Origin of the sequence: Chitinophaga varians, assembly GCF_014529945.1 — a bacterium.
GTDB classification, from domain to species: Bacteria; Bacteroidota; Bacteroidia; order Chitinophagales; family Chitinophagaceae; genus Chitinophaga; species Chitinophaga varians.
Genome location: NZ_JACVFB010000001.1, coordinates 1,730,147 through 1,787,817, shown reverse-complemented (window position 1 = coordinate 1,787,817; position 57,671 = coordinate 1,730,147). Strand labels below are relative to the sequence as shown.

Genomic DNA, 57,671 nt, shown 5'->3' with positions numbered 1-57,671 from the left:
AGTCTGTACGCACAAGTACCCATTGTAACCCTGGGACCTGCTGTGGCAGAGCCTTTGGACGGATGGGATAAACTGATGCAGTTAAAGAACGGCAACACCTTCTGGTTACATTTTTCCAAAAAAGAGGGGTTGAGGGTGACCGTATACAACCCCAAACATGAGCAGGTAGCCGCCGATTCGGTGGCTGGCAGTCTGTGGAATGCTGCAGATCTGGAATCTACCGAAATAGATGGTATCTATGAAATTAATGGTCAGCCGGTGATCTTTCTACAGCAACTGGTGAAATATGTGCCGGTCTTTTTCCGGTTGGTGCTGGACCCGCAAACAGGAAAAATGCTAAGGGAGGATAAACTGGGAGAACTGGCCTCCGTGCAGCATCGCAGTGTATACGTGCAGGAGAATCTGGCCTCGCACGACTGTTATGTGGAGAAAGACCCTGACAGCGACTACTACGCAGTAGCCTTTTTTAATGGCGCGGAGATACAACGTAATGACAGCATCCGGGAACGTATCCGGGTGATGCATTTCTCCCCGTCACATGAACTGCTCCATACCGGGTTTTATTATCTGCCGGATACAGCGTATAACTATTTCAGTTATATCAACCTGTCGGTACGCGGTAAAGATAAGGTGTACCTAAGCACGGTAGGTTTTAATGCCAAAAGGAAAGGCAGCGAGCCCTGGTCTAAGGTCATCTTCTCTGCGCTGTCGCCCGATTCGGCCACCTTTGCGCATCACGTGCTCGACTATACGGCCAACTTCAGCGACGTAAGTGGTTATCAGCAGTATCTGTCGGCCCGCGATGAAGTGAAGTTATTGTTGTACGTACCGGGGCAGCGGTCAGACGGCAGCAGCGGCATCTTTCTGAATACCCTGTTATCTTCCGGCAAGCTGCGTAAACACCAGCAGCTGTCGTTTCCGGAGTTGGGAAAGAACGTGCAGATGAACCTCGGTTATAAAGAAGACTATAAAGGTGCGCCGCAGCGCATCTACTGGCAGCCGGACGGCAGCGGCACGCTGCTGCTGGAAACCCTTACCCGCTACAAACAAGGTAATACGCAGATCAATAAGCTGCATACCAATATGGGCGACATCGGCGTGGCCCTGCTGGATTCCAGCGGCCGGGAAAATGAAACCCTGGCCGTGTCTAAATACCAATCGATCACCGGTGTTTGTGAGCCCTTTTCGTTGCATCGCAGAATGAAGAGTGAGTGGGTGTTTCGTAACAAGATCGCTGCGCTGAATACCAACACCTATCTTTCCTACGATTACGTTAATATTCCTAACGCCACGTTTGTGTTGTTCAATGATTACCTGCAATATCTCGATACCGGCGGGCAGGACAAAGTGAAGAAACCGCTGAAATATGTGGCAGACGCCAATTTCGTTTGTTACCGGTTTTATAACGGTAAGATGGAGCGGCTCTTCCTGTTTGGAATGCCGGAGGTGACCAAAGGATACTATTGTATGATGGGTGCGTCTCACTATGACAGTACGCAACGTGTATACACTACCGTGATGATCAGCCGTAAAGGCACAGAAAAACAAGCCTGTGTGGCCTGGATACAATTCTAACTATCAGGCGGAGGTATAGCCTTCGGGGAGAACGCCCAGCCGGAACTGGTTGACCGCATTATGTGCCAGCCGCGTAGGTTCCGGCAGCCGGTGTTTCCGTACGCATTGTTCCACCAGTGACAAGCTTCCCGCCACATCAATCAGGTGTCCGGGGGAGACGAAGATGGGTTTTACCTTTTGTTTGCTGCGCAGCACAGTGCCGATAACAGCACCCTGTTTATCTGTCAGCGGGGTATGCGCGCCTTTTTCTTCTCCGGGTTCTTCATAGTGGCCGTATAACTTTTTCTTGGCGCTGCCAACCGTCACCTGTCCGGCCAGTACCCCGAAATGGGAGGCGATGCCCATACGCCGCGGATGAGCGATACCATGGCCATCCACCACGAGCACGTCCGGTTTCCGGGGCAGTTGTTGCCAGGCATCCAGCAGCGCGGGCACTTCCCGGAAAGCCAGGAACCCCGGCACATAAGGGAAGGTCACTTCTTTGACTACCAGGCTGTAGCCCACCGGTTCGAGGCTGGGGAACCGCATCAAAACAATTCCTGCGTATACGGTAGTGCTGAACTTATTAAAGGAGATATCGGCTCCGGCGATGAGCTGTATTTTCCCGTTGAAGGGCGCCGTGATCACTTCTTTGCGCATCTCCTGCTGCAGCAGGGTCGCTTCGGGTACCGTGAGGGTGTTGTAGTCTTTCATGAATTTCCGCTGTTGCATCAGAATAAAGATAGTTGTTCCCCGTCTTTCGGCGGGGCCGCTTTACCAAACACGGTACGTCCGCCATACTTCCACGAGTCCCTTTTTTCCCGTTCTATCACCTTTTCGAAATTAGCGTTGGGCTCAAAATCCTGTTCTATTTGTTGGGACAGAACAGACAGTTTGCGGATGGCCTCCTGTTTGTCGGTATGGCCTATTTTAGCCTTGTTGAGCGCGTCCCGCAGTGTTTCGATTGTTTCATCATAGATCCGGGTAGGCACCGGGAACGGATGTCCGTCTTTTCCGCCATGAGCGAAGGAAAACCGTGCCGGATCTTCGAAACGGGAGGGAGTACCGTGTATCACTTCACTGACAAGGGTGAGGGACTGTAACGTTCGCGGGCCTACGCCTTCCAGCATCAGCAGGGATTCAAAATTAGCGGGATGTACGTCGTGTGCCAGCGCCAGCACGCTGCCGAGGCGTTTCAGGTTCACATTTTCCGCGCGTACATCATGATGGGAAGGCATGACGAGGTTGCGTATTTCGGGCAGCAGCTGTGCCGGCTTTTCCTCCAGCAATTGCATGATGCCACTTTTAGTGGAAGCGGCCTGCGTATCGGTAAGATTGAGGATCATGCCCTGATTGCGGCCGTAGATAAAAGTATGGGGCGCTTCCGTGTAGGAGGTGAATGCTGTGGAATGCCAGTGATAGCGGCGCGCCATGCTGCTGGCATCGTTCATGCCCTGTTGTACCACGGCCCAGTCGCCGTCCGTCGATAAAATGAAAGAGTGGAGATACAGCTGAAAACCGTCCTGGATAGCGGTGTTGTCTACCTTGGCGGTAAGTTTACTGCTGTGTACCAGCTGCTCGCCGGGCAGCCCGGTTTTTTCGGCAATGCGCATCAGTTCAGCCGGCGTTTCGCGGCTGTGGCGGCCTTTGCCTCCGCAGATATAAATACCCAGTTCCTGAGAGCGGGGATTGATGGCTTTTTTCAATGCGCCCATGACGCTGGTCGTGATACCGGAGGAATGCCAGTCCATGCCCAGCACGCATCCCAGCGCCTGAAACCAGCAGGGGTCGCTCAACCGCCTTATTACTTCACTTTTACCGTAGTCTGTCACAATTGCCTCTACGATAGCGCCACCCAGAAGGGCCATGCGTTTGGCCAGCCAGGGCGGTACGTGACCGTAATGTAAAGGCATGTCTGCATAAGAAGGCATAATATTGTTAAAGTGGATTTAGTTGTACCTGAAATTGTGAGATATGTTTGTTCTGTAGCAAAAATTCATCTAATTGTTCCATTTTGCTACGGTTTCCCCGGACTGTGTAATTGACTTCAATCAACGCTTCTTTCCGGACGATCAACATTCGTTTATATTTTAAGCCAAAAGAGTTGAGAACACCTTCCACATCTATCTGCGGTAATTTCTCTTCATGAAAGTATATCGTGTAGTAACGTTTGTCATTGATTTCTGCGATGCTTTTTTCGCTGAACTCCATCAGAATAAGTACGATCAAAGCGCCTGCCAGTCCGCCTACCGCCAGTACATACTGGCTCATGCCGATGGCCATGCCAAGTGCTGCTGCGATCCAGATAGAGGCTGCGGTGGTGATGCCGTCGATCGTAAAATCGTTTTTAAAGATAACCCCTGCACCGATGAAACCCACGCCGGTAAGGATATTGGAGGCCACGCGGTCCGGGCTGTTGGGATATCCCAGTTCAGCAGAGAGAATAGTGAAAATAGCGCTGCTTAAGCAGATCAGCGTCATGGTACGCATACCTGCGGCTTTCCGTTTGTACTCCCGCTCGAGGCCTAATATAGCGCCTATCAGCAGGGCAACGCATACTTTCAGTATCTGGTCTTCCTGAATAATTTGTAAAACGTGTTTCATATCAGTGGGGAAATATCTTCTTACAAATGTAAGGGTTGGCACAATTCTTTCCTGCAGGATGTCAATTAAGACAATAAATACCTGCCATATGAAGCCTTTCGTATATAAATTTTTTATGGTAGCCTGCGTTACAGGAGTGCTGTGTATACTTTTATTTGCCTGTAACAGTAGCAAGGAAGCTTCCAGAGAAGCCGATTCCGCTGCTGTGTCCATTCCCAAAGTAGACAGCACCAGCGTCATACCTGTGGACACCGCCCTGACCAAACCGGATACTTTACGCCAGTAAGTAGTTTAATCCGGGTGAAGCTTGTTATACCATGGAACTGTTTACTTCACCCTTTAAACACTGGACCATGAGAGTATCTTATCTGCTGCTGGTTGCCGGCATATCGGCTGCCATGCTGACGGCCTGTGGCAACGGCGCACAAAACAACAACCAGGATTCGATGAACCTGAACAACAGCGGCACCACAGACACCGCCGCTATCATTCCGGACACCGCACCAGCGGCACAGACGCCTCCAGGAGCTATCAATCCGGGCGAAGATTCAGCCCGCTTCGGCACCGGGGCCGGTGATTCCTCCAAAAATCCGGGGCACAAATCGCAATAAGCCGGTTGCCCTTAACAATGCCTTACTACGGAATAAAATTATTTTATCCGAAGTAAGGCATTTCTTAATGCAATATATTTGTGTGTAGTTCGTCCCCATTAACAAAGTATATATCCTAATGCAAAATGAAACCACGGCCGTCGTCCCGGCACCCAAACCAAATCTGACATGGACGTCCCTTAAAAAGACCTTCCGTTTATTCCGTTACGTAAAACCTTACTGGGGTGAATTTGCTCTGGGACTGGCCTTTTTGTTGATATCCAGCCTTGCAGGACTCGCATTTCCCCGTTTGCTGGGCGATCTGGTGGATCCTAAAAGTACGGCAGACCTGCTTCATGGCCTTAATAAGGCCGGACTCATGTTGGTGACTGTACTGGTAGCGCAGGCCATTTTCTCTTTCTTCCGGACCGTTCTTTTTGTGAATGTGTCCGAAAAGACGCTGGCTGCGCTGCGGCAGCATGTATACAGCCATATGATCAAACTGCCTATGCGGTTTTTCCTCGAGAGAAGGGTGGGAGAGCTGACCAGTCGTATTTCTTCCGATATTTCCCTGTTACAGGACACCTTTACCACTACGCTGGCAGAATTTATCCGTCAGATGATCATCGTCATCGGCGGGGTGATCATCCTGCTGGTGACCTCCTGGCAATTGACCGCCTTTATGCTGGCTATTCTGCCCATTATGATGGTGGCAGCGGTATTCTTCGGTAAGTTCATCCGCCGCTTTTCCAAACAGGTGCAGACACAGGTGGCAGCAGCCAATACGGTGGTGGAAGAAACGCTGCAGGGGATTATCAATGTAAAGGCTTTTGCCAACGAACAGTTTGAAATAGCCCGCTACCGACAGCGTACGAATGAGGCGGCCCGCATCGGCATGAAAAGCGGTAAATTCCGCGGGGCCTTTTCTTCCTTTATTATCCTGGGTATTTTCGGCGCGCTGGTGGCGGTGATCTGGAGAGGAGTGTCTATGGGCATTGGCACGCCGCAACTGCTGTCATTTATCCTTTACTCTGTATTTATCGGCGGCTCCATAGCGGGACTGGCTGAGATATATACCAGCCTGCAAAAAAGTATCGGCGCTACGGAGAACCTGCTGGAGATACTGGACGAACCGGAAGAAGCTATTACGCCAATAACGCAGATAGCACCGGGCGATCAGCTCGATGGGCAGATCTCTTTCCGTAACATCTCTTTCCATTACCCTTCCCGGCCAGACCTGACCATTCTCAAAGATGTCTCCTTTGATGTGGAGGAAGACCAGAAAGTGGCGTTGGTAGGCCCCAGCGGCGCAGGTAAGAGCACCATCGTATCATTGCTGCTGCGCCTTTATGAGCCTACGGAAGGCCGCGTGTTGTACGACGGCAAGCCGGGTGCTTCCATACCGCTGTCGGTGCTCCGCTCACAAATGGCGGTGGTGCCACAGGACGTATTCCTTTTCGGCGGCACCATCCGGGAGAACATCGCTTATGGTAAACCTGATGCCACAGAGGACGAAATAGAAGCCGCCGCCCGTAAGGCCAATGCCTGGGAGTTTATCAAAAATTTCCCGCTGGGACTGGAAACGATCGTGGGTGAAAGGGGAATTCAGCTGTCGGGTGGACAGCGCCAGCGTATCGCTATCGCGAGAGCGGTGCTCAAAAATCCGCGTATCCTTATCCTGGACGAGGCTACGTCCGCGCTGGACTCTGAATCAGAAAGACTGGTGCAGGACGCGCTGGACAAACTGATGGAAGGCCGCACCTCCATCGTTATCGCCCACCGCCTCTCCACTATCCGGCAGGCAGACAAAATTATTGTACTGGATAAAGGCAATATTGTGGAACAAGGTACCCATACTGAGTTGATCGGTGTAGATGGTGGCCTGTACCGCATGCTGAGCGAAATGCAGTTTAGCCATTAACATATGCCCGGGGCAGGAGCCCCGGGCCACAGAATCGGCCTACATATAGGGCTTCATCTCTTCGTCAATATCTTTCCGGAGGTCCATTAGTTTTTTAGCATAACTCTCCATACTGATCTCATTAGCCGTACGCGGTGTCCATTTGGGCACCGGTATGGTTTTACCATTATCATCTACCGCGGCAAATACCATGACACAGTGTGTGGTCTTTTGCTTATGCTGCTGCCGGGGATTACCGGCAAAAACATCAATGGAAATATGCATACTGGTATTACCTGTATAGATGATAGTGGCGGTGATCTCCACCAGATCGCCAATGGCAATTGGTTTAAAAAAACGAATACCACCCACATATACCGTCACCGCATATTGTCCGCTCCAATTGGCCGCACAGGTATATCCTGCCTGGTCAATCCATTTCATCACGGAGCCGCCGTGTACTTTGCCGCCGAAGTTAACGTCAGAAGGTTCGGCGAGGAAACGCAGGGTAATAGTATGATAAATAGAGTCCATGTAGCTTGATTTGTTCCCGCAAAGAAACAAAGTACTATAAAGAATGCAAAGAATAAAATATTCACGCAAAGGCGCAAAGCAGCAAAGACGCAAAGGATTGTTAAGAATAATAAGAAAGCAAAGGAGCGAAGATCAAATTTGATCTTCGCTCCTTTGCTTTCTCTGCTCGCTTATATCACCTTTGCGTCTTTGCTGCTTTGCGCCTTTGCATGAACTACTCGCTTTTGTCGCCGCCACCCATCTCGTTGTTATTGTCTTTTCCGGACTTATTGTTTTTACGTTTGAACAGGTTGTAGTCCATCTTACCGAAACGCCAGGTGGCATTCAGACGAAGCTCACGGGTGAGGCGTTTGCGATAGTTCTCTGTTTCGGAGAAGGCGGTGTTGGTATAACTGAGATTACGGTCTGAATTGAAGATGTCGTTCAGGGTGAGGGAGATCGACAGGGCTTTATTTTTCAGCATGTCTTTTTTGATACCGGCATCGATGGAGTATACCGGTTTGCGTTCGCCCTGCGGAAGGATCTGGCGGGATTCATATTCGCCCGTGATCTGCAGGGTAAGGTTCCACGGCAGTTTGGTGTTGCTGTTGAGCTTACCGAACCAGGTGAAACCGGAGTTGCTAAGGTTATCTCCCTGATTGCCGGCACTGATTTTTGTCTGTGCAAGATTGACGTTGGCCGTAAGGTCCCAGTCTTTGGTAAGCTGGCTTCTGACGGTGATTTCAGCGCCATACGAGTTGCGGGTGCTGGCATTGATCGGGTAAGACAACAATACCCTTTGCGTTTGCCCGTTCAGGTTAAGGGTGGTGTCTACATAAAAATCAGTGATGGCATTATCGGTATTACGATAGTACAATGACACCAGTATGTTGTGCTTATGGGCGATGTCTTTCAGGTAGGACAGTTCGAAAGAGTTGGTGAATTCCGGACGCAGGTCGGGATTACCGCGGCTGGCATTCTGTCCGCTGTATTCAATAGTAGGCAGCAGATCGCGGAACCAGGGGCGGCGAATGCGGCGGCTGTAATTGACTTGCAGCTCATGGTCGCCTTTGAACTTCTGGGAGAGGAATACGCTTGGGAAGAGACTGATCGGGTAGTTGATCTTATAAGCAGCTTTGTCGCCGAAACGGGTCTCACCGTTATAGTTGGACTGTTCAGCCCTCAAACCAGCCTGATAGCCAAAGTTGCCCTGAGCGCCGGTATAGCTTACGTATCCGGCATTGATCTGTTCCTGATAGTGATAATTGTTGGACAGTGCAGAGTCAATGGTGAAAGCACCGCTCGGGTAGTTCTGTCCAAAGGTATTGGTATAGTTATCGAACTTGCGGGTATTGGTACGCAGGCCCATTTCAATTTTTGATTTTTCTGAGAACGGGCGTACATAATCAATTTGTCCGGTGAGGTAGGTGGTTTTACCATCTCCGGTACTGTAGCGGTTTTGCGGCTTTATCGGGCTGTTGATAGTATCGCCTTTCAGGTTATAGTATTGCAGGGAATATGCCGAGCTGTTGTCACCGGTAGCGTAGTTATAGGTGAAGTCTGCCGTCAGCTCTTCGCCTTCCCGTGCGAAGGTGTGTTTATAACCCAGCTGGGTAGTGTAGTTACGGAAGCCGTTTTTACTGTTGTTGATACCGGTGCCGTAACGGACCAGTTGGTGGTTGATGTCCATTTCATGCTGGGTCTGGTCGTTGTAGCGGTTGAAGTTGCCGCCGGTGAGGCCTTCTGAAATGGTGAGGGTATTACGGTTGTCGATGAACCAGTCGAAGCCGATGCGGCCTGTCTGGAAGTTACGGTAGAAGTCTCCGTCCTGCAATTGATCGGTATAGGTAGTCGTATCTGACAGGATATTTTTCCGGGAGATACGGCTGGTCATGGGCGACTTACGGTTACGGGTACCATAGTTTACGAAGAAGTTGAATTTTTCCTGTCGCAGGTTAAAATCGATGCCGGTATTGGTGCTGCCGAGAGAGGTGACGCCTGCGCTGAGCAGGCCGTTGATACCTGCTTTTTTATTTTTTTTCAGGACGATGTTTAAGATACCACTCATGCCTTCCGCATCATATTTCGCGGATGGGTTGGTGACTACTTCAATATTGGCGATGGCATCGGCCGGGATCTGGTCGAGTGTGAGGGTGGTAGGGCGGCCGTCTACAAAGATGGTGGGGGCGCCGTTGCGTACGCTCACGTTACCGTCGATATCTACGCTCACAGACGGTACCTGTTTCAGTACATCCGTAGCCGTGCCTCCGATGCTGGCCAGGTTCTTCTCTACGTTAAACACCCTTTTATCGATCGCCATGGTAAAGGCTGGTTTCTCGCCTACCACGTTGACAGCAGCCAGCGACTTTACATTGGGGTGCAGTTTAATATTGCCCGCATCAACGCTGGTGCTTTTAGCGTTGAGGGATACAGGTTTGAAGAATGCTTCATACCCGATGAAGTTTACTTTCAGGATATATTTACCGATAGCGAGATTTTCAAAGTTAAAGTCACCATTGGGTTTGGAGAGCATACCGGTGAGCACGGAAGAGTCCGGGCGTAACAACGCCACAGAGGCATATTCTACCGGTTTGCCTGTCTGTACGTCGAGCAGTTTTCCGTAGATCGTTCCGGCGTTGGCAGCAGGTGGTTTGGTGCCGTGCTGCTGTGCCGTTAATGCCAGGTTAAACAAGAACATCCATCCTGTCAATAGCAATACAACTTTTCTCATAATTTCTTTTACTAGCGTCCAACAATTTATAGCGGCGGTAAATTTACTTTTAATGCAGGAAGAAAATCATTTTTTTAGGATGAAAGGTGTGTCAGAATCCTCCACAGTAACATGTTTGAACTTCAGAATCGCGCAGGATTCTTTGCAGGTAATGGTTTCACAATGGGTGTGCCTGAAAATCCACGAGTGTTAATTAGTGTTAAGTTCACGCAAAGAAATATATAAGACCCAGATTTGCAGGTAAGAAGCAAAGGAGCGGAGATCACATTTTATTTCCTTTGCGTCTTACAAAAAAACGCAGGCCTTCTGTGTTTCTTTGCGTGCAGCTCCTTTGCTTCTTACAAAAAAAATGTGAGCCTTATATATTTCTTTGCGTGAAAATGATTTCGATGATAACGGATAGCTACGTATCTTTACAGCCAGCTGTTGCGTTATTTTAATTTTTTTATATGCATAAGGATTACCGACCGGACTGGGATATTTACACGTGCCATATTGAAGAAAGTCCAGCAGTAATAGGCCTTGACCTTGATCTGAGACGATTTGCACCATTGAAGGAGAAGCCGAATGCCATATATATTACGGTATACCTGAACAATCCGCGGGAAGACGGATTTCCACAGAACGATGAATTCGCCATCATGGGCGAGATAGAGGACAGCCTGGTAGAACAGCTAACAACCAATCTGGATGCGCATTTTGTGGGCCGTACTTTTTCCAATGGTGTACGAGACTTTTATTTTTATACAGGCAATCTATTGCTGCATGATAAATTCATTGCGGATGCCATGATCAAATTCCCGGATTACCGGTATGATTACGGTGTAAAAGAAGATAACAACTGGGAACTTTACTTCGATTTTTTGTTTCCCGACGTCTATGAGTTCCAGCGTATCCAGAACAGGAAAGTACTGCGGATGCTCCGTCAGCATGGCGACATGTCTGAACGGGAACGCCCCATCGAACACTGGATTCATTTCCGGACAGAAGAAGACAAAACGGCTTACTGGGAACATATCCGTGAGAATGGTTTCGAGATTGCGCATGACATGAAAAATGACAATCCTGAGTTTCCGTTCAAATTGTGTGTGTCACGGTCGGACAAAGCCAGCGAGGCCACGATTGATAGTGTGGTCATGACCCTCTGGGAGCTGGCACAACAAGTCAACGCAGAATATGACGGCTGGGAAACCAGCATCGTAAAATAGAAAAAGCAGGGATGACAACATCCCTGCTTTTTTGTTTATTTCCTGAGCAGTCCTGACAATAGAGAAATAAGGAACAACACCAGGAAAATAAAAAACAGTATTTTGGCAATAGACGCGGCGCCGGCGGCAATACCACCAAAACCGAAGAGTGCCGCTATTATAGCCACAATAAAGAATATTAACGCCCAACGTAACATAGCAGAAGGTTTTAAGGTGAACAATATGTATTACTGGTTGCAACAAACTTTCTTATCCCTTCTGCTTCATTCAATTATTATTCCGGTCCAGTACAATAATTGCATTACACGCAATCCCATTTTTTTTTAATATACTTGTCACCTTCGATAACCTTTGAGGACGGAACTTAAAATATTAACTACTATTTCTGTTACCTGCTGGCTCCTTTGCTGGTGCCAGATCGCGTTTGCACAGAATCCCCCTGTAGCGGACACCACACCCCGGCGGGGCAACGGTCTCATGAAAAAGATAGGAGAATACCGGGATTCACTGCGAAATAAGGAGTACCGTCAGTCCTTTATCCGCCGTATTACCAAACAGGACGTAGAAACGCCTGACGTGGACATGGACAGCGTCATCACCAAAAGTGAGGCATATTTTACCCCGTTTGTGGGCAAAGTGATCAGGAATATCTACTACCGCCAGGTAAAGGTGTTTGGCCCCCGTAATATCAATGATACCACCTTTACCACCAGCATGAAGCTGATCCATCTGGCCAACCGGCTGCACTTCGATTCCCGGGAATGGATGATCCGCCAGTCGCTGTTTTTCAGGGAAGGCTCGCGGCTCGACCCATACGAGCTGGCGGATAACGAACGTTACCTGCGTAACCGGCCCTTCTTCTCCGATGCCCGTATTCACGTACGGAACGCCAACCCGGACTCCGATTCTGTTGATGTGGAGGTGCTTACCAAAGATGTGTTTGAATACGGTGTGGACCTGTCGCAGTTCAGCGCCAGCAACATCAAAGCCCGGGTATCCAACAATAACCTGCTGGGAGCGGGACAGGCACTGCAGGTGGGTTTCCAGTGGCGCAGTGACTATACGCCTACCTGGAATACGGAGGCACGTTACACCAAATACAACGTGCTCGGCTCTTTCGTGGACGTAAGCGTCGGCTATTCGACGCTCAACAATACCACCCCGCTGGACACCAATGTATACGAAGGGACTATTTTCCTGAGCCTCAACCGGCCACTGTACCGCAACGCCGCCAAATGGGTGGGCGGGCTCACGCTGGCGGAGAACTGGTCTATCAACATCCTGGGAAGGGAGCAACAGACCATCGACAGCCTGCTTTACCGCGACTACCGCTATGCGGTGATCGATGGCTGGATAGGTTACAACTTCATCAACAACTATGAGCATAACGGTACCAGCCATAAGCCTAACTTCGCAGTACTGTTCCGGCATTTTAATCTCAATTTCTCCCGAACGCCCGATCAGGAGCTGTTTAAGAAAGACCCTGTATACAACGATCATCGATATTATCTGCTGGAGTTCCAGGTGTACCGGCTGGACTACTTTAAGGCGCACCAGTTCTTCGGCTTTGGCAGAACAGAGGATATTCCGCTGGGGTATAATTTTAAGGCCGCCACCGGCTGGGAAACCTGGCGCGACAGGCGCCGGCTGTATACCGGCCTGGAAGCCCAGAAATACTGGACTACCAGAAGGCAGGGGCTCTTTAATACAACCGTGGGCGTTAGTACCTTTTGGCAGAGTGGCGCCCTGGAGGATGCCGTTATCCATGCGAGGGCAGAATACTATAGCCGGCTTTTCTCCATCAGGAAGTCCCGTTTCCGCCAGTTCCTGAATCTGGACTATCTGGAAAGCCCCAATCCGTTTTTCTACAAGCCACTTAATATCAATAACGACAACGGTATCTGGGGATACCGCTATACCAAGCTGAATGGTTACCAACGTCTTAATTTCGGCTCAGAAACCGTGTACTACAGCCCGCTACGGTTCCTCGGCTTTAAATTCAATTTCTTTGCTTCGCTGCAGGCGTCCATGATCACCGCCAAAAATGACAACCTGTTCAGCAATCCCGTGTACCTTGGCGTGGGGGGCGGTTTCCGGATCAAAAATGAAAACCTCTCGCTCAATACCATCAAGGTATCAGGGTATTATTACCCGAATGCACCGGTACTGCAACCCAAGAGTATGTTGGAAATTACCACCATTGTGGATTTCCGGTTTGATGTGTCGGCGCTGAAGGCGCCCGCTTTCCTGAGTTTTCTCTGATGACTGTTAACTGAAAAAACGAAGATATATGGAATGGAAAAACAGACTTACCTCCCTGCTGGGCATTGAATATCCCTTTATACAGGCGCCCATGCTGGGTATCACCACACCGGCGATGGTGGCGGCCATGAGTAATGGCGGTGGACTGGGATCGCTGCCGGTTGGCGGTCTGCCGCCTGAGCGGGTGGCGGCGCTGATAGCAGAGGTGAAAGCACTCACGTCCAGACCTTTCGCAGTGAATCTTTTTACGTACGAAATACCGGCGCTGGCGGAGCAGGCACCGTTTGAGCAGATGCAACAGTTTTTACAGCAGCTGTATAAAGCCAACGGTCTGACCGTGCCTGCCGTAGCTTTTGATGCGGTGAGAATCTATTCCTACCGCGAACAATTACCCGCGTTGCTGGCTGCCGGTGTGTCTCTGGTGAGCTTTACCTTCGGTATTCCCGACGATGCCAGTATCGTCCTGCTGAAAGAAAAAGGCTGCCTCCTGCTGGGCACCGCCACCTCGGTAGAAGAAGCCGTGGCGCTGGAGAAAGCAGGCTGCGACGCGGTGGTGGCGCAGGGTATCGAAGCGGGCGGCCACCGCGGCACTTTTTTACCTGGGCCGCTGCCTCAGGTAGGTACTATTGCACTGGTGCCACAGATAGCTGACCGCATAGCCCTTCCCGTTATTGCCGCAGGTGGCATTGCGGACGGGCGCAGCGCCGCTGCTGCCTTCTGCCTTGGCGCCAGCGGGGTGCAGTGCGGCAGCGTATTGCTCAGAAGTCCTGAAAGTGCAGCTACGCCCCATCATAAAGACAAAGTAGCTACTGTCACGGATACGGGCACACGTATTACCCGTGCATTCTCCGGCCGGTGGGCGAGAGGGATTGAAAATGCACTCATGGACGGCATTGATGCATCCGGATTGCCGCTGAACGTATATCCCGTACAGGACGCACTCACACAAGCAGTGCGTAAGGTGGCAAAGGAACTGGACGATCCTGCTTTTATCGTGATGTACGCAGGACAAGCAGCGCGGATGGCGAAAGCATTGCCTGCTGCAGAGATCATGGACGAATTGCGGATGGCCGCTGAGAAGATATTGAACCGTGGGGGGCAGATCCCCAAGGGGGCGTAGACGTCGCAAATTCCCGGCGATATTTCCCGATTTCGCAGGTTCCCAGGGCTCACGCCCCGGGCTACGATGTCATTCAAATCCTTTATCGGTATGAGTTCGTTCGTTTATGGAGTATCACATTTTTAAGCGCTGGGCTGCGGTGTGGTCTCTTGCGTAATTAAATTAGCCAATCCTAATAAAGAAATTGAATAACATCGTAGCCCGGGGCGTGAGCCCTGGGAACCCAAAAAAAACGTAGGCATCCATGGCCGCGGGAATTGGGAATTGTGATCCCGATTAATAAATCCGTGTAAAAATGCCCGGATAATCTTTCACAATGCCGTTTTCATCTACCGGTAATTCCGCCCGGAAGCCACTGTCGCCATTTTCATAGAGATACAGGTGGCTATCTATTTTAGTATAGTACTGCGGTAGTTTTTGCAGCTCAAACTCCGGCAGTTTAATATAGAGCATGTTCAGTAGTTTCCTTTCTCCCTGCTCAAATGCCAGTCTTCGTATAGGCAAGGTATTCGTGAAAGGCGTCAATGAAATGTCGATGTCTCTGCAATCATCAAAGGCTTCAATGTGATTCCCGTCTTTGTCAAACCAGTGGCCGTTGAGGTCTGAAGTGAGTTTCAGCGCTGTTGGCTGGAGCCCGTCCCGTATGATGTGGAAGGAGGATACTTTCCAGTCCGGCGTGATCTCAATTTCATACTGAATAGAGAAAGGCTCGGCCTCAGTGCAGCCATTGATAATCCCTTTGACCAGGCTGTTGTGTTCCTGCTTTGTCACCGTCAAAAATTCCGTTGCGGGCCATTTGGTGGCCTGCCATACTACTGGTCCCATGATTTATCTTTTTATGGTGGATGATTTAATCTGAATGATCACACTTTTGGATGCGGGTGTGTTGCTTTTATCGGCCACGGTGTCTACCGGTACCAGCACGTTGGTCTCGGGGAAGTAGGTAGCGGTGCATCCGGCCGGAATATCATAGGCGACGATGATAAAGCCGGGCGCTACCCGTTCCGTTTGCCCGTGATAGTTATAGAGGTCTACCACCTGACCGGCGGTAAATCCGGCGTGGGCAATGTCTTCCGGGTTCATGAAGATGACCCGCCGTTCGTGGTGTACGCCGCGGTAACGGTCATCCAGTCCGTAGATCGTGGTATTGAACTGATCGTGGCTGCGGATGGTCATCATCAGGTATTCTTCCGGGCGAAGCGGCATTTCCGTTACCGGCGCCACATTAAAATTGGCTTTGCCGGTACTGGTATTGAACTGGCCTGTTCTGGAGCCGTTGGGCAGATAGAACCCGCCGGGGTGGCGCACACGTTTGTTATAGTCGTCGAAGCCGGGGATGACTTTTTCGATGGCATCCCGGATATGGTCATAGTGTTGGGTGTATTGTTGCCATGGCACTTTGCTTTCCCCGCCGAGTATGGCCTGTGCCATTTCGCAGACGATTACCGGCTCACTTTTCAGGTGTTCGGAAATAGGATGCAGGTTGCCTTTCGACATCTGCACTACGCCCATGGAGTTTTCGCAGGTGACAAATTGCGTCTGTTCTTGTTGCCTATCTTTGTCGCTACGACCCAAACACGGCAGTATCAAGGCTTCCCGGCCATATACGAGATGGCTTCTGTTCAGCTTCGTAGATACGTGTACGGTAAGACGGCAGTTGCGCAGGGCTTGCGCGGTGTAGGTGGTATCCGGGGTGGCGGAGAGGAAGTTGCCGCCCATGGCGATGAACACTTTGGCGTCGCCGCGGTGCATGGCATGGATGGCATGTACCACATCGTAGCCGTGTTTATAGGGCGGTTTAAAGCCGTATACCGCTTCCAGTTTTTGTAACAGCGCGGCAGCCGGTTTTTCATAGATGCCCATTGTCCTGTCGCCCTGTACGTTGCTATGTCCTCTCACCGGGCAGGTGCCGGCGCCGGGCTTGCCGATACTACCTTTGAGCAGTAACAGGTTTACGATCTCCCGGATGGTGTCAACAGCGTTTTTGTGTTGGGTAAGTCCCATGGCCCAGCAGGCGACGATCTTTTGTTTATGCATCAGCGCGGAGGCGGCCAGCCGCAGCTGATCTTCCGGGATGCCGCAGGCGGCGGAAAGGTCTGCCAGACGGTGCTGTCGCAGATGCGCGATGTACTCGTCATACCCGCTGGTATTGTTGCTGATAAATGCCTGATCGAATACGGTACCCGGATTTCTCTCTTCTTCTTCCAGCAGCAACAGGGCCAGCGCTTTGAGCAAAGCCATGTCACCATTGATTTTTATTTGAAGGAAGATATCGGTGAGATGCGTTTTTACCTGTAGTATTCCTTTTACGGTCTGCGGATTGAGGAAGTTGAGCAACCCGGTTTCCTTCAGCGGGTTCACTGAGATGATAGTGGCACCGTTGGCTTTCGCTTTCTGCAGGGCGGTGAGCATCCGTGGGTGGTTGGTGCCCGGGTTCTGGCCAAGGATAATGATCACTTCTGCCTGATGTACATCTTCCAGGGTAACCGATCCTTTGCCGATGCCTACAGCTTCGCCGAGGGCTACGCCACTGGATTCGTGGCACATATTGGAGCAGTCCGGCAGGTTGTTGGTGCCATATTCCCTTACCATCAGCTGGTAGAGAAAGGCTGCTTCATTGCTGGTACGGCCGGAGGTGTAAAACACCGCTTCGTCGGGGGAGCTGAGCTGGCGCAGCTGTGTTGCTATTTTATGATAAGCTTCTTCCCACGACACCGGTGCATAGTGGGTGGCGCCGGGTGCGAGGTACATGGGCTGAGCTATCCTTCCTTTTTTACCAATTTCGTAGTCGGTGAGTGCTCCCAGTGAAGCGATGCTGTTGGCCGCAAAGAACGCGGGGTCCAGCTTACGGGTAGTGGCTTCTTCTGCAATGGCTTTGGCGCCGTTTTCACAATATTCTGCAATAGGGGAACGCTCATCGTCGGGGTCGGGCCATGCGCAGCCGGGGCAGTCAAAGCCGTCTTTCTGGTTCAGTTCCAGCAATGCTTTCATGGCCCTGAAGGCATTCATAGCTTCCAGCATATGTTTCATGCTGGAAACCACTGCCGGAATGCCGGCAGCCACAGTGGCCGGTTTGGTGAGTTTAAGCCCGGTGAATCTGACCGGTGTCAACTCAGTATGTAACGCCATATAGTTCCATGATTTTTAGCGCCGTGATAGTGGTATGTTTCTCCGGCAAGCTACGTATTTATCTTCGTTCCCGGTCGGACTATCGTTATCCTGTCAGTCGGAGCTAGGTATACTGATTGTACCTGTCTTCCTTTAAAAATCCAATCAGGGTGATGTTCCATTCGGCGGCCATTTTAACGGCCATACTGGAGGGTGCGCCAATGGCGGCGATGATGGGAATGCCCGCCATGGCTGCTTTTTGTATCAGTTCAAATCCTGCGCGGCCGCTGAGCAGTAACAGGCTTTGTTGTAATGGGAGCTGTTGTGCAAGTGCGGCGCCTATGATTTTATCGACAGCGTTGTGGCGACCTATATCTTCCCGCAGCAATAATATCTGGCCGGTGTCATCTACCAGGGCGGCAGCATGAAGGCCGCCGGTATGCCGGAAAAGCGCCTGTTGCGCCCGCAGCCGTTCCGGTAACTGTGAAATCCACTGGCCGGGAGTGCGCCGGGCGGACTGGCTAACGTTAACGCCGGTATGAATATTTTCGATGGAGGATTTGCCGCACATGCCACAGGCGGCTGTCGCCTGAAAATGACGCTGGCTTTTATCGAGAAAAGGTACTATCTGTTCTCTTAGCAAAACGGTTGCCAGGCTGCCGCCGGGCGTTTCTGTCAGTATCACCTGCTTCACGGCGGCAGCACCGGGAATGATGCCTTCGGTAAACAGAAAGCCGGTGGCCAGTTCTTCGTCCTGCCCCGGCGTGCGCATGGTAACTGCAACATTCTGCTGCCGGCGGTTATGGGTAGGACCGTGTTCCAGTCTTATTTCCAATGGTTCTTCTGCTGCCAGGATATCTTCGGTATCAGTTACTCCTGCGGCGGTGACTCTTTTTATACGGGTATGAACAACAGCATTTGGCATAGTTAAAATTACACTTTCACGATCATCTTACCGCTGTTTTGGCCGGAAAATAATCCCAGCAGCGCTGTGGGCAGCTGGTCAAACCCTTCGATAACCGTTTCGGTATATTTTATTTTGCCCGCGCGGATCCATTCGCCCAGCTGCTGCATGCCCTCCATGTAGCGATGGGCGTAGTTACCGATGGTAAATCCCTGCATGAGGACACTGAACTTGATCAGTGTGGGTTGTACCCGGGGTCCCATGGGAACGTCGGTGCTGTTGTACAAGGCAATCTGTCCGCATACGGGAATGCGGGCAAAGAAGTTCAGGTGTTCCATGACGGCATCAGAGATATCGCCGCCCACATTGTCGAAGTAGATGTCTACGCCATTAGGGCAGGCAGCAGCCACGGCCGTGCTCAGGTTAGCGTTCCCCTTATAGTTGATCGCTGCATCGAAGTTAAAATCGCTGGTGAGCAACTTCACCTTTTCCTCGCCACCGGCGATACCCACCACGCGGCATCCCTGTAGTTTGGCTATTTGTCCGGCTACCAGTCCCACTGCCCCGGCAGCGCCGGAGATAACGACTGTTTCGCCGGATTTGGGTTTACCGATGTCCATGAGGCCAAAGTAGGCGGTCAGTCCGGGCATACCTAATACGCCCAGGTAATAGGTTGGCGGAATACTGCTGTCTATTTTACGGAGATGATCACCGGAGAAAAGGATGCCGGTGGCCCAGGGGAAGAAATTTTTACCGCCACCGGGCATTACCAGGTCGCCGGGCGCGAAGCGGGCATCTTTACTGTCCACCACCGTGGCTACGCCGCCGCTTTCTATCGGTTCCTGCACTTTGAAGGGTGGGATATAGGAGCGGGCATCACTCATGCGGCCGCGCATGTAGGGGTCTACAGAGAAATAAAGCGGCTGGAGCAACACTTCGCCTTCGGCAGGGGCGGGCAGTTCCGTGCCCACTGTTTTAAATGTATCAGAAGATGGCAGGCCTTCGGGCCGTTCGTTCAGCAGGATCTGTTGTATTTTCATGAAAACTGGTTTACGGGTATATCTTGTCTTAACGGGGAAAAACAACTTTTGTTTAACGATGTTTTCAATATACGCCACCTGATGGGAATTACCGCGTAATAATGTATTTTAGGGCCGTAATTAACCACTAAACCCTAACTGTCTATGCGTTTGGATGATGAAAGATTAAGTGACAATGTCGAGAAGCGTTCCGGAGGCGGAAAGCGCACACTGATTGGCGGCGGTATCGGCGGCGTCATCGTTATTGTGCTGGCACTGTTGTTTAAACAAGACCCCAACCAGGTAAACCAGGTACTGCAACAGGTGCAGGGGCCCGGCGGCACTGAAAAAGTAGAGAAGCTGAGCAAAGAGAATGCTTCTGCTATTGAATTGTTTTCCTCTAAAGTTCTGGCCAGCACCGAAGATGTCTGGACCGATGAATTTAAGCGGCTCAATATGCAATATGAACGCCCTAAAATGGTGCTGTTCGAGGACGCCACCACCTCTGGTTGCGGCTCTGCTGAATCGGCCATGGGTCCGTTCTATTGCCCGGCCGACCGGATGGTGTATCTGGATGCCTCTTTCTTTAAGGAACTGGAAGACCGTTTCGGGGTGAAAGGCGATTTTGCCAAAGCGTATGTTATTGCACATGAAGTAGGGCACCACGTTCAGAACCTGCTGGGCATCAGCCGCCAGGTGCAGGCAGCGCGGAGCAGACTGAGCGAAGCGGAATACAATAAACTTTCTGTAAAACTGGAATTGCAGGCCGACTTCCTCGCAGGGTTGTGGGCCAATCATGCGCAACAGATGCGTAATATCCTCGAATCGGGTGATATTGAGTCAGGGCTAAATGCCGCCAGCGCCGTAGGCGATGATAAACTACAGGAAGCTGCCACCGGCCGTGTGGTGCCGGATGCCTTCACGCATGGCACCTCTCAGCAAAGAATGTTCTGGTTCAAAAAAGGATACGATTCAGGCGATCTCTCTCAGGGTGATACCGGCATCGGATTGGGACAGGCAGGACGATGATCATTTAGATATTTTGTTATTTGGATATTTTGATATTGCGGGGAAGCCGGTAGTCGTCAAAATATCCAAATAATCAAATAATCAAATAATCAAATAATCAAAGCACATTGATATTTAAGAACCCCATCAATATCAAAATATCAAAATACCAAAATATCAAAATAAAAAAATCCCCCAATGTTATAACTCCAGCATTTCTTTCGCCAGGGTGATCATGTGTTCATCGCCGGTGTATTTACCTTTCTCATCCGACAGTTTGACTACCGGTGTCCAGCGGGGGGCATCTTCCGGCCGGGCCTCATACATCTTCACGACAATATTCAGCGGCGTAAGCCCCACATCATTGGTGAAATTGGTGCCAATGCCAAACGACATACCTATTTTTCCCCGGCAGTGGGCCGCTATGGTAGCCACTTTCTGGTAATCGAGGCCGTCAGAGAAAATAATGGTTTTGGAAAGGGGGTTAATGCCTTTTTCCTGGTAATGCCGGATGGTGTCATCGGCAAAGGCGAGCGGGTCGCCGCTGTCATGACGGACACCGTCAAACAGCTTGGCGAATTTTTTATCGAACTGTTCAAAGAAAACAGGTGTGGTGTAGGTGTCCGACAACGCGATACCGAGATCGCCACGATATACCTGTACCCAGTGTTCCAGCCCCAGCATGTTGGCCATTTTGAAACCGTATTTAGCGGCATGGAACATAAACCATTCGTGGGCGTGGGTGCCCACTGGTTTTACGCCGTTACGCATCGCCAGATGTACATTGCTGGTACCGATGAAGGTGTTTTCACCGTACTGACGGAGCGTTTGCACCACCAGTTTCTGTACCGCCAGCGAATGCCGGCGCCGGGTGCCGAAATCAGCTATTGTGATGTTCAGGTCTTTGTACCGTTCTATTTTAGTGCGGGTAATGGCAATGACTTCCTCATCAGGCACCCGTTGCTGCCCGGTCGCCTCATAATAAAGCTCGCAGATCAGCGACATGAGCGGCACCTCCCAGAGGATCGTGCGGTACCAATAGCCGTCGGCATGTACTTCCAGCTGATCGCCCTGCTGGGCGATATGTATTTCGGCCGGGTTGTACCGATAACCCTGCAGAAAGTCCAGATAGGTAGGATCGAGGTATGGACAGGTGACAGCCAGGAATTCTTTTTCCTCCTGACTGAGTTGCAGATATTGCATGTCGTCTATCGCCTGCCTTAGTAGTTTGTCGAAACCCGGAGGGAACGAATGTTTGCCGCGATTGATGAATTTATAACGGGCACGGGCCTTCGGAAACAGTTTAATCACGCAGTGCTGCATGGTGAATTTGTAAAAGTCATTGTCCAGAATGGAATTCAGCTTCATAATAATCTGCGTTTTATATGACAATTATACCATATTTTTGCGCTCATAATCATATCCCATTTATAATGAAACAGATTAAAGTAAAGTTTGCACTTAACCCGCAAGAAACCGTTTTGTTCAAAGTAGACGGTTCGTACCTCAAAAGCAAATGGCAGGCAAAACCAGGAGCCCTGTGCCTGACCAACGAAAGAATCGTGATAGAGGGCAAATCGATGACAGCATTCCTGTTATTTGGTGTTATCGGCTGGTTGCTGACCCGGAAAAAAGTTCACAAGGAATTTCCTTTATCAGACATCACCAACTTCAACAGAGGCAAACAAGGCTTCAATAAGAAAGTAGCGGAGTTTGAGCTGCTGGACGGTTCCACCGTACGCATGGCCATCACCGGTAAATGGGAAGTGTTTGAAGCCGCTTACCAGAAAGCGATGATCGACGTGAAACCTTTGTTCTCCGTTAACTAGCTTACAGTTTAGTGCCACAATATTTACAGTAGTCCGCATTCGCATCGTGGCCTTCACGCATGCAATGCGGACATATTCTGTGGTCCACGTCATCTTTGTCTTTCAGCCGGCTCATCTCCACAGTTACAATCCCCGTCGGCACCGCAATAATAGCATAGCCCATAATCATGATCAGTGCAGAGAAAGCCTGTCCCAGCGGCGTAATGGGCGCAATATCACCGTATCCCACCGTGGTAAGGGTCACCACCGCCCAATAAACGCTGACGGGTATACTGGTGAAACCGGAATTATGCCCCGATTCTATCACGTACATAATGGAGCCTAATACCACCGTTAGCAAAAGGATAAAGAACAGAAAGACGGCGATCTTGCGCCGGCTGTGTTCCAGCGCCAGGGCCAGTTGTTTGCTTTCGTTGAGAAAGGGTACCAGCTTAAAGATCCGGAAAATACGCATCAGGCGCAGTATACGGATGGCAAGCAGGAAATGTGCACCACCAAAGAGAAACTCCACATAGGTTGGTAATACGCATAAGAGGTCTATCAATCCGTAAAAACTGGTGATATAGGCTTTGGGGCGATAGCTGCACCATACCCTGAAGAGGTATTCGAGGGTAAAGAGAATGGTAAACACCCATTCCAATATCGTAAATATGCGATCGAACCGTTGTTGCACGCCGGCCACACTCTCCAGCATCACCACTGCCACACTGAACAGGATGAGTATCAGCAATGCGATGTCAAACCATCGGCCTGCAGGGGTGTCTGCTTCAAAGATGATATTGTGCCAGCGTTGCCGGAAAGGGGAGAGCGTTCCTGGTTCCTGTGTTGTCATGCGGTGATATTATGTTGTTCAACAATTATCCGGGTATTTATGTTTACCTGTTCGCAACCCCGCAAAAACCATGTCAGACAATATTTAAAATCATTTACGGAGAGAAAAGTATACCCATTGGCGTTAGCCACCGGCAAAATGGAGAAAAAGTGTAGGCGGGTCGTTTCCAATAGTTCCTTATCTTAGCTGTTATGCTTACAGAAATATTAATCAACTTATTTGAGCGGGACCTGAGCCGCCTGGAAGATGAAATCGCCGCCTATGATACCGAAGAAGCTATCTGGCGTGTACAGGAAGGGATTAAGAATTCCGCCGGTAATTTGTGCCTGCACCTGTGTGGGAACCTGCAACATTTTATTGGCGCTGTATTAGGCCAGAGTGGTTATGTCAGAAACAGAGACCTCGAGTTCAGCGACAAAAATGTTCCGCGGCAGGACCTGCTGGCGCTGGTAGGTGTTACCCGTCGTGTAGTGCTCACCGTTATAGTAGGCCTCTCTCCGGAAACACTATCGAAAACATACCCGGAGCGGGTGCTGGGAGAAATGACCACCAATCATTTCCTGGTGCATCTGTACGGGCATCTGAATTACCACCTCGGGCAGATTAACTATCATCGCAGGTTAACCCAATAGCCTATGCTACCGCCAACGTTTTCGCAGCGGCTGCTGCAGACATATCAACAGCTCAAAATGCTGATATGGCCTTTTATAGGGCTGGTGACCATTGTGTTGATTTTCCGCAGCATTTATAGCAGGGAAGAGGTCTATTTTTTCATCAACCGCCTGCATACCGGTTGGGGCGACTGGCTGTTTCCCCGTATTACTGAACTGGGAAGCACAGTGGCTTGCGTGGTACTGACGGTGGTACTGTTTTATTTCAACAAACGGCAGGGCGTAGTGCTGGCAGCAGCTTACCTGTTTAACTCCATGGTCAATTTTGCGCTGAAGTTTACCGTGGCTTTTCCCCGGCCGCGTCGTTTTTTCTCGGAGCGGCTGCACGATATCTATTTTGTGCCGGGCGTGGAGGTACTGGATAATTTGAGGAGTTTCCCTTCAGGGCACAGCGTATGTGCTTTTACAGCAGCCACGGTGCTTTCCTATTATGTTAAAAACAAGTACTGGTCGTGGGTATTCCTGTTGCTGGCAGCGATGGTCGCCTATTCCAGGATGTATATGAGCCAGCATTTTCTGGAAGATGTGACCGCCGGCGCTACAGAAGCCGTGTTGTTAACCATGTTATGGATTACCCTGATAAAAGACAAAGCTCCTGCCAACTGATATCAGGTCGTTTCCTGCAACAGTATCTGGTAAAGCAAGCCTGGCTTTAATTCTGCTGTGTCTATCCAGCCGATGCCGGGCGTAGGCGCTGGCGCGTGTTGGTGCGCCGGAGGTGCCGGCGTATACCGTGCCCAGATGATTTCATAACCGATATAAATGGAGGTGCTTCCCTGCCGCACATCGTCAGTATGGCCCAGCCGTCGTTCGTCGCCCGGAGCGATATTTTCGATGATGCGTATGCTGCTGGTAGTGCCGATCGGTGTACGTACGATTTGCCGTGTGGCTACCGTCACGAAGCGGTGAGAAGACGTATTGCGGATGTTGCGCAGGTATCTGGAAATGGTAAAGGCGCTGTTGGATATACCCGTGATGGTTACATCAGCGATGGCATCGTCTCCTTCAGGCGGCGCCGGAAGGGCTGGCACAGCGGGTGCGGTGAGTTTGCAGACCAGATATACGGCATACGCTGCAACACAGACAATCGTAAAATAGAGGGCCAGTACAATGTACATAAGAGGGTTAAGATTAAATCATGCTGACCAAATATACTACGACTTGATTCTCCAAATGTAAATCTGATGTTAACGTGCTGTTATTTGATAATATTATTTTCAGTATAACAGATACAGAATTAACCGCACTATTTTTTTATCAGGATTAACAATTGACTCACAAAAAAAACAGAAAGAAACCCCCAATTTTGCCTGACGTTTTTTTTAGGGTGTTTGTAACCTTGTGCTGTCTTTAGTTTTAGTTACTTATAGTAAGTGTCTGTATTACCCCTATTTTTATGAATATTTGGTTGTTACCGCTTCCGCACAAACGGCAGTCGTGCTATTTGCGTACCGGTAATAAGCGCAAGCCGGGAGAGTATCGCTATTGCTGGCGTTCAGCCTGTATAGCCATGGATGGCTATTGTGGTTAACGGCCAAAGAAAGCGATGCTCAGCCCGGCGCTGTGCCATTGAGCGTTGTAGTAAGGTAAAATAACCGTAGAGGCGTGTACGTTAGTATCCCTGAACAGTTTGCGTTGTATCCACGGGTACACCCAATATGCTGCTTTGGTACTGAGTATACCGAAGCCGGCGCCCGCCACCACATCACTGAACCAGTGTTTATTATTGTACATTCTTAAAGCACCTGTTGCGGTAGCAGCGGCATATCCGGCGATGCCGTACCAGGGGGACACGTCCTTGTATTCCTGACGCAGGAATTCTGCCGTGGCAAAAGCCGTGGCCGTATGCCCGGAAGGGAAAGAGAGATTATCGCTGCCATCAGGACGGACTTCGTGGGAGGTCCTCTTTACCAGTTCCACGGAGCCGGCGGTAAACACCGCGGAGATGCCCAGGATAATGGTGCGGTCGCGGAAATTGTGTTTGCCATGGACCCCCGCAGCATTAAGCACGTATACAGCCGCAGCGGGCGCAAATTGCAGGTAGCTGTCCACACAGGTATGAAACCCTGCATGGTCTTCCTGTATTTCCTTGTTGGTACTGTGATTGAGATCGGAGAGCGGATGCCATCGAAGGGCGGCCACACCATAGCCAATCATGACGATGGGAACAACCAGACCGGTGGCGGTGGTACGAAAAGCCGGCGCCGGGGCAGACTTTATCTCCAGATGAAAGGAGTCTTTAACGGCTGCAGAGAGGGTATCTGACGGTAACTGGGCCTTTACAGGGCTGGTCATGGCGCCCAGGGCCAGGCCAGTGGAAAGTATCATCTTTTTCATGCATCACTCCTTGACCATTCAAAAGTAAAGGCCAATTCTGGAGGAATTCTGTACTATTCACCTCCACGGTCTGTTGTCTTGGACAAGATCATCTCAGCGGTTTGTTTGGTATAACGATTATGAAAAATAAAAGTGATCAGCAGTCCCAATACGCAGCCCGCCAACACCGACAGTACCCGCCCTACGGCTGTATCCCATAAATGTGCGCCCGCTTCGTGGGTCATCACAATGATGGTGGCAGCCAACGCGGTACGGGTGGCGGTTTCCAGATTAAAAAGATTGCACAGCACCACTGTCACGCATACGGCCACACTCATGGTGATCAACAGATTGGGATGAAACAACAACAACAGAAAACCCGATATCGCTCCAATGACATTGGCTTTGATCCGTGTAACCGCCAGGGTGACAGCGTCCGAACCATCCGGGGACAATACCAGCATAACCGAAATTAATACCCAGACTACGTCGGGATAGTCGAGCAACCAGGACAGAAACAAGACCACCAGCACACCGCTTATACATTTGGCTGCATAGATCAGGATCCGTTGTATGCGTGTTCTATTCATCATTTAGCAATGTTATGAATTTTGTTACATATACCGTTAAACATATATGTAGGGTATTGAATTTAGATTCCCTACCTTTGCCGCTATTTCGTTAACCAATTGATAACCATGAGACTACGGAAACTATGCTACGTCGCGGTGCTCGCGGGGTCGTTGCAGGCCTGTATTAAGGACGCACCAATGAACCCCGAGGCCGACATTGAAACATTTACGATCGACAAGAGCCAACTAACAAGTGATGTATTTATTGACCAGGCCAATAGTACCATCAGGCTTTATCTGACTCCTGAAGCTTATGCAACGGGAATTGCACCCAGGCTAAGCCTCTCCACAGGCGCTACGGTTACGCCGGCATCGGGAGACTCTATTCATTTTGATACCGGGATTCGCCAGTATGTGGTGACCTCCGCCAGTGGTCTGAATAAAAAGACCTATAAGGTGGAAGTTGTCAACGTAGGGTACTGGAAATGGGACTTTGAAAAATGGATGATCAACGACGATTTCAAATACCAATATCCGATCGATGAGGACAGCGCCGTTACCTGGTCTTCCGGTAACCCGGGAATTGCCTATTCCGGCGTAGATGAAGACCCGATGGCATACCCGCTGCGCGCCACTACAGACGCCTATCATGGCAAATATGCAGCAGAGATGGTGACGCGTGAAGGTACAGTGCTCTCCGGGTGGGTAGGTATCAAACTGTTTGCGGGATCTATGTTCCTCGGTGTGTTCAACATAGAGAATGCATTTGCCAAACCGCTGGAAGCTACAGAGTTTGGACAACCTTACAAGGGGCAGCCGCTCCGTTTCACGGGTCACTACAAATACAAGCCCGGAGCACAGTATCAGGACAAAGCGGGTAATATTATCCCGGGTATGATTGACTCCTGCGCCGTTTACGCGGTATTATACACCGGTACTACCCGCCTGAATGCGACGAACATCCACAACTCTGACCGGATCGTGGGTACAGCTTATCTGCCGGACGGCTCCGCCCGGGAGAACTGGACCCGCTTCGATATTCCCTTCCAGATGAAGAGGAAAGTTGACAACAACGAGAAATTGATGATGGCCATCGTAGCCTCTTCCAGTAAGGACGGCGACAACTACAAAGGCGCTATCGGTAGCCGATTGGTACTCGATAGCCTGGAAATTATTCACGAATAAAGACCTGTTCAACCCATGAATATAAAAATGAAAGGATTGCTGGCTGGCCTGTTACTCGCAGCAGGACAACTCTCCGCTCAACAGACCTATAAAACATCTGACTTTAAGCCTCATCTGGAACACCGGATTGTAGCGGGATTTAATTTCGGCGCCACTGCGCCGGCAGGACTACCCAATACCATCCGTAAAATCAACAGCTACTGGCCGGAATTCAGCCCTTCGCTGGGATATGAGCTGGCTTACCGCATTACCCCGAAATGGGGCGCCGCCCTCGGTGTAAAGCTGGATTACAAAGGAATGAGTACCAAAGACGAGGTGCTTTATTTCCCTACTATCATCACTACGGATGATGGAGGGACCTTTGCTGGTGACTTCTCCGGTAAAAATAAAACCACCGTCCGCAATGCCTATGTGGTGTTCCCCCTCAGCGCTACCTTTGCGCCCAATAACAAATGGCGCTTCAACCTGGGAGGGTACGCCGCCTGGCTGTTCAGTTCCAATTTCTACGGCAGCGTATCAGATGGTTATATCCGCAATGGTGGACCTACCGGCGGAAAGGTGATCATCGATCATGCTACTTTCGATTTTGGTACGGATGTCCGCAAGTTTGACATCGGCCTGCAAGGTGGCGCCCTGCGCAAAGTAGGCAACAAACTGGAAGTGATGGGGAACCTGAACTGGGGTTTAAGACCAGTGTTTGCCAACGACTTCAAAGGTCTGGACTTCCCGCTGTACAATATCTACCTGACGCTGGGAGTAGCGTATAAAATCTAGTGATATAAAACGACAAAACGAAAGCGCGAAGACACCCGTCTTCGCGCTTTCGTTTTTAAACAATCCTTTTGTTTCATTGTTGGAAATAGACTGAATCTCACTTTATGGCCAGCATTACCCCCATTAGAAATCCGAAAAACGATCACCTGTTGACACCCGATAATTCGGCCTTAATCATCATCGATTATCAGCCGGTGCAGGTTTCTTCCATCAAATCCATGGACCAGGACTGGCTGGTGACACAGATTGTACGGGTGGCAAAAACAGCCAGGCTGTATCATCTCCCGATTATCTTATCCACGGTGAACGTAGCAACGGGCAGAAACAAGGAAACAATTGCTCCTTTAAAGGAACAGTTGAAGGGGGTACCATCCTATGATCGTACCAGTATCAATGCCTGGGAAGACAAAGAATTCCTGGAGGCCGTAAAAGCCGCTAACCGAAAGAAACTGATTATGACAGCATTGTGGACGGAAGCTTGTCTTACATTTCCGGCCATCGATGCGCTGAAGGAAGGTTATGAGGTGTTTCCCGTTGTGGATGCGGTAGGTGGTACATCAGTAGAGGCGCACGCCACCGCGCTGCGAAGAATGGAACAGGCCGGAGCACAGGCGATATCTGTAAATCAGCTTATCTGTGAGCTGCAACGGGATTGGAACCGGGATGCGACAGTGGATGGTTTTGCTGAAGTGTTGTTTAAAGAAGGGAAAATACACTAGCAGACCAGCAATCATTTAAAAAAAGCCAACCTGAAAAGTAACTTTTACTTTTTAGGCCGGCCTTTTTTCTTTGCGCTATTTGCTCACTTCGTGTCTTTGCGTGAGCCTTTTGCGTGAACTAGTATTTTGCGGGCTGACCAGCCTTCGGCAGCGATTTCCGGATAAACTCACGGATGTCTTCATTGCCTGTTGCCAGATCATCTTTCCGGAGATACATCATATGTCCGCTGCGGTAGCCTTTCCAGGACAGACGGTTTTTCAGCCTTCCGCCGGGATCCAGTTGCCACATGCTGTATTTCGCATTGAAGTAGTCACAGGCGCCGTCATAGTAACCAGACTGTATCATCACGTGGAGATATGGATTAGCCGCCATCGCCTGACGAAGGTTCTCGCCGGTCCTGTCATTGGCGCGGTCCCATGGATGCACCGGACCAAACATCATGTATTTGAGATCGGTGGTGAACTTCAGCTCATCGCGCAGGTAGATGTTCATCGCAGGCGTAAAGGCATGCAGCCAGGACGTCAGCTCGGCATTGTAATCAGGAGAGGCGCCGGCGTCTTCTTTATCCTGTCCCAGATAGCGGGAATCCAGGCGGCCTACGGTATAACCGCGGTCGCGGAGCAGTTCTTTCCAGAAGAAATCTACCGGTACGTTGAGGTTGTGCTGCAGGATCACTTTTTCGGAGAGACCGGAATAGCGGGCCATGCGGGCAGCGATGTCTTTTCTTTTCTGTTCATCCAGGAAACCGCCCTGGCTGATGGCAGGTATCAGTTCCTGAATGGTGAAGTTCTCCACTTCCGGCAGCATGGCTGTAAGGTCTTTCTGCTGGAGGTCGGCGCCCAGTGCTTTATGATACCATGCTGTGGCGGCGAAATAGGGCAGTGACAATGCTGCGTCCACCGGACCGCTCCGCGCGATACCCAGATCGGTAGGCGATACCAGGATGACACCGTTGAGATACATCCACTGAGCATTTTGCAGTTCCAACGCCAGCCCGGATACCCGGGTGGTACCATAACTTTCCCCGATGAGATATTTCGGAGAGGCCCAGCGGCTGTGACGGGAAACGAATGTATTAATCCATTCGGCCAGGTATTTTATATCGGCGTTGGTGCCGAAAAATTTGTCCCGTGGCGCGTCTTTATTAATTCTGGAATAGCCGGTATTGGCCGGATCAATATATACGATGTCTGCTATGTCGAGAATAGACTGTGGATTCTCCCGTATCCCGTATGGCTGTATGGGATATCCCTCGTCGTCGATATTCAGCAGGCGGGGACCGGTGTAAGCGATCTGCATCCATACAGACGGCGTGCCGGGGCCACCGTTGAAGGAAATGACCAGTGGACGGGAAGCCCGGTCTTTTACGTCTGTTCTTTCATAATAGGTGTAGAAAAGGCCCGCAACGGTTTTGCCGTCCTGGTCCCATACAGGCTGTGTGCCGGCGATGGCTTTGTAGGGAATCTTCTGTCCTTTAACGGTCACGTCGTGATAGCTGGTGACAGCAGTGTCCGCGCTGAGGGAGAGTACCGGGTTGGCGCCGGTGATTTCTGCTCTGGGCGCCGGTTTGCCGGAAGGCGGCGCCTGTTGGGCCTGTGCTATGGATGACAGACCGGTAAGACCAGCCACAAATAAAGGCATCCAGGCCTTGTTGAATACGCTCATAATTAGATTAGATATTTGGTGATAAGCTGTTGTAGCTGCTATTTATAACCAAATATCGGGAAATCCAAACCGGTCATCCCTTTCCTGTTTACTTCAGCTGAAAGTCAGAAGGCCGTTTGCCTACCAGTTTGAAGAAAGTATTACTGAAAGCCGATACGCTGTTGTAGCCGGTGTCCCAGGCAATTTCACTGATCGTCTTTTCTGTCTCCAGCAGGTATCCCATTGCTTTGATCATACGCGCCAGTTTCAGGTATTGGAAAAATGAGATGTCCATAGTGGACCGGAAAAGCCGCGTCAGGGTGCGTTCGCTGATGTTGAACTCCGTGCTGATGGTTTCAAGCGTCAGTGGTTCGGCCATGTTTTCGTTGATATACCGCAACACAGGCTGCAGCCGCTTATTATCGGTGGTAGGCAGGTTAATAGGCAACGGAGATGTACTGATGTCCGGCAGGATGTTTTTAATGGCCTTTACAAAACGATAGCCGTTGGAACCGGGCAACACGTCCTTGTCCCATTTGGTAGTATAGAGGATCATCTCCAGCAGCAGGTTGTTCACCGGATAGATCCCGGTTTGACGATAAAACGGTACCTGCTCATCATCTTCATCTTTAAAGAAGTAGATCGTACGGACAAAATTGGCCGGATACCGGTGCGCAAAATAATGTTCCACACCCGCCGGTACCCACATGTAATGCCTTGCAGGCAGGAAATAAGTCTTATCCCTGGTATATAAAAAAGCTACGCCGCCCTCAACATAGGTGAGTTGTCCTTTGTTATGTTTATGGAAGGGAAAGTGATGCTCCGTTTTCCAGTGCCATATGTAGGCGGATTCCGGTATCCTGTCCACTTGCTCAATGATCAGTTTTGGTTTAAATTCTTCCATTTGGCCGGATTTAGCAAATTAATGGCAATTTATAACAAATAATTTTACCGGGATGAATTGAACTTTGCAACTTCATCAGAATCAATATGTCTTCAATTAGTAATAAATGGCTTGCGGGAATAATGCTCTCTGCATTATTGGCCGGTAAAACAGCCGTTTGTCAGAACCCTGAGCAGATCCCCCTAACGTTAACGGATGTATGGAATAAGGCTGCCGTGTACAACAAACAACTACAGATGCAACAGCTACGGGTAGCTGGTGCGCAGCAGCAGGTCAAGGCTGCGATGGACGAGCGACTGCCGGAGATAAAAGCCAGCGGGTCTTATTCCAGGGTGTCCAACCTGCCCATGTATGAAAAGGGTATTTTCAACGCCCCCACACAGTTTCCGGTAGTGCATCAGTCATATTCCGTCGGCGCAGATGCTTATCTCAACGTATACAACGGTGGCAAAACATCCCGCGAAATCACGGTGAGGCAGACAGAGAGCGAACTGGCGGCGGAACAGCGCAACATGACCAACGCGGAAATCAGATATAAAGCAGCGGCTTATTATCTCGATATATACCGGTACCGCATGTACGAAAAAGTAATGCTGCAGGACATCCGTGACCGGGAGAAAGAACTGGAAGAGATCAGACAGCTGCTGAAAAATGGTGTGGTGCTGAAAAGCGATGTGTTGCGCGCTGAACTGAAACTCTCCAAACAGAAAATGACGTTGCTGGAAATCAGGAACAGCCTCATCATCGCCAACCAGCGGCTGAATATTATGATCGGGCAGCCGGACAGCATCGACAACCGGTTGGCGCTGGACACGCTGTCACTGGCCGCTGTCCCGGAAAGAGATTACAATGGCTACCTCGCGGAAGCATATGAACATGCCTTTGCCTTTAAGATTTCCGAGAAGGAAACAGCACTGAGTGAGCTCAGACTCAAAGAAGTAAAGTCCAATATCTTACCTAAAGTAGGACTGTTTGCGGAGTACTCTTACGCCTATCCGCAGATCCTGTTCTATCCATATGCTATCAGTCTGTATGGCCTTGGACAGGTAGGGGTAAAAGCCGGTTTACCCATCTCAGCGCTGTATCAGAACAAACACAAAAAAGAAGCGGCCAAAATAGCGCTGGAGCGGCAGGAGATAGAGCATGCTGACACGAAAGACAAAGTCAGGGAAGAAGTACGCGCCGGATATCTCCGTTATACAGAGGCACTGGAACGTATCCGCGTGGCGCAGGAGAACATTCTGCAGGCGCAGGAAAATTTCCGGATCGTGAACAACACCTACTTCAATCAGCTCTCCCTGCTGACAGACCTCCTGGACGCAGAAACGCAGCTGTTGCAGTCCCGCTTCGATCTCACCAATGCGGAAGTAACGGCACAATTACAATACTATCAATTATTGAAAGCAACAGGCAACCTTTAATATATGAGCAACACACACACGAACACCAACACAAACAAAACAGACAGGATTATATCGAGGATCACTACTGTGGTTGCCTCCATTGTGGTGATATGTCTCGCCATATGGGGCATAAGAACGTTGTTGCATCAATGGAAATATGAAGAAACCAACGACGCACAGGTCGATGAGTATATCAACCCGGTCGTGGCCAAAGTCACCGGCTATGTGGAGTCTATTCGTTATGAAGAAAATCAGGAAGTAAAGAAAGGAGATACGCTGTTAATCATAGATAACAGCGAATATGCCGCCCAGCAACAGGAAGCGGATGCCGCGCTCCTCAACGCAAAAGCGCAGGTGGGCGTGATCCAGAGTAACGTCTCTACTTCCTCCGAATCCGCTAAAGTATACCAGTCCCAGATTGCCGCGGCCAAAGCCAGGCTGCACAATCAGGAGCAGGAATATGATCGCTATAAAAAACTCTACGATGCTGAGTCAGCCACCAAACAACAATTGGAAAAAGTAGAAGCAGCACTGGCGGTGGCCCGCTCTGATTACAACACCGCGATAGATGCTTACAATGCGGCCCTCGCCAAAATCAACGACGCCCGCGTACAGGAAAACGCCCTGGAAGCTGAAATCAAAAGGAGAGAGGCAGTCGTAAAAAACAGAGACCTCACCGTTTCCTATACGGTCATCACAGCGCCGTACGACGGCAAGATGGGCCGCCGTACCATACAGCCGGGCCAACTGATACAAGCCGGTCAGACACTGGCCTATATTGTGGACTGGGAAGCCGGTAAATGGGTGGTAGCCAATTTCAAGGAAACACAAATCCGCCACATGTTTATCGGTGAAACGACCAACATCGTGGTAGATGCTTTCCCGGGAAAGACTTTCACCGGAAAAATAGAATCATTGTCAGGGGCCACCGGTAGCCGGTTTTCACTGCTGCCGCCAGACAATGCTACGGGTAACTTCGTAAAGATCGCGCAACGTATTCCCGTACGGATACGGCTAAACGGTACGCCGGAAGAACTGAAAGCACTTTCGGCCGGCATGAGTGTAAACGTTTCTGTCTCTAAAGCCCGTCGCTAATCATGAGTAAAGGTAATCCCATATTCAGGTCATGGGCGCCGGAATGGCTGGTCAGGCTGACGATCTTCCTGGTGATGTTTCCTACCGTGATGCTGTTTGCCCTGTCTACTGCCAATATCAGCGCGGCCACAGGGTTCTACGGCGTAGAGCCGGCAGATATACAGTTCTCCATGCTGCTGTATTATGCCGCACTCGCCAGTTTCACGCCGCTGGAACGCCGCTTTTTCAGCCGCGTGTCCACCAAAGAGTATTTTCTGATATGCCTGGTGTTACAGGTGCTGATCAGCTACGGGTGTTATCATACCCGTTCGCTGACCGTCCTATTTGCAGGCCGGTTTCTGCAAGGGGTGGTGAATTGCGGCGTGACCAGTATCTGTCTGACATTGCTCTTCGGGCGACTAAAATCGGAACACGCGCGGGAAACAGGATATGCCATTTTCTATACCATGATCCTGTGCTCGGCTTCCCTCACCTCATTGGTGACCGCTCCATTGGTTGACAACTTCGAATACAATGTTCTGTATAAGATGATCATCTACACCTTTGTGCCCGGCGGGATATTATTATTGCTGCTCATGAACAAAGTGCACCTGGTCAGGAAAACGCCGCTGTACCAGCTGGACTGGGCCAGTTTCTTCCTGTATAGTCCCATGCTCATTTTGATAGGGTACGTTGTCACTTATGGTCAGCAATACTACTGGCTTCAGGACAATACAATTGTCTGGAGTCTCATCGCTATTGTTTTTCTGGCGATTGTATTTGTAGCCAGACAACTCACACGCAAGCGGCCTTTTATACACCAGGAGGTATTTCAGTCGAGAGCTTTTCTGTTCGGTATTTTTCTGATTGGTATGTTGTACCTGATCAGGGGAGCCTTCTCCATTACCACCAGTTATTTCTCTACGGTATTGGGAATGGACCCGATCAATCTGTATGAGCTGCTCATCTATAATATTGTGGGAATTATCATGGGGGCAGTTATCTCGGGCCGACTGATCATCAAAAAAAGACCGCTTCAGTTTATCTGGCTGGCGGGTTTTTTCCTGTTATTATTGTTTCACGGGGGGATGTATTTCCTCTTTGCCGCTGAAGCCGATATGAACACGTTTATCATACCGTTGCTGTTACAGGGCATGGGGGCGGGAATGGTATTTACGCCGATACTGCTGTTCACCATTTCTTCAGTGCCGACAGACCTGAGCCAGTCAGCCGCCGCGGTAGGTGTATTTATCCGCTTTGCTTTTTTCGGTATCAGTACCGCGTTGATTAATTATTTCTCATTGTTTTATTCCGGCACGCATGCGATGCGTTTGAGCGATCATGTGTCCCGTGCGGACAACGGTTTACAGGAACGGCTTAATCTGTATCAGTCGGCCTTGCATGCACGTGGCATGGAGCCGGATATGGCCAGTCGCGCGGCGACGGGGCTACTGGACAAAGCCATCAGGAAACAAGCCTTCCTGAAATATGCGATGGATTATAACGAGATGGTAGTGATGTTGATCCTTGGACTGATGCTGCTCATTATTATGGCGCCGTTTATTAATCGTACGATCATCGACGTGAAGGCCAAACAGCCCGCTGCGGCTACGTTCTAGTTTTGTATGAAGTGGAAATTTATAATCAGCTGATGCTGATGGAGATATAGCTATTAAAAGAAAAGACGCATGAACTGCGTCTTTTCTTTTTTGAATGGTTGGTGTTGATTTTTATCAGGGCAAAAGCGCTTTCAGTTTTTTGTCCAGCGCTTCTCCTTCTAGTTTTTGTGCGATGATTTTGCCTTTCGGGTCCAGCAGGAAGAGTGTCGGCAACACCTGTACGTTGAAGGTGTTTTTGGATACCTCGCCTTTATCATCGTGCATTTGCGGCCATGGATTGTTTTCATCCTTTAAGGCTTTCAACCAGGCTGCTTTGTCGCGATCTGTGGAGATGCTGAGTATCTCAAAGTTCTTGTCTTTGTATTGTGCGTACAGCTCACGCATATGCGGGAAAGCTGCGCGGCAGGGACCACACCAGCTGGCCCAGAAATCTATCAGCACGTATTTACCTTTGTAGTCGGAGAGCTTAACGGCTTTTTCCAGTTCATTCTTCAGGGTGAAGTCGGCCGGCGTAGCGCCGTTAACGCTGAGTTTACGGGCGGCGATCTCTGTTTTAACCGCTTCGCCTTCGCGCAGCGCTTTTATCGCAGGCGTGAGTTGCTGGTACAGCATCGTCAGCGTCTTATTATCGAGAGAGCCGCTGTTGCGTTGTAAGATGACCGCGGAGGCGTAAGAGCCGGGGTTCTTGCTTACATAATGGCGTACCAGTTTTTCCATGGCAGCTTTCTCCATCGCTTCCATTTCCGCGGCGGCTGCAACGTTCGGGTTTTTGCTGTACAGACTTTTCATCACATCGGCCCCATACTTCTGCTTCATCGTAGCTTCGATGCCGTCAAAGGTTTTATCCATTTCATCAGTGAAGGCAGCATATACTTGTTGTGCAGCGCCGTCAGTGGAGGAATAATGGGTACCGTTGCTGTCTATGCGGGCTACCACATGATAGGTGCCGGGCTTGTCGATCAGAATGGCCTGCGGCGCATAACCACCCCGTACTCTGGAATCGTACAGGGAAGCAAACAACTGCCGATAAGGCGCTTCGAAAGGGACCTCACCGGAAAAGCTTTTGTTGGTAACGGTCATGGAGTCGTAGCGGTCCGGATTACGGGAGTACATGTCTATGCGGTCATAGCCACGGGTATCACCGACAACGGTGCCTTTAATGACAACAGTCTTTTGTTGTGCATAGGCCCCTGTGCTTAAAGCGGTGAACAGCAGCAGGATACGGGCGCTGGTTGTAATTTTTTTCATATTGATTGATTAAACGGTTGGCACTGTAAATTAATCCCATTCCGGATTTTGTTTCAATTCTTTTCCGGCCGGGTACTTATTCAGTACTTCCAGCGGAATAGGGAACATATACATCTTGGGCGCGATAAATATTCTGTCTTCAATTTTAGAACGGGTATATGTACGTTTGCCGTTGGCCACGGTGATCACCATGCCGTATACCGGTTGACCCAGCAGCTGTGGCCCTTTTTTCCAGCGGCGCACATCAAACCAGCGTTGTCCTTCGAAGGCCAGTTCCACGGTCCTTTCCTGCTCATATTTCTCCCAGGTCATTTCGCCTGCGGGAATAACGGGCATACCAGCGCGGGTACGGATCAGGTTAACGTAGGTGCGTGCTTCTTCCACATTGCCCAGTTTTAACTGACATTCGGCATAGTTGAGGTACACTTCGCCCAGTCGCATGATGATACAGTTGTTCAGATTAGGATTGGAGATGCCTTTGAGATCGTAGGTGGTGTCCAGGAACTTTTTCAGATAGTAGCCGGTAGCGGTGCCACGCTCTGATGGATTGGCGGCGCTGCCTTTCTGCAAATCCAGTATCTCTCCACGGAACATCATGCCGTCATACAGTACGCTGCTGTAAAGGCGGGGGTCGCGGTTGTCATAAGGACGCTCAGGATTATAGAGCGGAGATTCGTTCCATGATTTGCCATCTTTCATCTGAAACGCATCGACGATGTTTTGTGTTGGATCATTGACACCACTGGCGAAGCCGGTGAAGTTGCGCGGATATTCATAGTCGTTCAGGTCATGTTTTTGTTTGCTTTGCAGACTGCCGAACTGTTTATCGAAAATGACCTCCACATTATTATCATTCCCTGGTTGAAACATGGATTTAAAATCAGGGAACAGTTTGTACTGGTTGAGGTCTATCACCTGTTTGGCTGCGGCAGCTGCGCCCTGATAGTCCTGTTCATTGAGCAACAGCCGGCATTTCATGGCATAGCAGGCGCCTTTTGTGGCGCGTCCTGTCTGTGCCTTGTCGGTGTAAGTGGCGGGAAGGAGAGACGCGGCTGTTTCCAGGTCTTTCAGGATAAAGTTGACACATTCTTTATTGGTAGCGCGTGGGATGGCTAATTCATCATTCAGCCCCAGCGATTTGTCAACAATAGGGAATGCCCCGAAATAGGCATAGATGTCCATATAAAAGAAGGCGCGCAGGAAATAGGCTTCGCCGCGCATCCTTTGTTGTAGCGCCGCGCTGAAAGGGGCAGCCTGCAGTTGCTCCAGCAGGGTGTTGCATTTACGGATGCTGGCGTAGTTGTCGATCCAGTTGTCTTTAAATACGGCGGTGGCGGAATTGTATTGAGCAAAATTGACCAGTTGACCATCCAGCTGAGGGCGATTGGATTCGCCTTCATCGGTATAACTCATCATCAGGTCGCTGCCGGCTCTGTCGTACTCGGTGATCATGCCGGAGTATATGTTGGCGATGTAGAGGTTTACCAGGCTGCTATCTTTCCAGATGAGTTCATCGGTAAACCGGTCTAATGGGCCTTTGTTCAGAAAATCCTTCTGACATGCCGTAAGACAGTAGGCGGTAAGCAAAAGGAGGTATGCATATTTTTTCATGATGGCTGTTATTGGTTGTTTACAGTTGAATGTTGAGGCCAGCGTTGTAGCTCCGTATGATCGGATAGGGGACAATATTGCTGGCAGCTGCCACCGGATCTATTTCCGGATCTATTTGTTTCAGTGGGCTAAAGGTGAGCAGGTTATTGCCATTGAGGTATACCCTTACACCCCTGATGCCTGCGCGGCGCAGCCATTGGTCAGGCAGATTATAGGCCAGCTCGGCGTTCTTCAGGCGGATGAAAGATGCGTTGTGCAGCCAGTAATCGGAGTTCTCTGTATTGTTGGCGTAGGTAATGGACAACCTCGGAAAGGTAGCGGTGGGATTCTCCGGTGTCCAGTAGTCTTTGTGTATCTCCTGCGGATGCCCGTCAGCAGTGAATGGGAAGGAATAAGCGCCATATACGTAAGCCATGACGTTACCATTTCCCTGCCAGAGAAGGTTGAGCTCAAATCCTTTATAGCGGCCGCCCATAGCGATACCATATTGTATTTCAGGATAACCGCCGTTATCAGTTACGATCTTGTCGTTGTTGGTAATTTTGCCATCCCCGTCAATATCTACATACCTGATGTCGCCTGCAGCAACGTTGGGATACAGCGGTTTGGGGCCTTTCTCTACTTCCGCCTGCGACTGGTACAGCCCATCTGATACGAATTTCGGTTTATAGGCGTTACCAGCGGGCTTCATGGAAATAGGCTTGCCGGTTAAGCGCTGCCATTCAGGAATGGTGCTGGCTTCAGGATAATACACTACTTTGTTGCGGGCGAAAGTGACATTAGGTTTCACATAGTAGGTAAACTTGCCCGCTTTGCCGTTGTAACCAACGCTGATCTCAAAACCACGATTATCTACGATCCCTGCATTTTCTACCGGCAGCTTAATACCAACAACATCTGGTACGGCCTGCGCACGGGGAGCAAGGATGTCTTTGGTCCGTTTGTAGAAATAGTCAGCAGTGATACTGATCTGGTTGTCCCATAACTGCATATCGAAGCCTACGTTGCTCATGACTGCTTTTTCCCAGGTGAAGTTGGGGTTGGGCAGTACATTCTGTTCCAGGCCCTGATAGTATACCGGATTGGTGCCACCGAAAGAGTAGCCGTGGCTGACACCATATTTATCCGCACCTACCAGGCTATAGCTGGCGAGGAACTGGTAAGGATCTACGCGGTCATTACCCAGCTGTCCCCAGGACCCGCGTAATTTGAGATAATCAACAAGACTTCTTTGCGGGAAGAAGTGCTCTTTGGAGATTACCCAGCCGGCGCCCACAGAAGGGAAGAAGCCAAAGCGGCCGCCCTGTGGGAAGATGTCGGATCCATCATACCGGAAGTTCATCTCCAGCAGGTATTTCTGTTGGTAGTCATAGGTAAAGCGACCAACAACCCCTTGTCTGTACTGACGGCTGGCGGTTCCCGCTACCGATACGTTGGTAGGGTCAGCGGCATTGAGTATTTCCAGTGCCGGCGATACAAAATTTCTGCCGGTGGCGCCGAAGTAACGTTCATTAAAAACAGTCTGCGTATAGAGCAGCATACCGCCTACATGATGGTCTTTAAATGACCGGTCATAGTTAACGGAGAACTCGCTGGTGGCATAATAGTTTTGTCTGGTGCCCTCTGACAGCTCAGGAGCAGCCGGCTGGTTGTTGGCCTTCTTCATTACACCCGCGTTGTCCATCGTATACAATGCATAAGGCTTTGAGAAGCTTCTGGTGTTGAGCACGTTCCTGTCGTACGCGAAGGTGCCCTTGAAGGACAGGCCTTCTACGAATGGCAGCTTGTATTGTAAGGAGAGTGTTCCGGTAAAGGTGTTATTGTTGTTCTGCATGTAACCATCTTCCCCTCTGGACTGCTGATAGGCGTTACCTCTGGCTGCCGGGACAAACCCGTATAGTCCGTTGCTGAATTGATTAACATAATAGGGGGGACTGGAGATTGCCATTTTCACGATCTGGGCCCCGCCACTGCGGGTGTCTTTGCTGTCAGACATGATGCCCGCCATTTTAACGTCGAACAACAGGCCTTTGGCTATCTCGGTTTGAAGATTAGTACGGACATTATATCGTTTGTAATTTACCGCCGGGTAGAAACCACCTTCATTGTTATAGCCGGCAGATACAAAATAGCGTGTTTTTTCGTTGCCGCCGCTCACAGACAGATCGTACCGTTGTTGTACAGAAGTGGGAGCGAGTATATCGTTATACCAATCCGTGTTTGGATAACGATCTGGGTCGCTGCCAGTCCTGAATTTTTCGAGCACTTCATCTGTATAGCCCTTTCCTAAAGCGGGATTGAAGCTATTTTCATTTTTGAGTGCCTGATTGTAGAGTTGAGCATATTCGTAGGAGCCGAGTGGTTTGAGCGGACGTGTTTGTTGCTGAACAGTGAGGTTGCCGCTGAAACTGATAACGGGTTTACCAGACCGGCCGCCTTTGGTAGTAACGAGGATAACGCCGTTGGCCGCTCTGGCGCCGTATACCGCAATAGCCGAGGCGTCTTTCAGTACGGAAATGGTTTCCACATCAGCAGGGGCGAGATCGTCCAGGTTTCTGTTGGGGATGCCGTCAATTACCACCAGTGGTTCGGAGTTGTTAGTGGTGCTGATGCCACGGACATAAAAAGTAGAACCTTTGCCCGGGGCGCCACTGGCTTTGGAGACAAACAAACCGGGCGCACGTCCGGCCAATGCGTCGGTGACCCTTGCCACAGGTGCTTCTGTGATTTCTTTACTGCTAACAGTGCTGACAGCGCCCACCACTTTGGCTCTTTTTTGTTCGCCATAACCTACTACCACGACTTCTGTCAGTTCTTTGGAGGAGCTGATGAGCTTTACATTTACCGGTGCGGGGCCGGAGGTCTGTATTTCCTGTGGTGTGTAGCCTACGCCGCTGATCATTAATTTTTTATTGGCCGCATTGGGTATGTTGAACACGCCGTCTGCGTCCGTATAGGCGCCACTGGTAGTACCTGCCACCTGTACGCTGATCCGTTCCAGGGGGGCGCCTTTCTCATCTGTTACACGTCCTCTTGCAGGAGATACCGTAACTGCCGGAAGCGGCTGTGATGCATCGTCTCCTTTGGGAGTGCCGTCTGCGGCCAGGATGTTATTGCTTTTGTCTTTATTGACCGTGATGGCATAGTAGTCCTTTTTAATATAAAGGAACAACAGCCCGTTAGGGTAGAGGATCGCCTTCAGCTGGTCTTCCACGCTCTGGCTGCCGGCGTGTTCCGGATTAAAGGAAGTGTATTTTTCGGCGGCCAGTGTTTTGTCATAAACAAAAGTGACGCCGTACTTCTTTTCCAGCTTTTTTAATGCCACATCCACGGTCATTTTTTCCTGCCGTTGTTTACCGGTTGGTACGGTTTGCTGTGCCATGGCCCGTTGCGAAAGGGTAGTGGCGTTCAGGCAAAGCAATACCATTCCCATAGGGAAGAATAAGACTTTCCTCATCGTTAGTTGGTTTTTATGATTTTGGTTAGCTGTCGCTAGTCCTTGTTCTGCATACAGTCAGCGCGTATGGTGGGTGTGCTCCGGACTGAATGATTGGTGTTTGTTACAATTTTTATTTTCGGTTACTGAAATACATAGTATCGTTTCTGCGGCTGATTTGTATGTCGAGGACATTGGAGATAATAAAGAGAATGTCTGCTTTGTTCTCCAGATATATAATACCCTCTATTTTTCTTTGCCTGATTTTATCATCGTTTACTACTATTTTTTCTCCGTAGTTATTTTCCAGAATGTCTATGATGTCGGACAGGGGGGCGTCTACCAGTGTGAGTTTTCCCTGTACCCAGCTGCTATAGCTGCTGTCTGTTCTGGAGGAAGAAACCTGTTTGTCCTGTGCGTCGTATTCCACGAGGTCGCCGGGCGACAGGATCCTGCTTGTCTGCTGCGGATCATGAAAATCGACACGGACTTTTCCCGATTGCAGGAATACAGCGGTCCTATGGCGGCGTTGCTTCAGATCGAAGGTGGTGCCCAGTACGGTAACATCGGCGTCAGATGTATGTACTACAAAGCCGGCGGCTTTCTTATCCTGGTTCACCCGGAAATAAGCTTCGCCATGGAGCCAGGCTTCCCGTAGTTGTCCATTGGGAGAGCGGCGATAGGTCAGCGTGGAGTTGGCCTGCAGCATAACAAGTGAACTGTCAGGGAGTACGACCTGCCTGGTTTCCCCCAAAGCGGTGGAGACCTTCAGGGTGGTTTTTTCCCGCCAGGTGTACCAGGCTATGGTGCCGACACAGGCCAGCAAGCCAGCCCAGATGGCAGCATTGCGCCACGACAATAAAGCGTATAGGCGTCTGCGTTTAACGGGTTCGTGGCGCAGTTGCGAGATCGTCTGCGAGAACCGGTGATACGATGCGGTTAATGTTTCTTCTGTTGGCTGATGTGCTACAAAACGTATCTGTAAAAGCAATTGCCTCGCGGTCTCCGCCATAGCAGCACGTTCCGGAGCACCTGACATCCATTTTTTCCATTGTGCCGCTGCTATTGGATCGTTCTGTAATACCCATCTCACAAAAGAAGGGTCACCCACAAGAGCGGTCACACTGTATGTTTCATGGTCCGGTTGGTCGCGTTGCATCCTGATTTTCGCTGTTTACTGATATATAAGTCTGCACAGGGAGATATTACCCCATGAAAACAAAAGTTTTTTTAAAAAATTTGTTACTGCCGGATAAACAATAACCGAAGCATAGGTAGCAGCAGGTAGAAGGGGATGTTAACCAATTGTTTCAGCTCCTCCAGTGCACGGGCCATGAGTTTGTAGGTGGCTTTAACGGAAATATCCATTACCGTAGCAATTTCATCGTACTGCATGTTTTCATAGAAGCGAAGGTAGACGGCTTCCCGCTGCCGTGGCGTGAGTTGTTGCAAAGCCTGTTGTATCGCTGTTTTCAGCTGCTGGTCCTGTTCGCGGAGAATCAGAAAGTGATCCGCGCTAAATTCGGGAGTATTGGCGTGGCTGGCGCGCTCTTCGCGTTGCATCCGCCTGATGGCGTCCTCATGATAGCGGAACAACTTGCGGCGAAAGCTGCTGTACACATAACTTTTGCTGGCATCTATGGCTGGGTTTCGGCTGTGGGCCTGCCATAAGGATACAAACACGTCATGAATGGCGTCCTCTATCAGACTATTATTGTCCGTCAGTTTCCTGCCGTAGTTGTACAACTGCTTGTAATAATCCTTATAAGCGGCTGCCGCCTCTGCGGACTCCGGAGCATTAAATATAACGTTGATATTCCGTTGTTCATTAGTGTCCATCAGCTGGGCTAAAGATAGAAATTTTCCGGTTATTATCTTGAAGACCAATGTGTAGACGGTGGATAACAGGGAAGAAACAGAAAATTTTTTGTCAGAACGGTAGACTTTTTTATTTTTGTATTGATCATTACAAAAATGAGAGGAAGACCAACAACACATGACAATGACGAAGTTATCTTAAAAGCCCAGGAGGTTTTCTGGGAGAAGGGATATAGTGCTACGTCTTTACAGGATCTGCAGACAGCCACACAGATGGGGAGTGGTAGTTTGTACAACACATTTAGGGGCGGAAAGAAGGAGCTCTTTTCAAAAGCGCTGCAGCAGCGGCGGGAAGCCTTTCTGGCGTTTAAAAAGGAGATGAAAAAACACGAGGCGCCGGTGGAGCTGATCAAAGATTTTTTTAGGAGTTTGGCCGCAGCAGATGAACACACCCATATGAGAGGTTGCATTGTGGCCAACACCGTGACTGCCCTTGCCTTTGTAGACAACGACCTGGAGGCGGAGGCGGTGAATATTCTGAAAGACGTGGAACGGATGTTTACGGAGACCATCCGGGAGGCCCAGCGGGCTGGCACTATTGCCAATCCTGCGGATGCTGCTGTTTTAGGAAGATACCTGATCACCTGTTGGAACGGGCTTAACGTGACCAGGAGAATGCATCCCAACAAGGAGAAGCTGAAAGAACTGATTGATATACAGCTCAGCGTCCTGACTTAAAATTTTTTACCAATTTTTGTAATGATCATTACAAAAAGATATTCAGATCGAAATATGGATTTACAATTAGCATCAAAACGCGCGTTCATCAGCGGCTCTACACAAGGAATCGGATTCGCGATAGCACAGCAGCTGGCACAGGAAGGTGCCCGGGTCATTATTCATGGAAGAACACCAGTCAAAGTAGAAGCGGCCGTACAAAGACTCACAGCGTGCTGCCCGGAGGCCGTGGTATCGGGCATTGCAGCGGACCTGGCCATCCCGGAAGAGATGGAATCGTTGCTGCAACAGCTGCCTGCAGTAGATATTCTCGTCAACAATGCGGGCATATTTGAAGTGAGAGATTTTATGGAAATAACGGACGAACGTTGGCTCCATATGTTTAATGTAAATGTCATGAGTGCGGTAAGGCTCTCACGACACGTACTACAGGGAATGCTGTCCCGCAACCAGGGCCGTATCGTTTTCATCAGCAGTGAGTCAGGGGTCAATATCCCGGAAAACATGATGCACTACGGCACCTCCAAAGCGGCCATGATGGCGTTTAGCAACGGACTGTCGAAATTGACCAAAGGAACACAGGTGACGGTCAACACGATTCTCGGTGGCCCTACCTATTCAGAAGGCGTTGCCATGGCAGTGGAACATATCGCCGCTACACATCAGTCTCCCGTAGCCGCGATAAAACAGCAGATCATGCAGCATACGAATCCTCATTCATTACTCGAACGTTTTATAGAGCCGGCAGAAATTGCCAGCTTAGCTGTATATCTTGCCAGCCCATTATCGGCGGCCATTAATGGGGCCTCTATACGGGCGGACGGTGGTGTGCTGAGAACGCTGTAATCCGGGCTGAGCTTAAGGTTCGTCAGAAATATGCGATTCTCAGCGCCTTCGTAAAATACTCCTGAACAAGCTGAGAATCGTTTATTTCGTATATAGGTGCTGGTTATATCAATAATCAGAAATAAGCCACTTCGAAATTGGTGGGCTTATGCGGAAATCGTATCTTCGCCAAATCCTTTCCGGGAGATCTTTTCCCGGGATCATTGCTAACCCTTCATTTTTCCAGCGCTTACAGCTGGCATAATCGTTTCTAACCTTTGCTACTTTAGTTGATAGGGCAGTTTGCGTTATACATCTGTTGTATAGTGTATTCTAACCTGTTTCTAGTTCTTTGACAGTCCCGTGATCACGCGCATTGCGTTACTATTTTGTATGGGAGAGAAGAGGAAAAGCCATATAGTTCGTGTCCTCGTTTCGATCAGGCGGCCATCGGTGGAGAAATTCTGCCCCGAAGCCCTAAAAAACTGATTCTTAAGTCAAATAACGACCGGACTACATATAAACTGTCGGCTATTTATAATCTTCTCTTTTTAATGGATTTCTATATTTAACATAATGTTTATTATAGGAATATTTGAGGGCTTGGAATTTGAACTTCCCAACAGCGAATAAGTTTCTAACGAAACGGGCGGAAATTGACTTGAAATGAAGCCTCTGTGGCTCGTTTATACGAATTTGCACTGTACTGAAGTACGGATTATTCGATTCTCAGCGCCTTTAATTTTGGGTGATAATTGGGGTGATTCCACTCGTCTTTTCAACGCAGCGCCATGCCCTATCTTTATATTACCAGCCCGACCTATTTTTTCTGTTATCTTCTAACCTAACACCCACTAATGAAAAAGATATCAACCGTTATAGCTGCCGTCATCGCAATTATAGGCATTGGCGGCGCTTATGCCTCAACGACCGCTTACCATGGTTCAACTGACCGGATATTTACAGTATACAAATGGTACACGCCGGACAGCGTGGAGGTTTTCGACGCGACTATCGACGATGCTATATTATTCTCAGGCTGTAATGCGCTTTACGATGTCTGCCTGATCGGAAAAACCAATTTTGGCAGAGAGGTGTATTTGTACCGCAATTGGCAGTAAAAAGTACCCACTATTTACATCCCTTAAAAACTATCGTTATGCAAAAGATTAAAATTGCTTTCGCTGCTCTTTCCGCTGTTGCGGGCTTTGGTGGCGCATACGCATCTACCTGTCAGGGATCCGGCAACAGAAACGCCACCCTTTTTAACTGGTATAAGTATGAAGCTCCTTTCAACCGGGTCTACACAGCGAAATCAATTGAGGATGCCAAAGTGGCTTCGGGTTGCACGGCTTTGGTTGGAGTAAATTGTTTGTATGGAACGGCGACTGATTCCGGCGGGGTTACCACTTATACATTACATAAGCCTTAACGATTAAACACGGGAACAAACAAAAGTGCCGCCGGGCCCCATGCTCCGGCGGTGAAAAAAATTATGCCATAAAAGCGATGAATTCAATCACTTCTCCATCCAGCCCGTACACCAGTGCGTTACGAACTTTCAAGGGCGGCTGACCCAGCGATAATTCCCCAGGTGCAACACAACTCGTAGCGCCGAGAGATAATGCGTGAGCGTACGCCGCTTCTACATCCGCTACGGTGAGCGCCAAATGCAACAATGCGCCTGCCACAACGCTTTCTCCGGGTGCTTTGCGGCGCCCCTGCGTGGCAATATGCGCATCTTTATCGAAGATCTCTATAAACGACCCGGTACCTGGAATCTGCAGCAGCGCGGCATTTGTAATGTTATACTCTGGCAACGTCCAGGTATGAAATGGCTCAAGGCCCAGCTCTTCATAAAATCTGCAGGTGGCAAAGAAATCATTGGCCTGGATGGCAAGATGATGAATGCCGGTGATATTCGTCTTCTTCATAGGGCAAACATACTACAAGATAAATACACGAACATCGGACTAACAAAATTGTTAGCACCCAAATAAGCCACCATGGCTCTTTTATCGTTCAAATTTAGATACAATCAACTTCTGAGAGGCATAAATTCCGGAATGGCCGCTAAAATAATAAGCGGTAAAACACGCTACCGCAAAGTAAAGCACGTGGTCAGCGCCAAAGAGTTCGACACCCATCAGTGTACAGGCTAGCGGAGTATTGGTAGCTCCGGCAAATACAGCGATGAATCCCAGTCCGGCGAAGAGGTCAACCGGCGCGCCGAGTAATATGGCCAATGTGTGGCCCAGCGCGGCGCCCATAAAAAACAGGGGGGTCACCTCCCCTCCTTTAAATCCCATTCCCAGCGTCACGGCTGTAAAAACGAGCTTCCACAGCCAGCTCCAGTCAGAAATATGACCGGTATCCTTAAAAGCATTGACAATACTGATGCCATCAGGTGATTGGCTGTAAACGCCTAATCCCAGATAGTCACGGGTGCCAACGATAAAAGTCATGGCGATGATCATCAGGCCACCTACTACAGGAATCAACCAGGGTATTTTAATATAGGTGTTCGCGTTATGTTTGATGGCATGTATCAGCCAGGAGAATAAAAAGCTGGTCAGCCCGAAAGCGACGCCCACAACAATTACTTTCAGCAGCAGCAGCAGATCGGCCTTCACAAAAGGTACATAAGGCGTCAGGTGTGTACCGGTATATAATATCTCATAATGCGTATGGGAGATCCCCCAGGCCGCACACACCACATCGGCCAGCACAGCGGCAATCAGACAGGGCACCAGCGCATCATATCGCATGGCGCCGATGGCCAGTACTTCCAGGGCGAAAACGGTCCCCGCGATGGGTGTACCAAATACGGCTCCGAACCCTGCGGCGATACCTGTCATTAATAAAATACGTATATCCTTGTGGGTTAGTCCCAGCGTTTTCCCGATCCAGGCGGCCATACTACCACCTATCTGCACCGCGGTACCTTCCCGTCCGGCGGAACCGCCAAACAGATGGGTGATGACGGTGGTCAGCAATACCAGCGGCGCCATTCTCGCGGGCACACCGCCACCCGGCTGGTGTATCTCGTCCATGATCAGGTTGTTGCCTTTCTCAGCGTTCTTACCACCCAGGCGGTACAACCAATAAATCAGTACGCCCGCTACTGGCAATAGATACAGCAGCCATCCATGCTCAAAACGGATGTTGGTGGCTTTATCAAGCAACCATAAAAAGAGGGCTACCAGGCTGCCAACAATCAGGGCAACAGGTAATACCAATACTGTCCACCTCAGCAGCTGATACGCTACTGTTACTTGTTCCGGTTTATTCTTGTGTTGTTTCATGTCCTACAAACAGCAGTTTACGACGACACTTTCGCATCGTCAGGTTCGTTTTGTAGGCGCCATCAGTTCCGGAGGACCCGAAACGGTTCTGAGCAGGAAGACACCATTTCCTGTGCCGCAAAAATAAAACTAATCTGCTAATAATCCAGCATAATATGCTGCGCCCCAGAGGGCTGACTTATCATTATTGACAATATGTATGGGTACACTGGTGAGTAATTCGGCCATCCGGTCGCCCTGCATATAATGATGATAGAATTCTCCCGTTTCCAGCAACCGCGCTATTTTGGGAGGAATTCCTCCTCCCAGGAACAGCCCTCCGGTAGACTTCATCTTCAATACCAGGTTACAGGATTCACGGGCCAGGTAACGAACAAACAGTTCCATGGTCTTCATACAAACAGGCACTCTTCCCTCCATTGCTGCCTTGCTGATCACAGCGGCATCATCGCCCGCAACCATTTCAGCCATCAGCGCCGCCGGCACTTCCATGCCTTTTACATCCCGCAGGAACTGATAGATGGTCACTATACCAGGCCCTGAAATCACACGCTCCCAGCTGGCGATCTCATATTTTTCCTGCAGATAACGTAGCAGTGCGATGTCCAGCTCTGTTCTGGGCGCGAAGTCACCATGTCCTCCCTCCGTTGGAAATGGATGATGATACTGCCCGTCCCAGTATAGCCCGGCCATGCCCAGCCCCGTGCCCGGAGCGATGATGGCCATGTTGCCACTGTTATCGGCAGCGCCGCGGTGCAGGGTGGTCAGTTGTCCGGGTGATAAGGTGGCCAGGCCATAAGCCGTGGCTTCCAGATCATTGATCAAAGCTACCGCACGAATACCTGTCGCCTGCCGGATCTCTTCCTCACTTAGTTCACGGGCCAGATTGGTCAGCTCCACTTTTCCCTTTACCACCGGTCCGGCCACGCCAATGCATATACGTTGTGGTGCTTGTTCACCCTGACTGATAAAATGCTGAATGATTTCTGAGAAGCTGGCATAATCACGCGAGGCGTACTTGTCTTCACGCACCAGGTCCAGGTCGCCACCGGCCAGCCGGAACAAGGCGAGATTGGTCTTCGTTCCACCCAGATCGCCTGCCAGCAAATACAGATCTTCCCCCTGCTCATATACGGGTGCTACAAACTTTGGCAAATAGTGCTGCTTTTTGATCGTCTGCATAACATCGTAAACTTATCTCCTAAAAATAGTCAAATTGGAACAGCATTTGCCCCTGGTTGAACAATTTTCTGAAAAAAATGTAAAACCAATAAATTGATTTTTAATGGAAAGACATACCTATCAGACTGGACTTATCGGCAATTGCGCATTCCTGGCGCATATCAACAAAGACACTAATGTAGACTGGCTCTGCTGGCCACGGATGGACAGCTCCTTCGTTTTTGGCGGGCTGCTCGACCGAAAAAAAGGCGGTACGTTTTCCATCCTGCCCAACGGTGATTTCGACTCCCATCAGTATTATATGGAGAACACCAACATTCTCTGTACAGAAATCACTACCCATGAGGGGAGTTATCGGGTGACCGACTTTGCTCCCCGTTTCCTGCAATATGAACGTTTCTTTAAGCCGCTGATGCTGATCAGGAAGGTGGAACCCCTGGAGGGCTCTCCCCGTGTGCGCGTGAAATGCACGCCTACCTGCGATTACGGCGCAGCACAGCTACACCCCGTGCGAGGCAGCAACCACATTGAATTTGCCGGATGTGACGATAAAATGAGGCTGACCACCAACATAGCCGTCAGCTATGTTTTTGAGGAAGAATATTTTGTGCTGAATGAAACAAAGTACCTGATACTCACCTACGGTCAGCCCCTGGAGGCCCCATTGACCAGCACAGCCGAACAGTTCTTTCGGGAAACCGTCGCCTACTGGCGTACCTGGATTAAACATTCCTCCATCGCTGGTTACCACCAGCCTTATGTGATCCGTGCCGCGCTGGCGCTCAAAATACACCAGAACGAGGATACCGGCGCTATCATTGCCGCCAGTACAACCAGCCTCCCGGAATTCCCGGACAGCGGTCGCAACTGGGACTACCGCTATTGTTGGATGCGTGATACCTATTATGTGATTACCGCCCTGAACCATATTGGTCACTTTGAGGAGATGGAGAAGTACTTCAGCTATATCACTGATATCTCTTTCTCCGGTGATTTCCGCTATCAGCCGCTATATGGCATTACCGGGAAGAAGGAACTGACAGAGACCATCCTCCCCCATCTGGATGGCTATATGGGCAACCAGCCAGTGAGAATAGGTAATCAGGCTTACGAGCATATACAGAATGATATATATGGACAGGTGCTGATTTCTATGTTGCCCCTGTATACCGACCACCGTTTTATTTTCTCGGAAAGAAAGGACTCTGACCGGTGGATCAACCTCCTGCTGAAGAAAATAGAACGTACGATCGATGAAAAGGACGCTGGTATCTGGGAGTTCCGGAACATGGCTAACGTTCACTGTTATACGAACTTGTTTCAGTGGGCCGGTTGCAACGCCGCAGAAAAAATGGCGCGCACCATTGGCAATGAAGAATTGATTGACAGGGCGATTGCATTGAAAAACCGTGCTGCCGCTCATATTGAAAGCTGCTATGATCCCGTACGGAAAGTATATACCAACGCCGCAGGCAGCCAACATCTCGATGCCAGTACGTTGCAGCTTATCATGATGAACTATCTGGACCCTGCTTCTGAACGGGCCCGTGATCATCTCGCCGGACTGGAAAAGGAACTGAAAACGCCGGAAGGACTATTTTACCGCTACCGCCATTCCGATGATTTCGGATTACCTAAAACCACGTTTCTCGTATGTGCGTTCTGGTATGTGGAAGCGCTCGCCTGTGTGGGACGTCTCGATGATGCACAACGTGAATTCAGTAAACTACTGCAATATTCCAACCACCTCCTGCTCTTTAGCGAAGATGTGGAATCCGCTACCGGCAGCCAATGGGGTAATTTTCCACAAGCTTATAGCCATGTAGGCCTGATGAATGCGGCCTATCGTATTGCGATGAAACTGGATAAGCCAATATTCATTTAAAAATTTTGATATTTTATAATTTAAATATTTTATCGGCGTCTTGTCGTGTGAAACACATATAATATAATTATATATAAATTTCATTTTAATAAGCCGCCGATAAAATATCTAAATATCAAAACCCCTAAATATCTAAATGAACTGTTTTCAAGGTGCGCAGCAGGTGCCTCACTTCATGATAGCTCCGCAGGTAATACTGCGCTGCAGACACCTGGCTTCCTACTTTAATAGTAATCGCTTTCGCCGGCAGTGCCTTGAAAATATCTTCGTCCGTCACATCATCCCCCATCGCCATAATGAAATCATATTTTTTGTGATTTAACCAGCTGAGGGCAGCCTTACCTTTATTGATCTCAATATTCTTTACTTCAATCACCTTGTCGCCCGGTAACACCTGTAGCCCTTTCTCCTGGGTATAATAGCGGAGGGTATTCATCAGCTCATTGGCACGCAGTTCGCCCAAACCGGATTCCACTTTACGATAATGCCATACCAGCGAGTAACTCTTTTCTTCCACAAAAGACCCGGGAGTGCGATCGGTCGTCTGTTCCAGCATCGGGTATATTTCCTGCTTCCATTTGTCGGTAAGCCCCGGAAGTTGGTACCACTCTCCTTCCTTTGTCTTCTGCCAGGCGCCATGTTCTGCGATCAGGTCCAGCGGCAGGTGGCCAAACCACTCTCCCAGCGTTTCGTGTTTCCTGCCGCTGATCATGACAATATCATTGCCGGGGAAACTGGCCAGCTCCCGCAGCAACTGGTAGAGGTCCGGGTCTGGCGCCGCCATATCGATGTTGGTCTGAAATCCCACAAGCGTACCATCGTAGTCCAGAAAGATGATCCGCTTTTTGGATTGCCGATACTGCTGACGTATCATCACCGCGGTTTCCTGGTTTACGCGACGGGCCAGCATATTCTGTTGTATCTGATTCACTTCCTCCAGGCGGGTCATAAATAATTTTACCCAGTGGTTGATATTGAATTTGGAGACCACTTGCCGCATCGCTTTCATGCGCCTCTCCTGTTCGGGCAAAGGCATGTTTAATGCATCCACAATAGCCCGGGTAATGGCCCCGATGTTATTGGGATTAACAATAATGGCATCCATCAACTCTTTAGATGCCCCGGCCATTTCACTGAGAATCAGGACGCCGTCATTATTATTACGACTGGCTACATATTCCTTGCTGACGAGATTCATCCCGTCCCGCATGGGCGTTACCAGGCAGATATCTGCATAGTTATAAAGGGCGGACAGCACCTCCACCGGGAAAGAACGATAAAAATACTGTACCGGATGCCAGCTCAGCGTGCGGAACCGGGCATTGATGTTACCCACCAGTTTATCGATTTCATCCCGCAGCTCCTTGTATTGCGGCACGGTATCCCTGGAGGGCACAACAATCATATACAAGACAACTTTACCGACGTACTCCGGATGCAACTGAAGTAATAGCTCAAAGGCCTGTAGCCTTTGCAGGATGCCCTTGCTGTAATCCAGCCGGTCGATAGAGAGTACCATCCTCTCCTGCTGAAAATTATCTTTCAGGTTCTGCAACTGGTGTTTTACCTCCGGGTTTTGCCCAAGGGCAGAGAATTTATTGAAGTCGATCCCCATCGGGAATGTCTCCACCACAGTAATGCGATCGTTATAGGAAACGACATTGGCGCTGGTATTGACCGGCAGGATACGGCTGGCAGCATTGAGGAAGTGACGGGTATCATCGAATGTATGAAAGCCCATCAGATCGGCGCCCAGCATTCCTTCTATCAGTTCCGCGCGCCAGGGAATGAGGCGGAACAATTCGTACGACGGGAAAGGAATATGATTGAAAAAGCCGATGGATATTTCCGGCATCTCGGCGCGCAACATGCCAGGCAACAGTAGTAGCTGATAATCATGTATCCAGATAACATCGCCTTGTTCGGCCACCTGCATCACGATGTCGCGGAACTTTTTGTTTACCTGGTAATAGGCATCCCAGTAGCCCTGGTCATAGCGGGCATACACAGACATGTAATGGAACACCGGCCATAGTGTTTCATTGGAGAATCCTTCGTAGAAATTATTGATTTCATCCTGGGTGAGAAAAACGGGCATCAGGTTCATCTGCCTGAGCTGTTTGGTGATTTTCTCCTGTTGTTTCGGATCACTGATTTCCTGTCCGGGCCATCCCAGCCAGATGTTATTCCCTTCTCTGTAAATAGATCCTAAACCGGTAGCCAATCCACCTTCACTGGCCTGCAGTGCAAATTCACCGTCTTTCTCTGTAATTTTTACCGGTAGCCTGTTCGATACAATAATAGTCTTTCTCATAGTCAGTTTATATCTCTAATTATCAATTACGTGATCTGTGAGCAGCAACAAAACAAATAGCACACCCAAAAGAGCGGAACCGATACATATAAATAAATATAATGCTGCTAAAGCGGCTGTGGTTCATCAACAGGGCTTATCCGGAGTGGGATAGCGGGTTTTCCTGTAAAGGGTGATCTACACAAGATAGTGGTTTTCAAGGGCAAAAGGAAGGGAAATATCTCCCCTTCCTGCGAAATACTTGCTACGCCGGTGTTTCCTGACATATAAAAATAAAGGGTATTTATTGGCCGAGCAATTGTTCCATCATTTGCATTCCGGTAACGGCATCTGCTACAGGAGACGGGTTGGCTCCCTGGCCGCGGAAATATTGCACCACTTCCGCAATCAAAGGGGCCTGAACGTTCGCGGGCGTCTCAAAACGAAAGCTTTCGGTCCCGGCGGCAGTTTCCAGTGATGCCAAATGGAAATCCCGGAAGAAATGAAAACGGATGGTACCGGTTGCTCCGGTGATGGTACAACTATCTTCCTCCCTGGCGGAGGGGGCGGTAAAGTTCCAGCTTCCGTTAAAAAGCACCTCATCGGGGAATAATATCTGCCCGCTAACCTGATCGGCTATACGTGGATCTGTCCCGGTACAGATACCGGTCACTTTTACAGGTTGTCCGAAATAATACAGGAGGATGTCGAGCTGGTGCGGGGCCAGGTCATGAAAGTAACCGCCGCCCGACAAGGCGGGGTCCAAACGCCATCCGGCATTTTCTTTAGGCGCCGTCTTCCACAGGCGCAGGTCTACCTGCTGCACCCGGCCTATCCGTCCTTCTTCCAGCCATTGTTTCACTGCTACAAAGGTGGGCAATCGACGGCGATAATGTGCCACACAGGCACGAACGCCGGCTTCACTGACGGCTGCGGCTATACGGCGGGCAGCTGATACATCGACGCCCACCGGCTTTTCAATATATACCGGCAAGCCCCGCTCAATTGCCGCCAAAGCATATTCTTCATGGCTGCCCGGAGGCGTAGCGATATAAACGGCATTCACGTGCGGGTCCTGTAACAGGTCGTAGGCGTCGTCATAGTAGCGATCTACCTGATGGCGCTTCGCATAGTCCTGTGCCAGCTCCCGGTTACGACGCATAACGGCGGTAACATCGCTGTTGGCCGCCAACCGGAAACCCGGTCCACTTTTTACTTCAGTAACATTACCGCATCCAATGATGCCCCAGTTGATCCTGTCCATAGTTTCGGATTAAGCCGACAAAATACAAATTACTTCTTTAACGTCATCAGCACTACCCCGGCAATAACGATGGCGGCAGATATGCCCACCATACTGTCGATCACTTCATGGCCAATAGCCCATCCCAGAAACATGGCTACCACCGGGTTCACATAAGCATAGGTAGCGGTGAGCCGCGGCGGCGCATTCCGGGTAAGCCAACTATAAGAGGTATAGCCTACCAGCGAACCGATCATGACAAGATAAACATAGGCCATCCATCCACGTTGAGACATTTCCGGTAGCGTATCCCACGCGCCGGGTTCCAGCAACGCACTGGCCAGCAGGGAAAAAGTGCCTCCCGCCAGCATCTGGATAGCAGTACTAGTCATCTGGGCAGGCATGGGTAATCGCTGCACAAACAGCGAACCGGTAGCCCAGCAAATATTACCGGCCACCACTACTATAATGGGCCACAAAGGAAAATTACGGGTGGCATGCGCGGCAGAAAACGGGTTAAACAATAAAAACAGTCCCAGAAACCCCAATACTATCCCCAGCGCAGTCAGCAGCGAGGGACGTTTCTTGCTGAAGAAGGCCCAGTCCAGCCCCATAAACCAGGCAGGCATGGCGGCCACCATCAGCGCTACCAGTCCCGACGGCATATAGTGTACGGCCAGCGCCACCGTGGTGTTACCAATACCGATCAGTAACACCCCTACGAAAATGGCGGACAGTAACTGCCGCCCGGTGGGAATGCTCCTTTCTTTCAGATAACCAATGATCAACAGCATACTGCCCGCAGCAAAAAAGCGAAGGGCGGACAGCAAAAAAGGAGGCACGGTTTCCGTGGCGATCTTCATGCCCAGATAGGTAGATCCCCAGATAATATATACCGCCAACAGATACATAAAGGTCTTTGAACTGTAGCTGGCAGGTTTTAATGACATGGTCATTTTGCTTTCTTTTTATTACGTTGATGGAATTGCTGTACTTTATGAAGATCGCCACAACTGCTCATGCTGCACCACTTGCGGGACCCGTTACGGCTCTTGTCGAGAAACAACCATCCGCATGCCGGACATTGCCGGACCTGCTGTAGTCCGTTTCCCGTATAAAGCTCCAACGCCGATTTCACCAGCCACCAGATCAGCTGCTCTAACGCCGGGGCATTGAACAACAATTCTCCCTGACGCTGCGCCGGCTTCCAGGCCACCTCGATATTGGCATATGCATCGGCCACATAGGTATTGAATAATTGTATGTCTGAAGAGTCAGGCGCTTTACGATGGATAGCGGCTGTAAAGAGCCTCAACAACAACTCCCGCAGCCCGATACTTTTGTCAAAAACGACCGTCGCTTTCTGCGGGTAGCCCTTCGCTAAGCGCTCCAATGTATGAGACACTTTGGCAGAAATAACACCGGTGCGACCGTACCATTCCAACAACTCTTTAAAGCCGGATAAGTAATCATGTGACGATGGCTTCATGCGGTTACTGATCGTGTTCACAAAGTCGAGGCAGAGTATTCCGCCGTCAAACCGCAAAGTGGAAATGCTTTTTTCGGTAGACATAAAACAGGTGTTTGAGAGGGTGTCCCGTACAAATGTAAGGCATTAAATTAACCAGTAAAATTAATTTTGGTGGTTAATAAAAACAACGTCGTAATACCTCCATTTTACAATTTAAAGCAACCTCTCACCTAAATTAATTCAAACCAATAAAAATCAATTTATTATAAAACAAAAAACAGCCACATTACATGGCTGTTTTCGCATAACAGTAATAGTATTTGAAGGCAGATGTCGTTAACGGGAAGCTCGATTTTTGAAGGCTCCGGTCCCCTATTCCTGAGAACAGCGGGCGGGAGCAATATTACACCAAAAAACGGAAGTATCTATATAAATTTACAAATACAAAATAATTTTATATTATTAAATATACAAATACTATTTATAAATAATGAAAAATGATCCGGGATGGTTTAACCGCCACTCGCTGAGATGACGGGTATTGTGCCATAA

The 57,671-nt window shown here is 49.7% G+C and carries 51 protein-coding genes and 1 riboswitch (1 of these 52 cut by a window edge); of the genes, 22 read left to right on the top strand and 29 right to left on the bottom strand.

Features of this window, described 5'->3' with window-relative positions; all coding sequences use genetic code 11:
- Positions 1 to 1,575, top strand: partial view of a hypothetical protein gene (locus tag ICL55_RS06860; RefSeq protein ID WP_188095277.1) — the 3' portion only. The gene continues 54 nt to the left of window position 1, outside the view; only the last 1,575 of its 1,629 coding nucleotides appear in the window; the start codon falls outside the window, past its left edge; its stop codon occupies positions 1,573 to 1,575.
- Positions 1,576 to 1,578: 3 nt separating this feature from the next.
- On the opposite strand, the gene nfi is transcribed toward ICL55_RS06860, so the two are convergent.
- The 3 genes from nfi to ICL55_RS06845 are packed head-to-tail and all read right to left on the bottom strand — an operon-like array spanning position 1,579 to position 4,158.
- Positions 1,579 to 2,286, bottom strand: a complete 708-nt coding sequence (gene nfi / locus ICL55_RS06855; RefSeq protein ID WP_188095276.1) for a deoxyribonuclease V — start codon at positions 2,284 to 2,286, stop codon at positions 1,579 to 1,581.
- Positions 2,286 to 3,485: a DUF763 domain-containing protein gene (locus tag ICL55_RS06850; RefSeq protein ID WP_188095275.1), complete on the bottom strand. Its 1,200-nt coding sequence runs from the start codon at positions 3,483 to 3,485 to the stop codon at positions 2,286 to 2,288. Before ICL55_RS06850 ends, nfi begins: the two co-directional genes overlap by 1 nt.
- 7 nt (positions 3,486 to 3,492) lie before the next feature.
- The gene (locus ICL55_RS06845) at positions 3,493 to 4,158 is read right to left on the bottom strand and encodes an MgtC/SapB family protein (protein WP_188095274.1); all 666 of its coding nucleotides are present in this window, start codon (positions 4,156 to 4,158) and stop codon (positions 3,493 to 3,495) included.
- A gap of 88 nt (positions 4,159 to 4,246) precedes the next feature.
- Here ICL55_RS06845 and ICL55_RS06840 point away from each other — a divergent pair, with 88 nt between their 5' ends.
- The 3 genes from ICL55_RS06840 (at position 4,247) to ICL55_RS06830 (ending at position 6,669) form a co-directional block, all read left to right on the top strand.
- The gene (locus ICL55_RS06840; RefSeq protein WP_188095273.1) at positions 4,247 to 4,444 is read left to right on the top strand and encodes a hypothetical protein; all 198 of its coding nucleotides are present in this window, start codon (positions 4,247 to 4,249) and stop codon (positions 4,442 to 4,444) included.
- Positions 4,445 to 4,511: 67 nt separating this feature from the next.
- Positions 4,512 to 4,769 (top strand): hypothetical protein, encoded by a 258-nt coding sequence (locus ICL55_RS06835; RefSeq protein ID WP_188095272.1) that lies wholly within the window; start codon positions 4,512 to 4,514, stop codon positions 4,767 to 4,769.
- Between the two features lie 118 nt (positions 4,770 to 4,887).
- The gene (locus ICL55_RS06830; protein WP_188095271.1) at positions 4,888 to 6,669 is read left to right on the top strand and encodes an ABC transporter ATP-binding protein; all 1,782 of its coding nucleotides are present in this window, start codon (positions 4,888 to 4,890) and stop codon (positions 6,667 to 6,669) included.
- A 39-nt stretch (positions 6,670 to 6,708) separates the two neighbouring features.
- On the opposite strand, the gene ICL55_RS06825 is transcribed toward ICL55_RS06830, so the two are convergent.
- Together ICL55_RS06825 and ICL55_RS06820 are read right to left on the bottom strand one after the other, a co-directional pair.
- A complete protein-coding gene (locus tag ICL55_RS06825) occupies positions 6,709 to 7,182 on the bottom strand; it encodes an acyl-CoA thioesterase (RefSeq protein ID WP_078672521.1) in 474 nt (157 codons plus the stop codon).
- 214 nt (positions 7,183 to 7,396) lie between these two features.
- Positions 7,397 to 9,892 (bottom strand): TonB-dependent receptor, encoded by a 2,496-nt coding sequence (locus ICL55_RS06820; protein ID WP_188095270.1) that lies wholly within the window; start codon positions 9,890 to 9,892, stop codon positions 7,397 to 7,399.
- Between the two features lie 449 nt (positions 9,893 to 10,341).
- Here ICL55_RS06820 and ICL55_RS06815 point away from each other — a divergent pair, with 449 nt between their 5' ends.
- Positions 10,342 to 11,100 (top strand): DUF695 domain-containing protein, encoded by a 759-nt coding sequence (locus tag ICL55_RS06815; protein ID WP_168803542.1) that lies wholly within the window; start codon positions 10,342 to 10,344, stop codon positions 11,098 to 11,100.
- Positions 11,101 to 11,135: 35 nt separating this feature from the next.
- Here ICL55_RS06815 and ICL55_RS06810 read toward each other — a convergent pair whose 3' ends face one another.
- Positions 11,136 to 11,297 (bottom strand): DUF1328 family protein, encoded by a 162-nt coding sequence (locus ICL55_RS06810; RefSeq protein WP_188095269.1) that lies wholly within the window; start codon positions 11,295 to 11,297, stop codon positions 11,136 to 11,138.
- A 154-nt stretch (positions 11,298 to 11,451) separates the two neighbouring features.
- On the opposite strand from ICL55_RS06810, the gene ICL55_RS06805 reads away from it, so the two are divergent.
- Together ICL55_RS06805 and ICL55_RS06800 are read left to right on the top strand one after the other, a co-directional pair.
- Entirely contained in the window at positions 11,452 to 13,362 is a 1,911-nt protein-coding gene (locus ICL55_RS06805) for a BamA/TamA family outer membrane protein (protein ID WP_188095268.1), read from the top strand.
- Positions 13,363 to 13,390: 28 nt separating this feature from the next.
- A complete protein-coding gene (locus tag ICL55_RS06800; protein ID WP_188095267.1) occupies positions 13,391 to 14,482 on the top strand; it encodes an NAD(P)H-dependent flavin oxidoreductase in 1,092 nt (363 codons plus the stop codon).
- A gap of 276 nt (positions 14,483 to 14,758) precedes the next feature.
- Here ICL55_RS06800 and ICL55_RS06795 read toward each other — a convergent pair whose 3' ends face one another.
- The 4 genes from ICL55_RS06795 to ICL55_RS06780 all read right to left on the bottom strand — a co-directional run bounded on the left by ICL55_RS06795 (position 14,759) and on the right by ICL55_RS06780 (position 19,534).
- Positions 14,759 to 15,307, bottom strand: a complete 549-nt coding sequence (locus ICL55_RS06795; RefSeq protein WP_188095266.1) for a putative glycolipid-binding domain-containing protein — start codon at positions 15,305 to 15,307, stop codon at positions 14,759 to 14,761.
- Between the two features lie 3 nt (positions 15,308 to 15,310).
- Positions 15,311 to 17,611: an FdhF/YdeP family oxidoreductase gene (locus ICL55_RS06790; protein WP_188095265.1), complete on the bottom strand. Its 2,301-nt coding sequence runs from the start codon at positions 17,609 to 17,611 to the stop codon at positions 15,311 to 15,313.
- Positions 17,612 to 17,714: 103 nt separating this feature from the next.
- Positions 17,715 to 18,515 (bottom strand): formate dehydrogenase accessory sulfurtransferase FdhD, encoded by an 801-nt coding sequence (fdhD, locus tag ICL55_RS06785; RefSeq protein ID WP_188095264.1) that lies wholly within the window; start codon positions 18,513 to 18,515, stop codon positions 17,715 to 17,717.
- Positions 18,516 to 18,523: 8 nt separating this feature from the next.
- Positions 18,524 to 19,534, bottom strand: a complete 1,011-nt coding sequence (locus ICL55_RS06780; protein WP_188095263.1) for an NADP-dependent oxidoreductase — start codon at positions 19,532 to 19,534, stop codon at positions 18,524 to 18,526.
- 144 nt (positions 19,535 to 19,678) lie between these two features.
- On the opposite strand from ICL55_RS06780, the gene ypfJ reads away from it, so the two are divergent.
- Positions 19,679 to 20,542: a KPN_02809 family neutral zinc metallopeptidase gene (gene ypfJ, locus ICL55_RS06775; protein WP_188095262.1), complete on the top strand. Its 864-nt coding sequence runs from the start codon at positions 19,679 to 19,681 to the stop codon at positions 20,540 to 20,542.
- A gap of 180 nt (positions 20,543 to 20,722) precedes the next feature.
- On the opposite strand, the gene pncB is transcribed toward ypfJ, so the two are convergent.
- Positions 20,723 to 21,889: a nicotinate phosphoribosyltransferase gene (gene pncB, locus ICL55_RS06770; RefSeq protein ID WP_188095261.1), complete on the bottom strand. Its 1,167-nt coding sequence runs from the start codon at positions 21,887 to 21,889 to the stop codon at positions 20,723 to 20,725.
- 65 nt (positions 21,890 to 21,954) lie between these two features.
- On the opposite strand from pncB, the gene ICL55_RS06765 reads away from it, so the two are divergent.
- A complete protein-coding gene (locus tag ICL55_RS06765; protein ID WP_188095260.1) occupies positions 21,955 to 22,350 on the top strand; it encodes a PH domain-containing protein in 396 nt (131 codons plus the stop codon).
- 1 nt (position 22,351) lies between these two features.
- On the opposite strand, the gene ICL55_RS06760 is transcribed toward ICL55_RS06765, so the two are convergent.
- On the bottom strand, positions 22,352 to 23,182 hold the full coding sequence (locus ICL55_RS06760; protein ID WP_188095259.1) for an ion transporter: 831 nt from the start codon (positions 23,180 to 23,182) through the stop codon (positions 22,352 to 22,354).
- Between the two features lie 191 nt (positions 23,183 to 23,373).
- On the opposite strand from ICL55_RS06760, the gene ICL55_RS06755 reads away from it, so the two are divergent.
- Together ICL55_RS06755 and ICL55_RS06750 are read left to right on the top strand one after the other, a co-directional pair.
- The gene (locus ICL55_RS06755; protein WP_188095258.1) at positions 23,374 to 23,814 is read left to right on the top strand and encodes a DinB family protein; all 441 of its coding nucleotides are present in this window, start codon (positions 23,374 to 23,376) and stop codon (positions 23,812 to 23,814) included.
- A 3-nt stretch (positions 23,815 to 23,817) separates the two neighbouring features.
- Entirely contained in the window at positions 23,818 to 24,459 is a 642-nt protein-coding gene (locus tag ICL55_RS06750) for a phosphatase PAP2 family protein (RefSeq protein ID WP_188095257.1), read from the top strand.
- A gap of 2 nt (positions 24,460 to 24,461) precedes the next feature.
- On the opposite strand, the gene ICL55_RS06745 is transcribed toward ICL55_RS06750, so the two are convergent.
- The 3 genes from ICL55_RS06745 to ICL55_RS06735 form a co-directional block, all read right to left on the bottom strand.
- Positions 24,462 to 24,971, bottom strand: coding sequence for a hypothetical protein (locus ICL55_RS06745; RefSeq protein ID WP_188095256.1), 510 nt, complete (start codon positions 24,969 to 24,971; stop codon positions 24,462 to 24,464).
- Between the two features lie 409 nt (positions 24,972 to 25,380).
- Entirely contained in the window at positions 25,381 to 26,190 is an 810-nt protein-coding gene (locus ICL55_RS06740; protein WP_223151343.1) for a phosphatase PAP2 family protein, read from the bottom strand.
- 53 nt (positions 26,191 to 26,243) lie between these two features.
- Positions 26,244 to 26,762: an FUSC family protein gene (locus ICL55_RS06735; protein ID WP_169226439.1), complete on the bottom strand. Its 519-nt coding sequence runs from the start codon at positions 26,760 to 26,762 to the stop codon at positions 26,244 to 26,246.
- A 105-nt stretch (positions 26,763 to 26,867) separates the two neighbouring features.
- Here ICL55_RS06735 and ICL55_RS06730 point away from each other — a divergent pair, with 105 nt between their 5' ends.
- From ICL55_RS06730 to ICL55_RS06720, 3 genes are all read left to right on the top strand, one after another.
- Positions 26,868 to 27,926, top strand: coding sequence for a PCMD domain-containing protein (locus ICL55_RS06730; RefSeq protein WP_188095255.1), 1,059 nt, complete (start codon positions 26,868 to 26,870; stop codon positions 27,924 to 27,926).
- Between the two features lie 15 nt (positions 27,927 to 27,941).
- Complete coding sequence (locus tag ICL55_RS06725) at positions 27,942 to 28,700, top strand: outer membrane beta-barrel protein (RefSeq protein WP_188095254.1); 759 nt, start codon at positions 27,942 to 27,944, stop codon at positions 28,698 to 28,700.
- 104 nt (positions 28,701 to 28,804) lie between these two features.
- The gene (locus ICL55_RS06720; protein ID WP_188095253.1) at positions 28,805 to 29,419 is read left to right on the top strand and encodes a hydrolase; all 615 of its coding nucleotides are present in this window, start codon (positions 28,805 to 28,807) and stop codon (positions 29,417 to 29,419) included.
- Between the two features lie 118 nt (positions 29,420 to 29,537).
- Here ICL55_RS06720 and ICL55_RS06715 read toward each other — a convergent pair whose 3' ends face one another.
- On the bottom strand, positions 29,538 to 31,085 hold the full coding sequence (locus tag ICL55_RS06715; RefSeq protein ID WP_246496161.1) for a S10 family peptidase: 1,548 nt from the start codon (positions 31,083 to 31,085) through the stop codon (positions 29,538 to 29,540).
- A gap of 88 nt (positions 31,086 to 31,173) precedes the next feature.
- Entirely contained in the window at positions 31,174 to 31,968 is a 795-nt protein-coding gene (locus tag ICL55_RS06710) for a helix-turn-helix domain-containing protein (RefSeq protein ID WP_188095252.1), read from the bottom strand.
- Between the two features lie 122 nt (positions 31,969 to 32,090).
- Between ICL55_RS06710 and ICL55_RS06705 the strand changes: the two genes are divergently transcribed.
- Genes ICL55_RS06705 through ICL55_RS06695 form a run of 3 tightly spaced genes read left to right on the top strand, consistent with a single transcriptional unit; the run spans position 32,091 to position 36,064 of the window.
- A complete protein-coding gene (locus ICL55_RS06705) occupies positions 32,091 to 33,389 on the top strand; it encodes a TolC family protein (protein ID WP_188095251.1) in 1,299 nt (432 codons plus the stop codon).
- A gap of 3 nt (positions 33,390 to 33,392) precedes the next feature.
- Positions 33,393 to 34,466 (top strand): HlyD family secretion protein, encoded by a 1,074-nt coding sequence (locus tag ICL55_RS06700; RefSeq protein ID WP_188095250.1) that lies wholly within the window; start codon positions 33,393 to 33,395, stop codon positions 34,464 to 34,466.
- 2 nt (positions 34,467 to 34,468) lie between these two features.
- Positions 34,469 to 36,064, top strand: coding sequence for an MFS transporter (locus ICL55_RS06695; RefSeq protein ID WP_188095249.1), 1,596 nt, complete (start codon positions 34,469 to 34,471; stop codon positions 36,062 to 36,064).
- Between the two features lie 114 nt (positions 36,065 to 36,178).
- Here ICL55_RS06695 and ICL55_RS06690 read toward each other — a convergent pair whose 3' ends face one another.
- The 5 genes from ICL55_RS06690 to ICL55_RS06670 form a co-directional block, all read right to left on the bottom strand.
- Entirely contained in the window at positions 36,179 to 37,312 is a 1,134-nt protein-coding gene (locus ICL55_RS06690) for a TlpA family protein disulfide reductase (protein ID WP_188095248.1), read from the bottom strand.
- 30 nt (positions 37,313 to 37,342) lie between these two features.
- Positions 37,343 to 38,923, bottom strand: a complete 1,581-nt coding sequence (locus ICL55_RS06685) for a RagB/SusD family nutrient uptake outer membrane protein (RefSeq protein WP_188095247.1) — start codon at positions 38,921 to 38,923, stop codon at positions 37,343 to 37,345.
- Between the two features lie 19 nt (positions 38,924 to 38,942).
- Positions 38,943 to 42,380, bottom strand: coding sequence for a SusC/RagA family TonB-linked outer membrane protein (locus ICL55_RS06680; protein WP_188095246.1), 3,438 nt, complete (start codon positions 42,378 to 42,380; stop codon positions 38,943 to 38,945).
- A gap of 112 nt (positions 42,381 to 42,492) precedes the next feature.
- Positions 42,493 to 43,518: a FecR family protein gene (locus ICL55_RS06675; protein ID WP_188095245.1), complete on the bottom strand. Its 1,026-nt coding sequence runs from the start codon at positions 43,516 to 43,518 to the stop codon at positions 42,493 to 42,495.
- 83 nt (positions 43,519 to 43,601) lie between these two features.
- Positions 43,602 to 44,198, bottom strand: a complete 597-nt coding sequence (locus ICL55_RS06670; protein WP_188095244.1) for an RNA polymerase sigma factor — start codon at positions 44,196 to 44,198, stop codon at positions 43,602 to 43,604.
- Between the two features lie 135 nt (positions 44,199 to 44,333).
- Between ICL55_RS06670 and ICL55_RS06665 the strand changes: the two genes are divergently transcribed.
- From ICL55_RS06665 to ICL55_RS06650, 4 genes are all read left to right on the top strand, one after another.
- On the top strand, positions 44,334 to 44,915 hold the full coding sequence (locus ICL55_RS06665; RefSeq protein ID WP_188095243.1) for a TetR/AcrR family transcriptional regulator: 582 nt from the start codon (positions 44,334 to 44,336) through the stop codon (positions 44,913 to 44,915).
- A 54-nt stretch (positions 44,916 to 44,969) separates the two neighbouring features.
- Positions 44,970 to 45,761 (top strand): SDR family NAD(P)-dependent oxidoreductase, encoded by a 792-nt coding sequence (locus ICL55_RS06660; RefSeq protein ID WP_188095242.1) that lies wholly within the window; start codon positions 44,970 to 44,972, stop codon positions 45,759 to 45,761.
- Between the two features lie 836 nt (positions 45,762 to 46,597).
- Positions 46,598 to 46,861 carry a hypothetical protein gene (locus tag ICL55_RS06655; RefSeq protein ID WP_188095241.1) on the top strand — a complete coding sequence of 88 codons (264 nt, stop codon included), beginning with the start codon at positions 46,598 to 46,600 and terminating at the stop codon, positions 46,859 to 46,861.
- 38 nt (positions 46,862 to 46,899) lie between these two features.
- Positions 46,900 to 47,172, top strand: coding sequence for a hypothetical protein (locus ICL55_RS06650; RefSeq protein WP_188095240.1), 273 nt, complete (start codon positions 46,900 to 46,902; stop codon positions 47,170 to 47,172).
- A gap of 61 nt (positions 47,173 to 47,233) precedes the next feature.
- On the opposite strand, the gene ICL55_RS06645 is transcribed toward ICL55_RS06650, so the two are convergent.
- The 3 genes from ICL55_RS06645 to glk form a co-directional block, all read right to left on the bottom strand.
- On the bottom strand, positions 47,234 to 47,674 hold the full coding sequence (locus ICL55_RS06645; protein ID WP_188095239.1) for a VOC family protein: 441 nt from the start codon (positions 47,672 to 47,674) through the stop codon (positions 47,234 to 47,236).
- Between the two features lie 81 nt (positions 47,675 to 47,755).
- Positions 47,756 to 49,045: a voltage-gated chloride channel family protein gene (locus tag ICL55_RS06640; RefSeq protein WP_188095238.1), complete on the bottom strand. Its 1,290-nt coding sequence runs from the start codon at positions 49,043 to 49,045 to the stop codon at positions 47,756 to 47,758.
- 46 nt (positions 49,046 to 49,091) lie between these two features.
- Positions 49,092 to 49,165: riboswitch (Fluoride riboswitch) on the bottom strand.
- Between the two features lie 9 nt (positions 49,166 to 49,174).
- Positions 49,175 to 50,200, bottom strand: coding sequence for a glucokinase (gene glk / locus ICL55_RS06635; RefSeq protein WP_246496160.1), 1,026 nt, complete (start codon positions 50,198 to 50,200; stop codon positions 49,175 to 49,177).
- A 130-nt stretch (positions 50,201 to 50,330) separates the two neighbouring features.
- Here glk and ICL55_RS06630 point away from each other — a divergent pair, with 130 nt between their 5' ends.
- Positions 50,331 to 52,112, top strand: a complete 1,782-nt coding sequence (locus ICL55_RS06630) for a glycoside hydrolase family 15 protein (RefSeq protein ID WP_188095236.1) — start codon at positions 50,331 to 50,333, stop codon at positions 52,110 to 52,112.
- A gap of 124 nt (positions 52,113 to 52,236) precedes the next feature.
- On the opposite strand, the gene ICL55_RS06625 is transcribed toward ICL55_RS06630, so the two are convergent.
- From ICL55_RS06625 to ICL55_RS06610, 4 genes are all read right to left on the bottom strand, one after another.
- Positions 52,237 to 54,426 (bottom strand): bifunctional alpha,alpha-trehalose-phosphate synthase (UDP-forming)/trehalose-phosphatase, encoded by a 2,190-nt coding sequence (locus ICL55_RS06625; protein ID WP_188095235.1) that lies wholly within the window; start codon positions 54,424 to 54,426, stop codon positions 52,237 to 52,239.
- Positions 54,427 to 54,709: 283 nt separating this feature from the next.
- Positions 54,710 to 55,669 (bottom strand): Gfo/Idh/MocA family protein, encoded by a 960-nt coding sequence (locus ICL55_RS06620; protein ID WP_188095234.1) that lies wholly within the window; start codon positions 55,667 to 55,669, stop codon positions 54,710 to 54,712.
- A gap of 29 nt (positions 55,670 to 55,698) precedes the next feature.
- Positions 55,699 to 56,604: an EamA family transporter gene (locus ICL55_RS06615; RefSeq protein WP_188095233.1), complete on the bottom strand. Its 906-nt coding sequence runs from the start codon at positions 56,602 to 56,604 to the stop codon at positions 55,699 to 55,701.
- The gene (locus ICL55_RS06610) at positions 56,601 to 57,221 is read right to left on the bottom strand and encodes a CGNR zinc finger domain-containing protein (RefSeq protein ID WP_188095232.1); all 621 of its coding nucleotides are present in this window, start codon (positions 57,219 to 57,221) and stop codon (positions 56,601 to 56,603) included. The genes ICL55_RS06615 and ICL55_RS06610 overlap by 4 nt, the downstream gene beginning before the upstream one ends.
- Positions 57,222 to 57,671: the final 450 nt, after the last annotated feature.

Bases quoted from the DNA above. Each gene is read 5' to 3' on its own strand.
- ICL55_RS06695 (WP_188095249.1), top strand. From the start codon at position 34,469: ATGAGTAAAGGTAATCCCATATTCAGGTCATGGGCGCCGGAATGGCTG.
- ICL55_RS06710 (WP_188095252.1), bottom strand. From the start codon at position 31,968: ATGGAAGAATTTAAACCAAAACTGATCATTGAGCAAGTGGACAGGATA.
- ICL55_RS06745 (WP_188095256.1), bottom strand. From the start codon at position 24,971: ATGTACATTGTACTGGCCCTCTATTTTACGATTGTCTGTGTTGCAGCG.
- pncB (WP_188095261.1), bottom strand. From the start codon at position 21,889: ATGAAGCTGAATTCCATTCTGGACAATGACTTTTACAAATTCACCATG.
- ICL55_RS06790 (WP_188095265.1), bottom strand. From the start codon at position 17,611: ATGGCGTTACATACTGAGTTGACACCGGTCAGATTCACCGGGCTTAAA.
- ICL55_RS06645 (WP_188095239.1), bottom strand. From the start codon at position 47,674: ATGAAGAAGACGAATATCACCGGCATTCATCATCTTGCCATCCAGGCC.
- ICL55_RS06705 (WP_188095251.1), top strand. From the start codon at position 32,091: ATGCTCTCTGCATTATTGGCCGGTAAAACAGCCGTTTGTCAGAACCCT.
- ICL55_RS06840 (WP_188095273.1), top strand. From the start codon at position 4,247: ATGAAGCCTTTCGTATATAAATTTTTTATGGTAGCCTGCGTTACAGGA.
- ICL55_RS06795 (WP_188095266.1), bottom strand. From the start codon at position 15,307: ATGGGACCAGTAGTATGGCAGGCCACCAAATGGCCCGCAACGGAATTT.
- nfi (WP_188095276.1), bottom strand. From the start codon at position 2,286: ATGCAACAGCGGAAATTCATGAAAGACTACAACACCCTCACGGTACCC.
- ICL55_RS06850 (WP_188095275.1), bottom strand. From the start codon at position 3,485: ATGCCTTCTTATGCAGACATGCCTTTACATTACGGTCACGTACCGCCC.
- ICL55_RS06670 (WP_188095244.1), bottom strand. From the start codon at position 44,198: ATGGACACTAATGAACAACGGAATATCAACGTTATATTTAATGCTCCG.
- ICL55_RS06780 (WP_188095263.1), bottom strand. From the start codon at position 19,534: ATGAAAATACAACAGATCCTGCTGAACGAACGGCCCGAAGGCCTGCCA.
- ICL55_RS06660 (WP_188095242.1), top strand. From the start codon at position 44,970: ATGGATTTACAATTAGCATCAAAACGCGCGTTCATCAGCGGCTCTACA.
- ICL55_RS06715 (WP_246496161.1), bottom strand. From the start codon at position 31,085: ATGAGCGTATTCAACAAGGCCTGGATGCCTTTATTTGTGGCTGGTCTT.
- ICL55_RS06845 (WP_188095274.1), bottom strand. From the start codon at position 4,158: ATGAAACACGTTTTACAAATTATTCAGGAAGACCAGATACTGAAAGTA.
- ICL55_RS06735 (WP_169226439.1), bottom strand. From the start codon at position 26,762: ATGATGAATAGAACACGCATACAACGGATCCTGATCTATGCAGCCAAA.
- ICL55_RS06685 (WP_188095247.1), bottom strand. From the start codon at position 38,923: ATGAAAAAATATGCATACCTCCTTTTGCTTACCGCCTACTGTCTTACG.
- ICL55_RS06690 (WP_188095248.1), bottom strand. From the start codon at position 37,312: ATGAAAAAAATTACAACCAGCGCCCGTATCCTGCTGCTGTTCACCGCT.
- ypfJ (WP_188095262.1), top strand. From the start codon at position 19,679: ATGCGTTTGGATGATGAAAGATTAAGTGACAATGTCGAGAAGCGTTCC.
- ICL55_RS06675 (WP_188095245.1), bottom strand. From the start codon at position 43,518: ATGCAACGCGACCAACCGGACCATGAAACATACAGTGTGACCGCTCTT.
- ICL55_RS06820 (WP_188095270.1), bottom strand. From the start codon at position 9,892: ATGAGAAAAGTTGTATTGCTATTGACAGGATGGATGTTCTTGTTTAAC.
- ICL55_RS06760 (WP_188095259.1), bottom strand. From the start codon at position 23,182: ATGACAACACAGGAACCAGGAACGCTCTCCCCTTTCCGGCAACGCTGG.
- ICL55_RS06830 (WP_188095271.1), top strand. From the start codon at position 4,888: ATGCAAAATGAAACCACGGCCGTCGTCCCGGCACCCAAACCAAATCTG.
- ICL55_RS06755 (WP_188095258.1), top strand. From the start codon at position 23,374: ATGCTTACAGAAATATTAATCAACTTATTTGAGCGGGACCTGAGCCGC.
- ICL55_RS06730 (WP_188095255.1), top strand. From the start codon at position 26,868: ATGAGACTACGGAAACTATGCTACGTCGCGGTGCTCGCGGGGTCGTTG.
- ICL55_RS06625 (WP_188095235.1), bottom strand. From the start codon at position 54,426: ATGAGAAAGACTATTATTGTATCGAACAGGCTACCGGTAAAAATTACA.
- ICL55_RS06620 (WP_188095234.1), bottom strand. From the start codon at position 55,669: ATGGACAGGATCAACTGGGGCATCATTGGATGCGGTAATGTTACTGAA.
- ICL55_RS06665 (WP_188095243.1), top strand. From the start codon at position 44,334: ATGAGAGGAAGACCAACAACACATGACAATGACGAAGTTATCTTAAAA.
- ICL55_RS06720 (WP_188095253.1), top strand. From the start codon at position 28,805: ATGGCCAGCATTACCCCCATTAGAAATCCGAAAAACGATCACCTGTTG.
- ICL55_RS06815 (WP_168803542.1), top strand. From the start codon at position 10,342: ATGCATAAGGATTACCGACCGGACTGGGATATTTACACGTGCCATATT.
- ICL55_RS06630 (WP_188095236.1), top strand. From the start codon at position 50,331: ATGGAAAGACATACCTATCAGACTGGACTTATCGGCAATTGCGCATTC.
- ICL55_RS06680 (WP_188095246.1), bottom strand. From the start codon at position 42,380: ATGAGGAAAGTCTTATTCTTCCCTATGGGAATGGTATTGCTTTGCCTG.
- ICL55_RS06800 (WP_188095267.1), top strand. From the start codon at position 13,391: ATGGAATGGAAAAACAGACTTACCTCCCTGCTGGGCATTGAATATCCC.
- ICL55_RS06725 (WP_188095254.1), top strand. From the start codon at position 27,942: ATGAATATAAAAATGAAAGGATTGCTGGCTGGCCTGTTACTCGCAGCA.
- ICL55_RS06810 (WP_188095269.1), bottom strand. From the start codon at position 11,297: ATGTTACGTTGGGCGTTAATATTCTTTATTGTGGCTATAATAGCGGCA.
- ICL55_RS06615 (WP_188095233.1), bottom strand. From the start codon at position 56,604: ATGACCATGTCATTAAAACCTGCCAGCTACAGTTCAAAGACCTTTATG.
- ICL55_RS06750 (WP_188095257.1), top strand. From the start codon at position 23,818: ATGCTACCGCCAACGTTTTCGCAGCGGCTGCTGCAGACATATCAACAG.
- ICL55_RS06700 (WP_188095250.1), top strand. From the start codon at position 33,393: ATGAGCAACACACACACGAACACCAACACAAACAAAACAGACAGGATT.
- ICL55_RS06610 (WP_188095232.1), bottom strand. From the start codon at position 57,221: ATGTCTACCGAAAAAAGCATTTCCACTTTGCGGTTTGACGGCGGAATA.
- ICL55_RS06640 (WP_188095238.1), bottom strand. From the start codon at position 49,045: ATGAAACAACACAAGAATAAACCGGAACAAGTAACAGTAGCGTATCAG.
- ICL55_RS06655 (WP_188095241.1), top strand. From the start codon at position 46,598: ATGAAAAAGATATCAACCGTTATAGCTGCCGTCATCGCAATTATAGGC.
- ICL55_RS06765 (WP_188095260.1), top strand. From the start codon at position 21,955: ATGAAACAGATTAAAGTAAAGTTTGCACTTAACCCGCAAGAAACCGTT.
- ICL55_RS06650 (WP_188095240.1), top strand. From the start codon at position 46,900: ATGCAAAAGATTAAAATTGCTTTCGCTGCTCTTTCCGCTGTTGCGGGC.
- ICL55_RS06835 (WP_188095272.1), top strand. From the start codon at position 4,512: ATGAGAGTATCTTATCTGCTGCTGGTTGCCGGCATATCGGCTGCCATG.
- fdhD (WP_188095264.1), bottom strand. From the start codon at position 18,515: ATGCCAAATGCTGTTGTTCATACCCGTATAAAAAGAGTCACCGCCGCA.
- ICL55_RS06825 (WP_078672521.1), bottom strand. From the start codon at position 7,182: ATGGACTCTATTTATCATACTATTACCCTGCGTTTCCTCGCCGAACCT.
- ICL55_RS06740 (WP_223151343.1), bottom strand. From the start codon at position 26,190: ATGAAAAAGATGATACTTTCCACTGGCCTGGCCCTGGGCGCCATGACC.